The sequence below is a fragment of the Streptosporangium sp. NPDC049644 genome (assembly GCF_040675205.1).
Lineage (GTDB): Bacteria > Actinomycetota > Actinomycetes > Streptosporangiales > Streptosporangiaceae > Streptosporangium > Streptosporangium fukuiense.
Window position 1 is genome coordinate 1 of record NZ_JBFAOJ010000010.1, and the last position, 56629, is coordinate 56629.

50 protein-coding genes and 1 tRNA gene (1 of these 51 cut by a window edge) are annotated in these 56629 nt (G+C 70.1%); 17 read left to right on the forward strand and 34 right to left on the reverse strand.

Features of this window, described 5'->3' with window-relative positions; translation table 11 throughout:
- Positions 1-137: 137 nt before the first annotated feature.
- Positions 138-707, forward strand: coding sequence for a superoxide dismutase family protein (locus tag AB0J58_RS08000; RefSeq protein ID WP_364211803.1), 570 nt, complete (start codon positions 138-140; stop codon positions 705-707).
- A 78-nt stretch (positions 708-785) separates the two neighbouring features.
- On the opposite strand, the gene AB0J58_RS08005 is transcribed toward AB0J58_RS08000, so the two are convergent.
- Positions 786-1772, reverse strand: a complete 987-nt coding sequence (locus tag AB0J58_RS08005; RefSeq protein WP_364211806.1) for a pirin family protein — start codon at positions 1770-1772, stop codon at positions 786-788.
- A 96-nt stretch (positions 1773-1868) separates the two neighbouring features.
- Positions 1869-2717, reverse strand: coding sequence for a fused MFS/spermidine synthase (locus AB0J58_RS08010; protein WP_364211809.1), 849 nt, complete (start codon positions 2715-2717; stop codon positions 1869-1871).
- 157 nt (positions 2718-2874) lie between these two features.
- Here AB0J58_RS08010 and AB0J58_RS08015 point away from each other — a divergent pair, with 157 nt between their 5' ends.
- From AB0J58_RS08015 to lat, 3 genes are all read left to right on the forward strand, one after another.
- Positions 2875-3543, forward strand: a complete 669-nt coding sequence (locus AB0J58_RS08015; RefSeq protein ID WP_364211812.1) for a hemolysin III family protein — start codon at positions 2875-2877, stop codon at positions 3541-3543.
- Between the two features lie 10 nt (positions 3544-3553).
- The gene (locus AB0J58_RS08020) at positions 3554-3934 is read left to right on the forward strand and encodes a PPOX class F420-dependent oxidoreductase (protein WP_364211815.1); all 381 of its coding nucleotides are present in this window, start codon (positions 3554-3556) and stop codon (positions 3932-3934) included.
- A 239-nt stretch (positions 3935-4173) separates the two neighbouring features.
- Positions 4174-5580: an L-lysine 6-transaminase gene (lat, locus tag AB0J58_RS08025; RefSeq protein ID WP_364211818.1), complete on the forward strand. Its 1407-nt coding sequence runs from the start codon at positions 4174-4176 to the stop codon at positions 5578-5580.
- On the opposite strand, the gene AB0J58_RS08030 is transcribed toward lat, so the two are convergent.
- The 7 genes from AB0J58_RS08030 to AB0J58_RS08060 form a co-directional block, all read right to left on the reverse strand.
- A complete protein-coding gene (locus AB0J58_RS08030) occupies positions 5522-5776 on the reverse strand; it encodes a LuxR C-terminal-related transcriptional regulator (RefSeq protein WP_364211821.1) in 255 nt (84 codons plus the stop codon). The genes lat and AB0J58_RS08030 overlap by 59 nt on opposite strands.
- 153 nt (positions 5777-5929) lie before the next feature.
- Positions 5930-6005, reverse strand: a tRNA-His gene (locus AB0J58_RS08035).
- A gap of 76 nt (positions 6006-6081) precedes the next feature.
- Entirely contained in the window at positions 6082-6684 is a 603-nt protein-coding gene (orn, locus tag AB0J58_RS08040) for an oligoribonuclease (protein ID WP_343969729.1), read from the reverse strand.
- A 21-nt stretch (positions 6685-6705) separates the two neighbouring features.
- Positions 6706-7806, reverse strand: a complete 1101-nt coding sequence (locus AB0J58_RS08045) for a DUF2510 domain-containing protein (RefSeq protein ID WP_364211824.1) — start codon at positions 7804-7806, stop codon at positions 6706-6708.
- 55 nt (positions 7807-7861) lie between these two features.
- Positions 7862-9289, reverse strand: coding sequence for a hypothetical protein (locus AB0J58_RS08050; protein WP_364211827.1), 1428 nt, complete (start codon positions 9287-9289; stop codon positions 7862-7864).
- A 19-nt stretch (positions 9290-9308) separates the two neighbouring features.
- Entirely contained in the window at positions 9309-10994 is a 1686-nt protein-coding gene (locus AB0J58_RS08055) for a protein kinase (RefSeq protein WP_364211829.1), read from the reverse strand.
- 205 nt (positions 10995-11199) lie between these two features.
- Positions 11200-11841 carry a pyridoxamine 5'-phosphate oxidase family protein gene (locus tag AB0J58_RS08060; protein ID WP_364211832.1) on the reverse strand — a complete coding sequence of 214 codons (642 nt, stop codon included), beginning with the start codon at positions 11839-11841 and terminating at the stop codon, positions 11200-11202.
- Between the two features lie 67 nt (positions 11842-11908).
- Between AB0J58_RS08060 and AB0J58_RS08065 the strand changes: the two genes are divergently transcribed.
- The gene (locus AB0J58_RS08065; protein ID WP_364211835.1) at positions 11909-13384 is read left to right on the forward strand and encodes a PLP-dependent aminotransferase family protein; all 1476 of its coding nucleotides are present in this window, start codon (positions 11909-11911) and stop codon (positions 13382-13384) included.
- On the opposite strand, the gene AB0J58_RS08070 is transcribed toward AB0J58_RS08065, so the two are convergent.
- Positions 13338-14426 carry a GNAT family N-acetyltransferase gene (locus tag AB0J58_RS08070; RefSeq protein ID WP_343969747.1) on the reverse strand — a complete coding sequence of 363 codons (1089 nt, stop codon included), beginning with the start codon at positions 14424-14426 and terminating at the stop codon, positions 13338-13340. The two genes, AB0J58_RS08065 and AB0J58_RS08070, sit on opposite strands and share 47 nt — an antisense overlap.
- A 197-nt stretch (positions 14427-14623) precedes the next feature.
- On the opposite strand from AB0J58_RS08070, the gene AB0J58_RS08075 reads away from it, so the two are divergent.
- The gene (locus tag AB0J58_RS08075; RefSeq protein WP_364211838.1) at positions 14624-15649 is read left to right on the forward strand and encodes a phosphotransferase family protein; all 1026 of its coding nucleotides are present in this window, start codon (positions 14624-14626) and stop codon (positions 15647-15649) included.
- A 296-nt stretch (positions 15650-15945) separates the two neighbouring features.
- Positions 15946-17268 carry a xylan 1,4-beta-xylosidase gene (locus tag AB0J58_RS08080; protein WP_364211841.1) on the forward strand — a complete coding sequence of 441 codons (1323 nt, stop codon included), beginning with the start codon at positions 15946-15948 and terminating at the stop codon, positions 17266-17268.
- A 19-nt stretch (positions 17269-17287) separates the two neighbouring features.
- Here AB0J58_RS08080 and AB0J58_RS08085 read toward each other — a convergent pair whose 3' ends face one another.
- The 9 genes from AB0J58_RS08085 to AB0J58_RS08125 form a co-directional block, all read right to left on the reverse strand.
- Positions 17288-18517 carry a DUF418 domain-containing protein gene (locus AB0J58_RS08085; protein ID WP_364211844.1) on the reverse strand — a complete coding sequence of 410 codons (1230 nt, stop codon included), beginning with the start codon at positions 18515-18517 and terminating at the stop codon, positions 17288-17290.
- A gap of 95 nt (positions 18518-18612) precedes the next feature.
- Entirely contained in the window at positions 18613-21432 is a 2820-nt protein-coding gene (locus AB0J58_RS08090; protein WP_364211847.1) for a hypothetical protein, read from the reverse strand.
- Between the two features lie 254 nt (positions 21433-21686).
- Positions 21687-22490 (reverse strand): polysaccharide deacetylase family protein, encoded by an 804-nt coding sequence (locus tag AB0J58_RS08095; RefSeq protein WP_030911982.1) that lies wholly within the window; start codon positions 22488-22490, stop codon positions 21687-21689.
- Positions 22487-23428, reverse strand: coding sequence for a glycosyltransferase family 2 protein (locus AB0J58_RS08100; RefSeq protein ID WP_364211850.1), 942 nt, complete (start codon positions 23426-23428; stop codon positions 22487-22489). The genes AB0J58_RS08095 and AB0J58_RS08100 overlap by 4 nt, the downstream gene beginning before the upstream one ends.
- A gap of 2 nt (positions 23429-23430) precedes the next feature.
- Entirely contained in the window at positions 23431-24261 is an 831-nt protein-coding gene (locus AB0J58_RS08105; RefSeq protein ID WP_343969768.1) for a glycosyltransferase family 2 protein, read from the reverse strand.
- A 153-nt stretch (positions 24262-24414) separates the two neighbouring features.
- Positions 24415-25542: a GNAT family N-acetyltransferase gene (locus AB0J58_RS08110; RefSeq protein ID WP_364211853.1), complete on the reverse strand. Its 1128-nt coding sequence runs from the start codon at positions 25540-25542 to the stop codon at positions 24415-24417.
- A 521-nt stretch (positions 25543-26063) separates the two neighbouring features.
- The gene (locus AB0J58_RS08115; RefSeq protein WP_364211856.1) at positions 26064-27827 is read right to left on the reverse strand and encodes a sigma factor; all 1764 of its coding nucleotides are present in this window, start codon (positions 27825-27827) and stop codon (positions 26064-26066) included.
- A gap of 190 nt (positions 27828-28017) precedes the next feature.
- On the reverse strand, positions 28018-29799 hold the full coding sequence (locus AB0J58_RS08120; protein ID WP_364211859.1) for a substrate-binding and VWA domain-containing protein: 1782 nt from the start codon (positions 29797-29799) through the stop codon (positions 28018-28020).
- 268 nt (positions 29800-30067) lie between these two features.
- Positions 30068-30694: a hypothetical protein gene (locus tag AB0J58_RS08125; protein WP_364211862.1), complete on the reverse strand. Its 627-nt coding sequence runs from the start codon at positions 30692-30694 to the stop codon at positions 30068-30070.
- 183 nt (positions 30695-30877) lie between these two features.
- On the opposite strand from AB0J58_RS08125, the gene AB0J58_RS08130 reads away from it, so the two are divergent.
- Positions 30878-31687 carry a DUF4184 family protein gene (locus AB0J58_RS08130; protein WP_364211865.1) on the forward strand — a complete coding sequence of 270 codons (810 nt, stop codon included), beginning with the start codon at positions 30878-30880 and terminating at the stop codon, positions 31685-31687.
- A complete protein-coding gene (locus tag AB0J58_RS08135; RefSeq protein ID WP_364211868.1) occupies positions 31680-32537 on the forward strand; it encodes an RNA methyltransferase in 858 nt (285 codons plus the stop codon). The genes AB0J58_RS08130 and AB0J58_RS08135 overlap by 8 nt, the downstream gene beginning before the upstream one ends.
- A gap of 71 nt (positions 32538-32608) precedes the next feature.
- Here AB0J58_RS08135 and AB0J58_RS08140 read toward each other — a convergent pair whose 3' ends face one another.
- The 6 genes from AB0J58_RS08140 to AB0J58_RS08165 all read right to left on the reverse strand — a co-directional run bounded on the left by AB0J58_RS08140 (position 32609) and on the right by AB0J58_RS08165 (position 39499).
- Positions 32609-33361 (reverse strand): hypothetical protein, encoded by a 753-nt coding sequence (locus tag AB0J58_RS08140; RefSeq protein ID WP_364211871.1) that lies wholly within the window; start codon positions 33359-33361, stop codon positions 32609-32611.
- 282 nt (positions 33362-33643) lie between these two features.
- Positions 33644-34381, reverse strand: coding sequence for a hypothetical protein (locus AB0J58_RS08145; protein WP_364211874.1), 738 nt, complete (start codon positions 34379-34381; stop codon positions 33644-33646).
- A 601-nt stretch (positions 34382-34982) separates the two neighbouring features.
- Positions 34983-35429, reverse strand: a complete 447-nt coding sequence (locus tag AB0J58_RS08150; protein ID WP_364211877.1) for a RidA family protein — start codon at positions 35427-35429, stop codon at positions 34983-34985.
- A 222-nt stretch (positions 35430-35651) separates the two neighbouring features.
- Positions 35652-37772, reverse strand: coding sequence for a serine/threonine-protein kinase (locus AB0J58_RS08155; protein ID WP_364211880.1), 2121 nt, complete (start codon positions 37770-37772; stop codon positions 35652-35654).
- An 82-nt stretch (positions 37773-37854) separates the two neighbouring features.
- Positions 37855-38793 (reverse strand): serine hydrolase, encoded by a 939-nt coding sequence (locus AB0J58_RS08160; RefSeq protein WP_364211883.1) that lies wholly within the window; start codon positions 38791-38793, stop codon positions 37855-37857.
- Positions 38794-38947: 154 nt separating this feature from the next.
- A complete protein-coding gene (locus AB0J58_RS08165; RefSeq protein ID WP_364211886.1) occupies positions 38948-39499 on the reverse strand; it encodes a VTT domain-containing protein in 552 nt (183 codons plus the stop codon).
- A gap of 150 nt (positions 39500-39649) precedes the next feature.
- On the opposite strand from AB0J58_RS08165, the gene AB0J58_RS08170 reads away from it, so the two are divergent.
- On the forward strand, positions 39650-40195 hold the full coding sequence (locus AB0J58_RS08170; protein ID WP_364211889.1) for a hypothetical protein: 546 nt from the start codon (positions 39650-39652) through the stop codon (positions 40193-40195).
- A 6-nt stretch (positions 40196-40201) separates the two neighbouring features.
- On the opposite strand, the gene AB0J58_RS08175 is transcribed toward AB0J58_RS08170, so the two are convergent.
- The 3 genes from AB0J58_RS08175 to AB0J58_RS08185 are packed head-to-tail and all read right to left on the reverse strand — an operon-like array spanning position 40202 to position 45514.
- Entirely contained in the window at positions 40202-43585 is a 3384-nt protein-coding gene (locus AB0J58_RS08175; protein ID WP_364211892.1) for a BTAD domain-containing putative transcriptional regulator, read from the reverse strand.
- A gap of 41 nt (positions 43586-43626) precedes the next feature.
- Positions 43627-44688 carry a lysylphosphatidylglycerol synthase transmembrane domain-containing protein gene (locus tag AB0J58_RS08180; RefSeq protein WP_343969810.1) on the reverse strand — a complete coding sequence of 354 codons (1062 nt, stop codon included), beginning with the start codon at positions 44686-44688 and terminating at the stop codon, positions 43627-43629.
- Between the two features lie 34 nt (positions 44689-44722).
- A complete protein-coding gene (locus tag AB0J58_RS08185; RefSeq protein WP_364211895.1) occupies positions 44723-45514 on the reverse strand; it encodes a PIG-L family deacetylase in 792 nt (263 codons plus the stop codon).
- Positions 45515-45616: 102 nt separating this feature from the next.
- Between AB0J58_RS08185 and AB0J58_RS08190 the strand changes: the two genes are divergently transcribed.
- Positions 45617-46741, forward strand: a complete 1125-nt coding sequence (locus AB0J58_RS08190) for a glycosyltransferase family 4 protein (protein WP_364211898.1) — start codon at positions 45617-45619, stop codon at positions 46739-46741.
- 210 nt (positions 46742-46951) lie between these two features.
- Here the strand turns inward: AB0J58_RS08190 and AB0J58_RS08195 are convergent, their stop codons facing one another.
- Positions 46952-47347 carry a hypothetical protein gene (locus AB0J58_RS08195; RefSeq protein ID WP_364148893.1) on the reverse strand — a complete coding sequence of 132 codons (396 nt, stop codon included), beginning with the start codon at positions 47345-47347 and terminating at the stop codon, positions 46952-46954.
- Positions 47348-47480: 133 nt separating this feature from the next.
- On the opposite strand from AB0J58_RS08195, the gene AB0J58_RS08200 reads away from it, so the two are divergent.
- Complete coding sequence (locus AB0J58_RS08200; RefSeq protein WP_364211901.1) at positions 47481-48821, forward strand: APC family permease; 1341 nt, start codon at positions 47481-47483, stop codon at positions 48819-48821.
- A gap of 332 nt (positions 48822-49153) precedes the next feature.
- On the opposite strand, the gene AB0J58_RS08205 is transcribed toward AB0J58_RS08200, so the two are convergent.
- Positions 49154-50392, reverse strand: a complete 1239-nt coding sequence (locus AB0J58_RS08205) for a hypothetical protein (RefSeq protein ID WP_364211904.1) — start codon at positions 50390-50392, stop codon at positions 49154-49156.
- 99 nt (positions 50393-50491) lie between these two features.
- On the opposite strand from AB0J58_RS08205, the gene AB0J58_RS08210 reads away from it, so the two are divergent.
- Together AB0J58_RS08210 and AB0J58_RS08215 are read left to right on the forward strand one after the other, a co-directional pair.
- Positions 50492-50866: an STAS domain-containing protein gene (locus AB0J58_RS08210; RefSeq protein ID WP_364211907.1), complete on the forward strand. Its 375-nt coding sequence runs from the start codon at positions 50492-50494 to the stop codon at positions 50864-50866.
- 99 nt (positions 50867-50965) lie between these two features.
- Positions 50966-51331 (forward strand): STAS domain-containing protein, encoded by a 366-nt coding sequence (locus tag AB0J58_RS08215; protein WP_364211910.1) that lies wholly within the window; start codon positions 50966-50968, stop codon positions 51329-51331.
- 37 nt (positions 51332-51368) lie between these two features.
- On the opposite strand, the gene AB0J58_RS08220 is transcribed toward AB0J58_RS08215, so the two are convergent.
- Positions 51369-52259 carry a nucleoside hydrolase gene (locus AB0J58_RS08220; protein ID WP_364211913.1) on the reverse strand — a complete coding sequence of 297 codons (891 nt, stop codon included), beginning with the start codon at positions 52257-52259 and terminating at the stop codon, positions 51369-51371.
- A 244-nt stretch (positions 52260-52503) separates the two neighbouring features.
- On the opposite strand from AB0J58_RS08220, the gene AB0J58_RS08225 reads away from it, so the two are divergent.
- Positions 52504-53088, forward strand: coding sequence for an HD domain-containing protein (locus AB0J58_RS08225; protein ID WP_364148902.1), 585 nt, complete (start codon positions 52504-52506; stop codon positions 53086-53088).
- Here AB0J58_RS08225 and AB0J58_RS08230 read toward each other — a convergent pair.
- The 3 genes from AB0J58_RS08230 to AB0J58_RS08240 all read right to left on the reverse strand — a co-directional run bounded on the left by AB0J58_RS08230 (position 53066) and on the right by AB0J58_RS08240 (position 54637).
- Positions 53066-53320, reverse strand: a complete 255-nt coding sequence (locus AB0J58_RS08230; RefSeq protein WP_364211916.1) for a hypothetical protein — start codon at positions 53318-53320, stop codon at positions 53066-53068. The two genes, AB0J58_RS08225 and AB0J58_RS08230, sit on opposite strands and share 23 nt — an antisense overlap.
- A 36-nt stretch (positions 53321-53356) precedes the next feature.
- A complete protein-coding gene (locus AB0J58_RS08235) occupies positions 53357-54085 on the reverse strand; it encodes a glycosyltransferase family 2 protein (RefSeq protein ID WP_364211919.1) in 729 nt (242 codons plus the stop codon).
- Between the two features lie 267 nt (positions 54086-54352).
- Positions 54353-54637 carry a hypothetical protein gene (locus tag AB0J58_RS08240; RefSeq protein ID WP_030912059.1) on the reverse strand — a complete coding sequence of 95 codons (285 nt, stop codon included), beginning with the start codon at positions 54635-54637 and terminating at the stop codon, positions 54353-54355.
- A gap of 232 nt (positions 54638-54869) precedes the next feature.
- Here AB0J58_RS08240 and AB0J58_RS08245 point away from each other — a divergent pair, with 232 nt between their 5' ends.
- Together AB0J58_RS08245 and AB0J58_RS08250 are read left to right on the forward strand one after the other, a co-directional pair.
- Entirely contained in the window at positions 54870-56318 is a 1449-nt protein-coding gene (locus tag AB0J58_RS08245; RefSeq protein WP_364211922.1) for a helix-turn-helix transcriptional regulator, read from the forward strand.
- Positions 56318-56629: the 5' end (the start) of an aminoglycoside phosphotransferase family protein gene (locus tag AB0J58_RS08250; RefSeq protein ID WP_063766221.1), read on the forward strand. Its footprint extends 594 nt past the window's final position; only the first 312 of its 906 coding nucleotides appear in the window; it begins with the start codon at positions 56318-56320; the stop codon falls past the right edge of the window. The genes AB0J58_RS08245 and AB0J58_RS08250 overlap by 1 nt, the downstream gene beginning before the upstream one ends.

Here is a 56629-nt window from a genome sequence, read left to right on the forward strand (position 1 = left end):
CCTTGGCTCCCGGCCGGGAGCCATGGCGACGTGCGGAAGCCAAGGCGACGACCGGAAGTGGTCAGTACCCAGTGTGATCACACGATTACTCGTTATGGTGGGCGCTGCACTGTTCCGGCCCGCCAAGGAGATCATGGATGCGCATCCTGGGAGTTCTCGCCGTCGCCCTGCTCTGCGCCGGCTGTGGTGAGCGGGCCGCCGACACCCATCCCGCGGGGCACGGCCCGGCGGTCGCCTCAAGCGCCGCGGGGATCCGCCTTACCGGAGGCGGGGTGTTCTCCGCCCCCGAACCTCGTGCCTCCGTCATCGCCTACGACACCACGCTGGTGCCGCCGGGAGCCACGGCCCGGGTCACCGCGGAGTCGGGGGCGGTGCTCGCCACCTCCACGATCACCGTCACCGGCATGCTTCCTGGACGCACCTACGGGGCGCACCTGCACGTCAACCCGTGTGGTCTCAAGCCCGAGGACGCCGGGCCGCACTACCGGCACGCCCACGCCCACGCCAGTGCCCAGAACGAGGTCTGGCTCGACTTCACCACCGACGCCCGGGGGGAGGCCACCGCCACCACCACCCGGGACTGGGCGTTCGTCGCGGGCCGGTTGCCCAGATCGTTGGTGATCCACGCCGAGCCGACCCGCACCGCCGGCGCCGAGGCCGGCACCGCCGGCCCCCGCGTCGCCTGCATCACCCTCATGCCGTCTTAGGGGGTGTTCCGTGGCACCTCGCTACGGCGAAGACCCACGGAACACCCCCCGGGCATCCGGCGTCCCGGCGACCCGCGGTCAGGCGTGGCCCGCGGGGATGGTGCCGAGGCGGCCCGCCTGGTAGTCCTCGAACGCCTTGGCGAGCTCCGCCTGGGTGTTCATCACGAACGGCCCGTAGTGCGCGACCGGCTCGCCGATCGGGCGCCCGCCGAGCACGATGACCTCCATGTTGGGACTCCGGCTCTCCTGGTTGCCGGCCGCCGACAGCGTGATGGTCTCGCCGTCGGTGCCCAGCCCCGGAAGGCCGCCGAAGCCGTCGAAGACGGCCAGCTGGCCCGACTCGATCGGCTGCCGGTCGCCGCCCGCGGTGCCGTGACCCGACAGGACGTACGCGAGCGCGTTGAAATCCTTGCGCCAGGGGAGCGTCAGCCGGGAGCCGGGGCTCAGCGAGGCGTGCAGCAGGGTGATCGGCGTCCTGGTGGAGCCGGGGCCGGTGAACTCGCCGACCTCGCCCGCGATCAGGCGGACCAGCGCCCCGCCGTCGTGGCTGCTGAGCAGGACGACGTTGGTCCTGCCGATGTCCTGGTACTTCGGCGCGACCATCTTCTCCCTGCCGGGGAGGTTGACCCAGAGCTGGATTCCGTGGAACAGGCCGCCCTTGGCGACCAGCCACTCCGGGGGAGCCTCCTTGTGCAGGATTCCGCCGCCGGCCGTCATCCACTGGGTGTCGCCGTCGGAGATCGTGCCGCCGCCGCCATGCGAGTCGGCGTGCTCCATCACGCCGTCGATCATGTAGGTGACGGTCTCGAAGCCCCGGTGCGGGTGCCAGGGGGTGCCCTTGGGCTCGCCCGGCGCGTAGTCGACCTCGCCCATCTGGTCCATCATGATGAACGGGTCGAGATACTGGGGCTTGATCGTCGCGAGTGCCTTGCGGACCGGGAAGCCCTCTCCCTCGAATCCGCTCGGGGCTGTGGTGATCGCCAGCACCTGGCGCTCGTGGACCGCGTTCAGCGGCTGCGGCAGGCGGGGCAGGGTCAACGGGTTCTCTACGGTCACGGCCGGCATTGTGGATTCCTTCCTGCGATGTTCGCAGGCGACAACTCAGTTGATGTTTCAACTATTCCATGGCGGACGAGATCGGGGCGACGAGCCGGTCGCGGGTCAGCCGAAGACCGCGGGCGGGGGCACCGGGGTGACCACGGCGTCGCCGTCGTGCAGCGGGCGGGCTCCGGCGATGAACCTGACGATGTCCTCGCCGTACACGCAGCGGGCCTGGGTGAGGCCGCCCGCGGCCCTGCGGGTCAGCTCGGAGACGGGGAGCGGCAGCCGGGAGGCGGCGACGATGAGGTTGCCGAAGCGGCGGCCCCGCAGGATGCCCGGCTCGGCGAGCAGTGCCACCTGGGGGAAGGTTTCGCGGACGGTGGCGAGCACCCGGCGGGTGAAGGCCAGCCCCTTGCCGTCGGCGACGTTGATCAGTACGGTGCCGGTGGCGCGCAGGACGCGGGCGACGTCCCCCATGTACTCGGAGGTGGCCAGCTCGATCGGCATCGTGGCACCGCTGAAGGCGTCCAGCACGAGCAGGTCGGCCGAGTCGTCCCCGAGCCCGGCGGTGGCGGTGCGGCCGTCGAGGACCCTGACCTTGAGCCGGGGCACCGACTTCAGCCGGAGCTGGTCCCTGACGAGCTGGACGAGCCCCTCGTCGGGCTCGGCGACGATCTGCCGGGACCCGGGACGGGTCGCCGCGACGTAGCGGGGCAGGGTGCAGGCGCAACCGCCCACGTGCACCGCGTCCAGCGGACCCTCGGCGAGCAGGTCGACGACGTCGGCCATCAGCTGGACGTACTCGAAGTCGAGGTAGGTGGCGTCGTCGAGGTCGACGTACGACTGCGGCACGCCGTCCTTGGAGACCACCCAGCCGGAGGGTCGGTCGAGGTCCTGCAGGAGGTCCACCTCGCCGAAGGTCACCGGATACCGTCCCGGCATCGGCTCCCGTGCTTCCCGCCTGCCCATCAGCTGGATCCTCTTTTCCGCGACGTGAACCCGGAGGGAAACCCTATGCCCCGTTCCCGCTGCGGCGGGTCCCGGCCGGAGGAGACGCCGGTCCCCGATCGCGGTGTGTAGGGAGAATCACAACCTACGATGGCGTAACTTACGATACCGTAGGTTTATGGCCACGACCGTCGCAGAAACGCTCGCCGAGTCCGTCAAGCCCCGCCTCCGCGGCTGGTTGCACGCCGGGGCGCTCCCCGTGGCGCTCGTCGCGGGATTCGTCCTGGTGGCTCTGGGGCCCACTCCGCAGGCGAGGATCGCCGCCGCGGTCTACGCGATCACCTCCGGCCTGCTCTTCGGAATCTCGGCCACCTACCACCGGGGGGTGCTCTCCCCGCGCACGGAGGAGGTGCTCCACCGGCTCGACCACGCCAACATCTACCTGATCATCGCGGGCACCTACACCCCGTTCGCGTTGCTCGCCCTGGACGCTCCGGCCGACGCGGTGGTGCTCGGCGTGATCTGGACGGGCGCGGTCGCCGGGGTGCTCTTCCGGGTGCTGTGGGTCAACGCCCCCCGCTGGCTCTCGACCGCCCTCTACATCGCCCTCGGCTGGACCGCCGTCTTCGTGCTGCCGCAGCTCGTGCGGGGCGCGGGCGTGGTCGCGGTGGCCCTGGTCTTCCTCGGCGGGGTGCTCTACACGGCGGGCGGCGTCGTCTATGCCATGAGGCGGCCGGATCCCTCCCCCCGGTGGTTCGGCTTCCACGAGGTCTTCCACGCCTTCACCGTCGCCGCCTACCTGGTGCAGTACGTGGCGGTCTCCCTGGTGGTCTACGCGGCGGCGTAACCTGCCGTGCATGACGCGAATCCAGGATCTGGGCACCGAGAAGTACGTGTCCGTGACCACCTTCAAGAAGAGCGGCGCCGCGGTGCCGACGCCGGTGTGGGCCGTCCCCGACGGTGACTCCCTGCTGGTCTGGACCGCCGGCTCCTCCGGCAAGGCCAAGAGGATCCGTAACAATCCGGAGGTCGTCGTGGCGGCGTGCGACGCGCGGGGCAACACGCGGGGGGAGGGGGTCAGAGGCGTCGCGCGGGAGTTGCCGGCCGAGGAGAGCGAGCGGGTCCGGGGACTGATCGTCGCGAAGTACGGGCTCCTCGCCCGGCTGCTCATGATCGGTAGCAGGTTCCGCCGGGGCGCCGCCGGCACCGTTGGGATCCGCATCTCTCCGCCGAACTGACCCGGCCCGACCCGCGGCAGGTTGATTTGACCGATCTGTGGTCTCGGAAGGAGCGGTCCCCGGGAAGGGAGACGGTCATCGAGAAGGGCTCGGGCCGCACGGTCCCGGGCTCCGGACGTTCATGTCCAGGGGGCCGGTAAACCGAAAAATCTTCACAAGAACCGTCTTCGACGCGTAATCTCTCCGTGTAGATGTGTAAATGACGGGGGATCATCTCTTCGGATCACCGTGGAGGGGACATGGACGTGCACGCCCGTCTCGCTCGTCATCTGCTCGTCGATGGCTACCGGCTGGTGCTGGACCTCGAACGGAGCCGAGGTTCCCGGCTCGTCGACGCCCGCACCGGCCGAAGCTACCTGGACTTCTACAGCTTCTTCGCCTCGGCCCCGCTCGGGGTGAACCCGTTCGACGACGACCCCGAGTTCCTGGCGCTACTGGGCCGCGTCGCCGCGAACAAGCCCGCCAACCCCGACCTCTACACCTCCCACCTCGCCGACTTCGCCGACACGTTCGCCAGGGTGCTCGGTGATCCCGAGCTGCCGCACCTGTTCTTCGTGGAGGGCGGAGCCCTCGCCGTGGAGAACGCGCTGAAGTGCGCCTTCGACTGGAAGAGCCGCCTCAACGCCTCGCGGGGGCACTCGCCCGAGCTGGGTGGCAAGGTGCTCCACCTCACCCGCGCCTTCCACGGGCGCAGCGGCTACACGCTCTCGCTGACCAACACCGACCCGATCAAGACCGACCGGTTCCCGAAGTTCGACTGGCCCAGGATCGAGGTGCCCGCGATCCACCTCGGCGACGTCGAGGCGGCCGAGGAGAGATCCCTGGCCGCGGCGCGGGCCGCCTTCGAGCGCCATCCCCACGACATCGCCTGCTTCATCGCCGAGCCCATCCAGGGGGAGGGCGGCGACAACCACATGCGGGCGGAGTTCCTGCTCGCGATGGAACGGCTCTGCCACGAGCATGACGCCCTCCTCGTCATGGACGAGGTGCAGACCGGTGCCGGGACCACGGGCACCCCCTGGGCCTACCAGCAGTTCGGCCTGAGTCCCGATGTGGTGGCCTTCGCCAAGAAGGTCCAGGTGGGCGGGATCATGGCGGGCCGCAGGGTCGACGAGGTGCCGGACAACGTGTTCCAGATCAGCGGCAGGATCAACTCGACCTGGGGCGGAGGGCTGGTCGACATGGTCCGCTCCCGCCGGATACTGGAGATCGTGGAGCGCGACGGCCTGATCCCGCGCGCGGGCAGGCTCGGCGCCGAGCTGCTCAAGGCGCTGCTGGAGATCCAGGCCGGCTTCCCCGGCCTGGTGGAGAACGCCAGGGGACGCGGCCTGATGTGCGCGTTCGACCTGCCGGACGCCGCGCGGCGCGACCTGCTGGTGGCCAGGCTCAGGGAGGACGAGGGCGTGCTGGTCCTGCCCTGCGGCGAGCGCTCGGTACGGTTGCGCCCGGCGCTCTCGATCGCCTCCGAGGAGCTGGAGGAGGGCACGTCCGCCATCGCCCGCGCCCTGGAGGTCTCCCGCCGCCCGAGCCGCCCCGCCCGGTCAGGCCCGGCGGCCCCGAAGCGGTCCGGAGACGTCGTGTCGCCGTTCAGTGGTGCCGAGGGTCCTCGCGCGCGCCCCGTTCCAGCCACAGATCGATCGCGGTGACCCGCGAGTCGACCCCCAGCTTGGCGTATATCCGGTTCACATGGTTCTTCACGGTCTTCTCGCTCAGAAACAGGTGCCGGGCGATCTGCCCGTTGGAGCGGCCCGTCGCGATCAGTTCCATGACCTCGGTCTCGCGCCTGCTCAAGCCCGTCACGGCTGTGGGTTCCGCGTCGAACGTGGCATCGTCGACTCTCATCCGGCCTCCGTGGTTGCAACACGGTCAGGTCGCCGAAACCCCCCGATCCTACGGCGTAGCGATAGCTGCGAGCATAACCCGCAATATCCACTTTTGGTGGGTAAAGGGAGTGGAAATGCAGAACGACCGGTCCCGAGGGACCGGCCGTTCTCATGGGGTGAGCGAGGGGACTTGAACCCCCGGCATCTAGGACCACAACCTAGCGCTCTGCCAACTGAGCTACGCCCACCATCGCCGCCGTGGCAGCACATGAAAAGTGTAGCGGTCTTTGGGAGTCGTTTCGTACCGGGTTTCCCGCGAGCCGGTCAGGGTTTTCGCGCGGACACGGTCTCGGCCAGTTCCCTGGCGGTGGCGGAGTCGGGTCCAGGCTGGGGCACGAAGACCGCCGCGCGGTAGTAGCGCAGCTCCCGGATGCTCTCGACGATGTCGGCCAGCGCGCGGTGGCCGCCCTGCTTCTCGGGCGAGGCGAAGTAGACCCGCGGGTACCAGCGCCGGGCCAGCTCCTTCACCGAGGAGACATCGATCATCCGATAGTGCAGGAAGGCGTCCACGGCGGTCATGTCCCGGGAGAGGAACGACCGGTCGGTGGAGATGGAGTTGCCGCACAGCGGAGCCTTCTTCGGCTCCTTGATGTGCCCCTTGATGTATTCGAGCACCATGGACTCGGCCTCGGCGAGTGTGACGCCCCCGCTCAGCGCGTCCAGCAGGCCGGAGGCGGTGTGCATCTCGCGCACCACCTCCGACATCTGCTCGATGGACTCGGGCGGGGGTTTGATGACCACGTCCACACCTTCGTCAAGCTGGTTCAGCTCGCCGTCGGTGACCACGCAGGCCACCTCGACGAGCGCGTCACGGCCAAGGTCGAGCCCGGTCATCTCACAGTCGATCCAGACCAGCAGGTCACTCATAGCCTTCAGGGTAGTACTCCGTTACGAGAGCTTGAATGACTTGATCACCTTGTCCACCGTCGAGGTGCCGAGATTGTCGGGCACGCTGATGTAGGCCAGCGCCGCTCGGCTGCCCTCACCCCGGTCGACGATCAGGAACGCGGCCCGCTCCCGCTTCCACTTCCAGCCGTTGGCCTCGGACTGCTCGGAGAAGTCCAGGTCGAAGACGAACAGCCAGGCGTCCTTGCCGCTCACCTTGACCGCCTTGTCCTCGACGATCTTCCGGCGGTGCGGGGGGCTGTAGAAGTTGGGCTCGACGACCAGCAGCAACGTCGCGGCGACCGAGCGCATGCTCTCGACACCCTGATAGCCGTACTGGTCGGGAAGCTCGCCGGTCAGCACGTTGCCGACCCAGTTGCCGCCCTTGCCGTCGAAGTTCTCGTGGGCGGTGGCGACGGCCGCGCTGGTCCAGGTGAACCCGAGCCCGCCGCCGGGGCTGGGAGGCACCTGCCACGGCCCTTCGGGGATCTGGTAGGACAGGCCGGTCACGGGGTCGGTGATGCGCCCGTCCACCGGCTGGGGCGGCGGGCTCTGCGAGGGCGTCGGCTCGGGGGTCGGCTCCCGGCTGGGTTCCCGGCTCGCCGAGGGAGGCGGCGTACGGGGCGTGACGGGCTCGCCGGCCTCGTTCCTGCTGTCGGGGTTGATCAGATACATCGTGGCGACCACGATCACGACGATCAGGACCAGCACGCCGCCGCCGCCGAGGATCCACGGGAGCGGACCGCTCTTGCGCGGCGGCGGCCCGGACGGGTGGACACCGTACGGCGGGAGGGGCATCTGCGCCGTGTTGCCGTTCGGCTGCCCTGTGCCCGCCGGTCCCTGCCGCACGGTCTGCTGGTTCCACTGGCCGCTCGGGCCCGTCGCCGCGGGCTCTCCCTGCGAGGCGGGCGGCGCCTGCCAGGCGCCCTGCTCCGCGGCGGGAGGCTGGGAGGGGAAGGGGCCGGTCTGCGCTCCCTGAGGCGTGTCCTGCCCTGGGACATCCGCCTGATGGGTGGCATCGGTCCACTGGTGGCCGTCCCACCAGCGCAACAGCGGTGAGCCGTAGGGATCGGGGTACCAGCCGGAGGGGGTCTGCGTGGTCATGGCCGTCAGAGTAGTAAGAACGGCTTTGTACCGCATTGTGGACCTTGTGGATCACTCATGAACATTTGTAGGTGAAAGTGGCCCTGTCCTGGATCTTCTTACCCTCGGGGGCCGGCGAGAGCAGCGACAGGACGACGGTTCCCTTGAAACTTCCCTCGCCCTTGACCGTCCAGTCCAGGCTCACCTCGTGCGAGGCCGCTCCGGACGAGATCTGGTCGGTCTGCACGATCGGCTCCTTGCGGTCGCTCCGCTTCCACTGGTAGCGGACCTCCCCGCCCGCGCCGTTGGTGTACAGGACGCCGGTGATCCTCACCGTCGTGTCGCAGCCCTGGGTCTTCCTGGGGGCGCTGACGTCCACCTTCGTCACCTCGAGCGGCGCCCACGAGCCGCGGAACAGCCAGAGCGCCAGCGCGCCCACCACCATCAGCGCGAGGATCGCCGAGGAGAGGATCGTACGACCGCGACGCCGCCGGGCATGGGGGGCCGCAGCCGTCCTGAGCCTGTCGGAGGGCGGCTCGGTCTGCTGCTGGTCCCGGCCGGCCCGCCAGATCTGGGCGGCCGTGGTCTCGGCGGGCACCCCGGGGCCGAACCGCAGGACCACGTCCTCGGGCCGGTGCCCGTCGGCCTCCCGGGTCTCCCGGGTTCGCTGCTCGCCGGTTCTCGGAACGCGGAGCAGTGTGACGATCTCCCCCTCGTCGGGGGCGGCCGGCACGGGCGGCGGGGGTCCTTCCCGGCCGGGCGCCTCATGTGCCGGCCGTCGGTGCAGGGTCTCCGCGAGTCTGGCGCGGGTGGTGAACCCGGAGGGCAGCAGGTCACGCCCGGCGAGCAGGGCGTCGCGCGCGGCGGCGAGCCCCCGGATGGAGGCCGTCGCCGCCGCCTGTTCCAGCAGCCCCGCGGCTTCCCGGTCGGCCGAGGCCCAGGTGGCGGCCAGTCCCCGGGCGAGTGACGCCCAGGCGGCCACGTCCCGCTCCGGCGCGGGCGGGCGGCCGAGCAGCGCGTCGAGCAGCCCCCGCTCGGCGAGCAGCGCCGACCCGTCCGGGGCGATCACCACGGTGCCCGGGTGGAGCTCACCGTGGACGAGCCCGGAGGAGTGGAGGGCCAGCAGCGTCCACGCCGTCTCCATCAGGACCGTGGCCGCGCTGCCCGCGTCGGGCCCGGGTGATCCGGGGGCGCCGGACAGCAGGTCGCGCACCGCTGGTGCGGCCGGTTCCGAGGTGATCAGCCAGACCTCGTCCTGGGCCGTGATGAGATCGGCGATCGGGACCAGCCCGGTCAGGCCGCTCTGCGTGAGCCTGCGGTCGGCGACCACGGCCGCGATCAGCCTCTCGCGGGCCGAGGGATCGGCGACCAGCCGCGGGTCGAACCTGAGTGTGCTTCCCCGCCGCCCGTCGGCCGCGACGGCCGACGACCAGATTCCCAGATCGCCGGCCCAGGTGCGGCCGGTCAACCGGAATCCGGCGACGCCGCCCCGATCAGTGTTCATGATTCGGCTCGTTCCCTGGTCAGCGGCGTTTTCTGTGCCGTCCCGCGATGCCGCGCTTGACGGCCAGTGTGAACGGCACGGCACCACTTGTCACCAGGCCCAGCGCGAGGAGCGCCGAGGGGGCCGTCTCGGCGGGAGGCAGGGGTGAGGTGGTGAGCTGAGGGGGGTTCTCGGAGGTCGGGGTCCCCGCGGGGGTCGTCTCGGGGGGCGAGGACGTGGTCGGCCGTGTCGTCGGCCGCGTCCGGGTGGGGGAGGCCGACGGCTGGGTCGGGACCGCGGTCGGTGCCGCCGTCGGGGACGGCGGCCTGGTCGTGGGGGTGTTCGGTTTGCCGGGATCGCTGAGCGTGGAGCTCTCATCGGGGGCCGGAGGCTCCGACGCCTCCCCGGTCGGTTTCCTGGTCGGCCGCGCGGTCGGTCTCCTGGTGGGCGTCGCCGACGCCTTGGGGGTCGTGGAGGGCGTCGTGGCGGTCGGCGCGGGCGGGGGGCCCGAGGTGGTGCCGCTCGGCGTGGGGGTCGCGGAGGGCGCGTCCGCGGTCGGCGACGCCTCCGCGGGCTCGTCGGGTTCGTCGAGATCGTCGTCGTCCCCGGGGATCACCGTCTCCAGCGGGTCCGAGGGGGTCGGGTCCTTCGTGACGGTGGAACTCTGCGGCTGGATCGTCGTGGTGCCGCCCGATCCGACCAGCACCGCGGTCAGCCCGCCGATCACCGCGATGCAGCCGACGCCAATGAGGATCTTGACGCTCAGCTTGCTGAGCGAGGAGGTCCCTCGCCCCTTGCCGCCGAGGTCGGTGGTGGCCAGCGAGGTGTCGGCCGCCGGGGCGGGCGCGTCCAGCGGGAACATCCCGGCCAGCAACCCGACGATCCCCGCCAGGCGGCGGCGGCCGCGCTCCTGCCAGTCGGGGCCGTAGGCGTCGGCGGCCACGGCCTCCAACTCGGTGAGGAACGCGGAGGCGGTCGGCGGCCGGTCGGCGGCGTGCTTGGCCAGGCCGCGCTCCACCAGCCCCTGCAGGGCCGGGGGCACCTCCTCGACCGGCGGCGGCATGACCTGGTGCTGGCGGGCCAGCGCGGCGATGTTCGTGGCCCGGAAGGGGCGGGTGCCGGTCAGGCACTCGAAGAACACGACGGTGGCGGCGTAGACGTCCGTGGAGGGCCCGGCCGGTCCGCCCACCCACTGCTCGGGCGCCATGTAGGGGGGAGTGCCCGCGGGGGCGTCGCCGTCGCCGGAGCGGAGCGCGATGCCGAAGTCGACGAGTTTGCTCTTCCCGTCCGCCTCCACCATCACGTTCTCGGGCTTGAAGTCGCGGTGCACCACGCCCGCCGAGTGCGCGGCGGCCAGCCCCATGAGCGAACCCTTGAGCACGAGCAGCGCCGCCTCCGGGCCGGTCGGACCCTCCGAGCGCAGCAGCGCGCGCAGGGCGACGCCGTTGATCAGTTCCATCACGATGGCGGCGCCGTCGCCGGTCTCGACGTAGTCGTAGAGCCGGACGGAGTGCGGGCTGTTCAGGGTGTTGAGCACCCTTGCCTCGTGCCGGAAGCGCGCCACGAAGCCGACGTCGCCCCTGAGCTCGTCGGACAGGTACTTGATCGCTACCAGGACGCCGTCGGCATCATGCCGCGCCATCACCACGCGTCCCGCCGCACCGGCGCCCAGCTCGCGGATCTCGGTGTATCCGGGGACTCGCCAGGCCGATGGCGTGCCGTACATAACGGTCTCCTCAGTGTCTGGGCCCCCACCCATAACAGACGGACCGTAGCCTAGCCATACGGAAACGCATTTCGCGCATTAATCGCGAATCAGTCTCACTCCGCGAACGGTGCAGCGAGCAGCCGCTCCCTTCCGGGAGCGGCGGAGTCACGGATTGATCGGTGCGAACGGTAGGGGCCCGCGCGGACAGGCCCGCCGCGGAGGCCTAGCGAACGGGCGTGGCCCGCGACGCGATGTGCGCGGGAACGGGCAGGTCCCCGGTCATCGCGGGATCGGGCTCGGGGGCTCCCCAGACCTGGTGGAGCGGCAGGACCCCCGCCCAGATCGGCAGCTCGTAGTCCTCCTCGTCGTCGATCGGCGGGCCCTGGCGGACCTTCACCGACGCCTCGGCGAGGGAGAGGGCGAGCACCGTGGTCGCGGCGAGCTCCTTTCCGGTGGGCGCGCGGCTGGCGTCCCACTGGCCGGGGGCCAGTTGCTCGGTGATCGCCCGCAGCCCGGCCAGGTGCTCCTCGCCCGACACCCGGCGGACGCGGCCGTAGACCATGGCGCAGCGGTAGTTGAGCGAGTGGTTGAAGGCCGAGCGGGCCAGCACGACGCCGTCCAGGTGGGTCACCGTGACGCAGACCTCGTCCGCGTTCCGCAGGGAGGTGGCGCCGGTGGAGCCGTGCAGGTAGAGGGTGTCACCGATCCGGCCGTAACCGGTGGGGACGACCATGGGGAAACCGTCGACCACGACGCCCAGGTGACAGACCAGACCGGCGTCCAGCACCGCGTACAGATCCTCGCGAGAGGTCAGGCCCCTGTTCTTCGAGCGGCCGAGGGTGGTGCGGGGAGTCGTAGAGAGCATGGCACTAGCCTAGAGAGAAGTGGATACCGAGAACACGTCCACTTCAATGCGCTTACAGGAGACCACTTTGCCGCGCCTCGCCGTCGACCTGCCCGTTTCGGTGGACCGCGAATCCGGTACGGCACTCGCCGTCCAGCTCGGCGACCGACTCAGGGCCGCCATGCGCGACGGCACCCTCGCCTCCGGCGAGCGGCTGCCCTCCACCCGCGCCCTCGCCGGCCAGCTGGCGGTCAGCCGTACCGTCGTCACCGAGGCCTACCAGCAGCTGTACGCGGAAGGCTGGCTCGAAGGACGCCACGGCTCCGGCACCTACGTGGCCGACATGGTGCTCCCGCCCGCGAACGAGCGCGCTCCCGGCCCCCTCACCCCACCTCCCGCCGCCCTTCCAGGCTGGGACGCCCGGTCAGGGGACGGCGGGCAGGTGATCGACCTGCGTCCCGGGCGGCCGTGGGTCCACGACTACGACAGGGCGGCCTGGCGCAGGGCCTGGCGCGGAGCGGCCGACCTGCCACCCGCGAGCGACCCCGACCCCCGCGGCCTGCCCAGGCTCCGCACGGCCCTGGCCGAGCACCTGCGCAGGACCAGGGCGATCCCCGTCGGACCGGAGAACATCATGGTCACCCGGGGCACCGGCAACGGGCTCGACCTGGTCGCCGCCACTCTCCTGCGGCCCGGTGACCGGGCCGGCGTCGAGGAGCCCGGCTACCGCGTCGCCAGGAACGTCTTCGCCGGGAGGGGAGCGGAGATCGTGCCCTGCCCGGTCGACGAGGACGGGGTCGTCGTCGACCGCCTCCCGGAGGACCTGCGTGTCCTCTACACCACTCCGGCCCACCAGTACCCCCTCGGCGGCCGCCTGCCCATCCCGCGCAGGGAGCGCCTTCTCGCCTGGGCCCGCCGCACCGGTGCGATCCTCGTGGAGGACGACTACGACGCCGAGTTCCGCTACGACGTGGCGCCTCTGCCCGCCCTGCACGGCCTCGATCCCGAGCGGGTGGTGCTGCTGGGCAGCCTGAGCAAGGCCCTGACGCCCGACATCGGCGTCGGCTGGCTGGTCGCCCGGCCGAGCCTCATCGAAGCCATCGCCCTGACCAGGGACGGCCTGGCCGACCGTACCGGCGGCCCGGCCCAGCAGGCGGTGGCGGTGCTCTGCGAGCGGGGGGACCTGGACCGGCACCTGCGCCGGATGCGGCTGGAGTACGCGCGCCGCCGGGCCGTGGTCGTCGACATCCTCGGCTCCAGGGTCACCGGCGACACCGCGGGCCTGCACGTCATGGTGGAGCTCGCGGAGCACGCGGTCACGCCGCTGGTCGAGGCCGCTCGCGTCCGTGGCGTGCTGCTCGACTCGATGACCCGCCACTACCACGGGCCGCAGCTGCGGCACGGCCTGGTGATCGGCTACGGCTCCGTGTCGCAGGCGGACCTCAGGCGGGGCGTCTCGGTGGTCGCCGAGCTGATCGGGCGGGAAAGGACCGTTCCCACCCCGCCGCGAACCCTCCTCAGGAGGAGGACTGCAGGGACGTCCGCAGGCGGCCGTACGTTTTGAGCGCGCGGTCGGCGGTGGTGCGCAGGAGCGGGTTGGCCAGGACCGTGCCACGCGCCTTGCGCACCGGCACCCGCAGCATCCAGTGGACCCCGGCTCCGGGGCTCAGCCGGGCGACCCGGCCCTCCGAGACCTCGTACTCGCCGTTCTTCAGCTTCTCCTTGTACTCCTTCTCCCCGCGGCCCATGTCGATCACCTGGATCCCGGCCTCGGCGGCCTTCTCGGCCATGGCCAGGTGGTGGATCAGACCGGGGGAGTACTTCGCGAAGGCGGTGTCGTAGGCGGGGAACCAGCCCGCGAGCGTGGTCCCGGTGCGCAGGCCGAAGTGCCCGGCGATCGGCCGGTCGTCCAGGTACACCATGTCGAGGACCCCGCCGAAGTGCTCGGTGTCGGTGGCGAGGAACCGTTCGACCAGCTCCACGATCCACGGCCGGGCGAACCTGTCGTTGCGGCCGGTGCGCCGGTACTGCTCGGTCTTCCAGCCGAGCAGTGTGCGCAGCGGCGCCAGGTCGGTGGTGGCATAGTCGTGCCGGAGCGGCCCGGCGTCGCGCTGGAGCTTGCGGCTCTTGTACGCCGTCGAGCGGTAGGTCTTGCCGGAGGTCACCTTGATCGTCTCGATGTACGACTCGAAGCCGTCACGGAGATCGATGATCGGTGAAGGGTGCCTGCTGTGCCCCGGCTGGAGCAGCGGCTGCCCGGCGATCAGGTGGTCGAACTCGTAGACGGCCAGGCCGCAGGCCCTGATCAGGCTCTGCGCGTCGATCTCCACATCCTTGGCGTGGACCAGCCCCTGCGCGTCGGTCAGGCCCGCGGCCACGGGCATGCCGATACCCATCGGATGGCGTTCGAAGGGGAAGAACCCCACCACGTCCTGTCCTTCGTGCAGCACCGCGACCCGGACGCGTTCCTGCAGGGCACCTACGGTGATGGTGAACTCCGGCGACAGGAACGGGCTGTCGAAAGCGGCGTCGGCACCCTGGAGGGTTCTCCAGCGGTCGATGTCGACCGGTCCGAGATCACGGGGTTGAACGACTGAGACGCGCATGAGCTCCTACTGGGATGTGCGGGGTCCCCTTACGTCATCCTGTGCAGGATGCCGCAAAGCCCAAGCATGCTGGTAGGGACGTAATGTAACGATAAAGTACGGAAGGGATCTCCTCGCAGCGGGGAGGCAACGTTTCGGGATCTCATTGTGGGACTCCGGCTGGCGCCACCCACCCGAGTGGCGTTCTAATAAGGGCCATGAGCACCCCTGGCATCGACTGGCCCCGCCTCGTCGAATGGATCGCGGCCAACGTCCCCGGCGCCGGCGAGCCCACCGGGGTCTCCCTGATCGCCGGTGGCAGGTCCAACCTGACGTACATCGTCGAGACCTCCGAGCGCCGCCTGGTGCTGCGCCGGCCGCCGCTGGGCCATGTGCTGCCGACCGCCCATGACATGAGGCGCGAGTGGCGGGTGATCTCGGCGCTCGCGCCGACCTCGGTCCCGGTGCCGGAGCCGGTCGCCTTCTGTGCCGACCAGGACGTGATCGGGGCGCCGTTCTACCTCATGGCGCATGTGGACGGCGCGGCGGTGCGGAGCCAGGAGGACACCCGGGATCTCACCCCCGAGCAGACCCGGAGGCTGTCGGAGCGGCTGGCCGAGGTGCTCGCCGAGATCCACGCGATCGACTACGAGAAGGCGGGCCTGGGGGACTTCGGGCGCCCCGAGGGATACATGGCCCGCCAGCTGGAGCGCTGGGGACAGCAGTGGGAGCGCTCGAAGACCGGCGAGTTGCCCGCCTACGACCGCCTGGCGGCCCTGCTGCGTGAGCGGCTGCCCGCCCGCTCGGCCTCGACGCTGGTCCACGGTGACTACCGGCTCGACAACACGCTCGTGCGCGTCTCCCCGGACCCCGACATCCTCGCCGTCGTCGACTGGGAGATGTCCACGCTCGGTGATCCCCTGGCGGACCTCGGTCTCACCCTCACCTACTGGCAGGACCCCGGCGACACCGAGCGCGCCTCGATCCCGGTCGCGGCGGGTGTCACCGTGGCCCCCGGCTTCCTCACCGCCCGCGAGTTCGCCGCGCACTACGCCAAGGCCTCCGGCGCCGACCTGTCCGACCTGGACTTCTACCTGGCCTTCGGCAACTACAAGCTCGCCGTCATCGTGGAGGGCATCCACGCCAGGTTCAAGCAGGGCAAGACCGTCGGTGAGGGCTTCGAGCACATCGGCGCCGCCGTCCCCACCCTGGTCGACCGGGCGCTGCGGGTCCTGGAGGGCTGAACCCGCGGTCGCGCTCCCCGACCGCTTCCGGACCCGCGGTGCGGGTGTCGCACGGCCAGGTGAACCATGGGCGTGACGGGAACTACTTCTGGGTTTCAACCGTCATGCAAGTCGCCATGGATACGCTGGCGACGCGACCGGTAACGCTTGTCTGTGAACCAGCTCGGCTCACCGTCACGTCCGTTGTCGCTGTGGAACGCTACATTCGTTGACCTGCGAGGATTGAGGAATCGGTGATACCGACTAACGGACGGCACCAGCGACGGCGCCCGGCCTGGCCGGTCGCACTGGGAGCGATGGCGGTAACGGTGGTGCTGGTGGTCGGCATCATCGCCTTCGCTGTCAAACCGGATATTCCCCGCGGACAGCGCATGACAATTCCTCCCACCCAGGCGGCACCGACGTTGGAGGAACCACCCGCGGTCCAGAGCTGGCCACGCTGGGGCATCACCCACACCGAGTTCAGCGCCGACAACGAGAGCGGCGCGGTCACCGAGTCCGCCTCCCACATGCTCAGCCGGGTCCCGATGCTGCAGAACCAGCACATCATGGGCTGGGGCGCGGGCAACCCCGAGCCCGCACCCGGCAAGAACGACTTCCGTGACCTCGACCGTCGGGTCAAGTTCATGTCCAGGTCCCAGGCCATCCCGATCATCACGCTCTGCTGCGCGCCCGACTGGATGAAGGGCGGCACCTCCGGCCGGACCGACTGGACGCAGCTGGAGACGGCGCCCCGGCGCGAGCACTTCGACGACTACGCCAAGCTCGCCGCGACGGTCGCCAGGCGCTACCCCACGGTCAAGCACTACATGGTCTGGAACGAGTTGAAGGGTTTCTGGAACAACGCCCAGAACCGCTGGGACATCGAGGGCTACACCGAGCTCTACAACAAGGTCTACGACGCGCTGAAGGCCGTGGACAAGGACATCAAGGTCGGCGGGCCGTACGTGTCGGTCGGCAGCACCACCGCTCCCGAGCAGGGGGCGGAGATCCAGGGACCGTGGGGCAGCGTCATCCAGCGTGACCTGGAGGCGGTCGAGTACTGGATCGAGAAGAAGAAGGGCGCCGACTTCATCGTCGTCGACGGGGCCTCGGTCACCAGGGAGGCCGGTGCCTACCCCGACGAGTTCACCGCCCTGGGCAAGTTCGGAGCCCTCACCACCTGGCTGCGGCAGAAGAGCGGCAACCTGCCGGTCTGGTGGGCCGAGTGGTACGTCGAGCCGGACAGCAGGGAGTGGAGCGAGGAACGTCGCATCGCGGTGCAGACCGCCGCGATGATGGAGTTCGCCACCAGCGGCGTCACCACCTCGCTCTACTGGAGCCCCCAGCGCAAGTCCACCGGCGACGACCAGATCTGCCTGGGCTGCCTGTGGCACCCGAGCACCGGTGCGGAGATGCCGATGGCGGGCATCCTGAGCGGCTTCACCAAGTGGTTCCCCCTCGGGACCGAACTGGAGACGGTCACCTCCTCCAACGAGAAGGTGCGGGTCCTCGCCCAGGAGCGTCAGCTCGTGATGGTCAACACCACCGACGCGGCCGCGAACACCACCGTGGACGGCAAGCAGTTCGAGTTGAAGCCGTACGAGGTCAGGTGGAGCGAGCGCACCGGCGAGGGGTGAGCGCGGCGGGGCGGACGGGCTAGGCGCGCTCGGGGCGGGCCGGGGAGCGGGAGGGCCTGCGCCAGTTGGTGAACCAGCGCAGCAGCCACTCCACCGGCCCGTACCGGTGGCGGCTCAGCCACCATCGGCTCCACACGGCCTGGACCGTGAAGATGGCGATGCCGATCGACACCACGGAGAACGGGCTGAGCTGGTCGACCAGGCTCATCCCGTAGCCGGTGAAGATCAGTGAGCTGATCAGCGATTGCCCCAGGTAGTTCGTCAGCGCCACCCTGCCGGGAGGCACGAGCGCCCCGGCCAGGCGAGGTGCCGCGGGGAGCAGGCGCAGCAGGGTGGCGGCGTAGGCCGCGGCCAGCAACGGCGCGGTGACCAGGTTCACCGACTGACCGACCATGTGGTACGCGTGCCCGCCGCCCGACCAGGTCGCGTGCGTGTAGACCACGGCCCCGGCGAGGCCGACGGTGAACCCCGCCCACTGCAACCGCCGCAGCGTCGCCGTGTGTCCGGACAGATCTCCCAGCAGGCGCATCTTGCCCAGTGCCAGCCCGACCAGGCAGGCGGCGAGCACCGTGGGCCCCTGGAAGAAGACCCGCAGCACGAAGATCCTGGCCAGTTTGTGCAGGTGCTCATTGATGATCATGGAAGCGGAGCCGTGCAGGGCGCGGTCGGACATGGCGGCCTGCGCGGCGTTCTCGGAGACGGCCCTTGAGGCGTCGGTGCCCAGTGTCGCCAGTAAGGCCAGCAGCAGCATCCCCACCGCCAGCGCCACGGTCAGCGCGACCGCGGAGATCATCGCGGTGCGCGGGGTGATCCGCCGCACCGCCAGCAGGACCAGCCCCACCACCGCGTAGGTGGCCAGGATGTCACCGGGGAACAGCAGGATGCCGTGGGCGAGGCCGAGCAGGAACAGCCCTCCCAGGCGGCGCAGGAACCTGGGGACGAACGCCGTCGCGGAGGCGTGGGCCGAGTCGAGCTGGAGGGTGAAGCTATAGCCGAACAGGAAGGCGAACAGCAGATAGAACTTGTTCTCGAAGAACAGCGAGACGACCCAGCGCACCTCCCAGTCGAGCGGCGCGGAGAACGACGGCGTCGCCAGCCCCGCCATCCGGTATCCGGAGGCGAGGTAGGTGATGTTGACCACCACGATGCCCAGCAGCGCGAAACCACGCAACGCGTCGACCGCCGCGATCCGCCGTCCCGAGGTCTGGGTGGAGCTCCCCGCCCGGCCACGGGGTTCCCCTGTGAACATCCAACCGTCCTTCGACCAGGCTCTGAGACAGGCGTCTCCTGGCAAACGGTGCTCAGTATGGCGCGAGGAGGCCGTCGGCCAGGAGACTTTGTCCTTTATTGAAGTTGGTAGCCGATGACGACGAAGCGCTCCGCGATCACCGCGAGGGCCAGCACGAAGGCGGGCACCGCGATGAACAGGATGCGCCTCCTCGCCTTGCTCCTCCGCTCACCGCCACGCAGCAGGAACACCTGGTAGGTGAAGAGCGCGATCCACGTGACACCCAGTGCCACCAGGCCGACGGGTGTCCACGGCGAGGTCGGGTCGCTGCCACCGATCGGCACCCCGCGCTCGGGGATCTCGGTGCCCTCGGGGAAGGACTTCAGCGTGTAGACGGCCGCGTCCTCGCCGTTGAACACCCGCTTGAGATCCTTGTGGGCGTCCAGCGCGGCACGGAACCGGGGGGCCCAGTCAGCGGGGTAACCGTGGTTGAGCTGCAGGTACCCGGCCTGCGCGCGGGTCGCCACCAGGTAGGTGTTGGGGGGCGACGCGCGAAGCTTGGTGAGCGTGCCGGAGAGGTCGGCCGGATCCTCCGAGACCTCTACCTGCTCGTAGGAGATCTTGTCGAAGTCCCGTTCGCCCCACGGGATGATGGGGGTGACCTCGGGGCCGAGTGTCGGGCTCAGATAGAGGACGCGGGCACTGGGCTCGTCGTGGTCGTAGATGTAGTGCATCGCCGCGACCTCGCTCGCCGAGACCCGCTCGAACTGCTCGTTGCCGTACCGGGCGACCAGGAAGACCATCGCCAGCGCCATGGCGCACCCGGCGGCCAGCAGCAGCGAGATCCGGCGGGTCAGCTCGGGGTTGAACCGGATGTTGCGTCTGCGGATCGGCACCGTCTCCTCCGGCGCGTCCTCCGTGCCGGCGGGCAGGTTCGGGAAGAAGGCGTAGGCGGCCAGGATGCAGGCGCCGGGCAGGGCGAACAGGTAGATCCGCAGGCCGATCTCGCCGCCGTAGTTCTGCAGCCCGAGCGCCAGCACCGGGATGCAGAGCAGGAGCAGGGCCGCGCGGTCGCCGACGCCGCGCCGTACCCGGCGCAGCAGGCCGATGGCGGCCAGTGCCAGGATGACGCCGCAGATGCCGAGGCGGGCCATCAGGACGAGCGCGTGCCTGGGGTCGCTGCCGTCGATCCGGTCGCCGGTGTTGCTCTGCAGGTTCTGCAGGATCCGGCCCAGACCGCCGAAGAGCTGGTCGATGTGCCCGCTCCAGAAGGTGACGGTCTGGTAGCTGATCCACGACAGCACGATCAGGCCCAGGAAGAACGGCAGCGCCCAGCTGAGCGAGGTGCGCCGGAGCAGGATCAGGCCGCTCAGCGCGCCGAGCATCATGAACGGGGTGATCTGGTGCGAGGCGGTCGCGGTGCCGAACAGGCCGATCAGCACGATCAGCATGATCACCCGGTCGTAGACGCCGGTCGAGTGGGGAAGTTCGCCGGGGGTCAGCCCGTCCAGCCGGGCCAGCAGCCGCCGGACGCGTCCCTTGGCCGGCATCGGCTTGTCGCGGGGCTCGACCTTGCCGAACCAGCGCAGCACGATCGCCACGAAGGCCAGGTAGATCGCGTACGTGAAGCCCTGGGAGGAGAAGTAGTCCTGGCCGATCCACTGGACGATGACGAACAGCAGCGCGGCGAACCAGCGGGCCCGGGTGGTGGCGACCACCTGGCGCAGGATCAGCACGAACGGCAGCAGGTACAGCAGGTTCGACAACAGCGGCGTCCACCGCATGATCGTCGACAGGTCGGTGACGCCGGCGGCCTTGGTGACGAACGCCACCAGCGCGAAGAACCCCGGCCAGGCGAGACGGGCGTCGAGGATCGCGGACGACTCGCCGGTGCGGTTGATGTACTCCACGAAGCCGGCGTGCACGTAGGCGGTGGGGAACCTGGCCTCGTCCGAGATCAGGGCCGACGCCCCGTGCAGGGCGAAGGTGATCGCCGCGATCTGGAAGAGCAGCAGGAACTTGCGGTCGGTGTTCTGCGCGATCGTGACGAAGAACGCGACGAGCATCAGCAGGATCGCGGCGAACGCGGTCACGGGCATGGCCGAGATCAGGCCCAGGGCGTCGATCTTGGTCACGTCGACGCCCCGCAGCGGGCCCGGCGCCACGCGCAGGGCCAGCACGTACATGATCAGGCCCTCGATCGTGAGCAACGGTGGCAGCCACATCGCGGCCGACCGCATCACCGTCGTCGTCCGTGACGGCCTGGCAGCGGCCGGAGCCGCCTTCTCCGGGCTCCGCGGCGCGCTCCGCGGCTCCCGATCGGCTGGAGCTCCCATGGCCTCCGAAGCGGTCTCAGAGGTCCCTGGAAGCGGGCTGGAGGTCGCGGCGGCTCTTTCCCGCGGTCTCCGCTCCGGTGTTCCGTCTTCCGCGGCCACCGGTCCCGTGCGTTCCGGCTCCGTGCGTTCCGGCTCCGCGGGCTTCGGCGTCGCGGATTCCGGCGCAGGGGATTCCGGCGTCGGGCGGAGCGGTGCCGAGGGCAGACGCATCTCCGTCGTGGTGTCGATCTCGCCGTCGGAGGCGTCCCCGGCCTCGGGAGCGTCCGCCGCGGGCGGTGAGATCGGGCGTGCGGGGAGCCGCATGACGGCGGTGACCTCCGAGTCGTCGTCGTCGGAGATCACCTCCGGTGGCGCACCCGGAGTGTCCGGCGCGTCGTCGGCCTCGTCCGATGCCCTGTCGCCGCCGTCATGGCTGTCGACCGGTGCGTCGGGATCGGGAACCCCGCCGTCGGGCGCCTCGTCCGGAACCTCGGGAGCCTCGGAGGGCGCCGTGCCGGTGGGCCCGCTGTCGGACCCGGCCCGCGTTCCGTCCGAAGGCGCGGGGTGGGTGGGATCGGTCCCCTCGACCTCGGCGGTCTCCGCCGCCGGCGCCGTCGTCACGTCATTACCTGCCCGTTGCCTCACGTCTAACATCATGGCGGCTACGCGGACCGGGGTGCGACGAGCGAACGGGAAGATACGTCATGTTCGGCTGTTTTGCGTAGACCGTTGAAGAGCAATATCGCGACCGAACCCCCGTCCGGCGGCACCTGTCCGGCCGCCCCGCCCCCCACGCGGAAGGCACCGGAGCGGACCGGGTATCCCGGGAGGGCGCCGGCCCGCGGACCGCTGCCCTCCCGGAGCGGACCGGCCGCTCACACCTGGCCGCGCACCCGTCGCAGGCCGTATCTCGTGCGCCTGACGACGGCGTAGCCCTTCGTCAGCATCCGTTCTCTCATGTAGATCAGCGGGACCTGGTTTCCCTCGACGGCCCGGCTGAACATTCTCATCGACGTGCCCTCGGCGACGGTCAGGCGCGGTAGCGCGAGCACGTCGTGCCGGTCGGCGGCGATGGCGTTGTTCACCGCGCAGGCGGCCCAGTAGCCGGCCCGCCTGACCTCGCGTCGCACCCGCACGCTGGAGTAGCCGTACGGGTAGGCCATCGTCGAGACCAGGGAGCCGATCTTGTCTTCGAGCAGGGCCTTGTTGCGCCGCAGCTCCTGGCGGAGCTCGTCGTCCGGAAGCTGGTCGAGCTGGGGATGGCTGTGGCTGTGCCCGCCGATCTCGATGCCGCACGAGGCGGCCTCGCGCGCCTGGCTCCAGGACAGCATCGTGTCCAGCGGCCTGCCCGCCGCGTCCTTGCCCGCGTCGCTGACCCACCCGCTGGTCAGGAAGACGGTCGCGGGGAAGTCGTAGCGCTCGAGCAGGGGCAGCGCCTCGCTGTGGAAGTCGGCGTACCCGTCGTCGAAGGTCACCACCACCGGCCGCTCCGGGATGGAGCGGCCGTTGTTCTTGTGCAGCGAGGCGACCAGGTCGGCCACCGTCAGCGGCGTGAACCGGTTCTCCTTCAGGTAGGCCAGTTGCTCGGCGAAGGCAGAGGGTCGTACCGCCAGCGGCTTCGTCTCGGCGTTGGGCCGGTCGGAGACCGAGTGGTACATCAGGATCGGTACGCGGATCATGAACGCACCCGCTTCAGTCGAAGGGAACCGATGACGTAACCCCAGGTGGTCCAGGCGAGGCCGACGACGATCGCGCCGGCCCTGCCGAGACCGGACGGATCACCCCGCAACGCCTCGCCGATCCCGCGCAACGCGCCCAGCGGCAGCGCCTTCATCGCGTGCGCCCGCTCGCTCGACAGCCCGTCGCCCGCCCCCACGCTCTGGGTGACCAGTGCCTTGGACAGGCCCTCCGCGTAACACCGCGAGCGGAAGTAGGCGAAGGTGGCGCGCACGGCCGGCACCTTGTGGCCGATCACCGCGGCGGGTTCGAACAGCATCCCCGAGCCGGGCTTCCGTTGCGAGAGCCGGATGCAGAACTCGGTCTCCTCGCAGCCCAGCGGGCGTGGCTTGCGTCCCTGCACGCTGCGGCCGATGCCGGTGTGGAACCCGCCGACCTCCTGTACGGCCTCCCTGCGGAAGGCCGCGTTGCCGCCCATGACGTTGCGGATCCGCGCCCGCTGCGTGGGCATGCCGCGATAGCTGCAGCCCACGGTCCAGTCGAACTCGTAGGGATACCATCCGGGCCGGTGCCCGGTGCCCCACAGCGGCCTGGTCAGCCCGCCCACCCCCACGATGGTCGGGTCCTGGAAGCCCTCCTCCAGTGCTTCCAGCCAGCCAGGTTCCGCGACGGCGTCGTCGTCCAGGTATGCCACGATGTCGCCGGAGGCGGTCGCCGCGCCGGTGTTCTTGCCACCGGACAGCCCTTTCTCCTGAGCGTTCTCCACCACGATCGCGCCGGGGTACTCCTTCTTCAGCTTCAGATGGAGGTCCGGGTTGTAGTCGACGACCAGGATGATCTCGTGCGGCCGGCGGCTCTGGTTCTCGACCGACTCGATGGCTGCTCGGATGTCCTCCCAGCGCTCCTCGGTGTAGACGCAGATGACGACACTGCTTCTCATGGCTACGCGGCGCCCTGGTCCGCCGCGCGGGTGGAGGTGGCCGGCTCGTGCACCACGGGAGCCGGGTTGCTCCGCCACTCGCGGATGATGGTCTTCAGCACCCGGATGCCGTCGCGGACGGCGTGCAGGTTGCTCTCGCCGTGAATGCGGCAGCGCTCGTGGCTGGGCACCTCGTGAACCTTGAGCCCGGCCTTGGCGGCGCGGACGTTCATCAGGGTCTCGATCTCGAAGCCGTCGCAGTCGAGGTTGAGCACGTCCAGGTGGCGGGCCCAGAAGGCGTTGTAGCCGTAGCACAGGTCGCTGTAGCTGGTGCCGTACATCCTGTTGACCAGTGCGGTCAGCGACTTGTTGCCGAACTTGCGGATGAACGTCAGGTCGTCGCTGCCGCCGCCGGACGCGTAGCGCGACCCCTTGACGAAGTCGGCCCCGGTGACCAGCGCGCCCACGAACTGGATGATCTCGCGGCCGTCCGTGGACCCGTCGGCGTCGATCATCACGATGATGTCGCCGGTGCAGGCGGCGAATCCGGCCGAGAGGGCGTTGCCCTTGCCCTTGCCGGTCTGGTGGACCACGCGGACGTTGGGGCGCAGCTTCCTGGCCACGGCGACGGTGTCGTCCACCGAGTTGCCGTCCACCAGGACGATCTCGTCGATCCACTGCGGCAGCGTCGCGAAGACGTGCGGAAGGTTCTCCGCCTCGTTCATGGCCGGTACGACGACGCTGACGGTCGGGGAGATCGCCACATTGGGGGTGATGGGGGTGAACCGCTCGATGGGCGGCACCGCCCTCAGGGGGGGCTTGTTGTTGTAGTGCTTTGCGACTTCGGGACTCATGATGACGGATGTCCTTCCGGGCGGTCTGTCGTCAGGGGCGACTGGCGGACGGACCCGAGGCCATAGGCGATCGGAGGGATCGGGGGAAATGGCAAATGCGATGAGGGTTGCATGCGAGGGTCCTGGCGAATGGGGTGCGATGACGGGAGCGGTCTAACCCACTCCCCATGGTTCCTTGACGGCCGGGGGGCTGGATTGGTTCTGCGCGGGGGAGCGCATACGGCCGAACCCCTTCAGCACCCGGTCGGCAAGTCTGTACAAATGCGGGCGATCCGTAACGATCGTTCGTGCTTTGTTGACCGGAGTACGGCCGATCCAGTGGACGGCGGCCGCGGGAGAGGGACGCGAGACGCGGCCTTCCGCGACGAAGAGGTCACCGCTCTTCAGCCAGCTCTTGTACTCGCGCCCGCCCTTGCCCATGTCGACCTGCCGCAGTCCCGAGCCGGCGGCGTGCTCGGCCATGTGCAGGTGGTGCATGATGCCGGGGGAGTAGCGTGCGAACTCGGTGTCGTAGGCGGGGAACCAGCCCACCAGGGTCGTCGCGGTACGGAGACCGAAGTGCCCGGCGACGGGCCTGTCTCCGGCGTAGACCATGGTCAGGACACCCGCGAAACTCTCGGACTTCTCGGCGTGCATCTCGTCGAGCAACTGGACGATCCACGGCTGGGCGAAGCGGTCGACGCGGCCCGTCCTGCGGTACTGGTCGGACTTCCAGTTGGTGAGCGTGCGGAGCGTGCCGAGGTCGGACGAGTCCCACTCGAAGCGGATCTCGCCCTGCTCGCGGCCGAGCTTGCGCTCCTTGTAGCGGACGGTCTTGAGGTTCTTCGGCGAGTTCGCCTTCACCTGCTCGATGTAGGTCTCGAAGCCCACGCTGAGGTCCATCACCGGCGCCGGCCGCACGTCGGTCTCGTACGCCGCGAACGTCGGCTGGCCGGGGACCAGGTGGTCGAAGTCGAAGACCGAGAGCCTGCAGGCGCGCAGCAGGGTACGGACGTCCAGGTCGAGCCCGGGGACCGAGATCAGTCCGTGGCAGGTGGTCAGGAAGCCGCCGAGCGGCTTGCCGATCCCGAAACTGTGCCGTTCGTAGGGGAAGAATCCCACGATCTTGCCGTCGTCCTGGATGACCGCGACGCGGACGTAGTCGCGCAGGCGCCCCATGGCGAGCGCGAACTCCACGGAGAGGAAGGGGTTGTCCAGCGACGGGTCGGCTACCTGTAACTCCCGCCATCGCGAGATCTCGGACTCCCCGAGGTCTCCCGGGCGAACGATGACGATGTTCACCTTGACCTGACCCCCTGTTCGGTCTGCAAGCTCCCGCTCCCCCGATACAACACGCGTAGTACGTATATGAAACCGCCGAGCACCGCGATCGTCGCGACTCCGGCACGAGGCGACCATGCGTCAAAAGTGAGCATGGCAGCGGCCAAGAGGACGTTCACAACCAGGCTTGCCGCTGCCCCCACTGATAGTGCCGCAAGAGGGTCACGATCACGCAACAGTCCTACCACTGCGAAGCCTGGAACCGCCAACAGGAACAGAGGGGTGAGAACCAGGCGTAACGGGGTGTCGATGTCCACCAAGGCGATCACGGCCCCCGCGACACATGCGAAGGTGAGCGCCCATTTGAGCACTCTGCGGTTGATCGACATCTCCGAAACTCCCGGTTGGTAATGACGTGACTGATCGCGCCTTCATGTGATCAATCACTCAGCATGGACGTCAATGCCGACGCTCGGCACCAGTCCATGGTTTACCGGATTCCTGAGAGAAGTCTCGGTGTTAGGTAAAACGAGATGCGGGGATCAGCCTGCCTCCCCCTCGGAACTCGCTCCGGCGGAGGGGGCCGGGGTCGGGTCGGGGGCCGGATCCGGGGGAGGCGCGGTGGCGTCCGCCTCCGGGTTCTCCCAGGAGATCGCGCATCCGGTGTTGCCCCCGGCGGACCTGAACGCGACCCGTCCCGCGCCGCTCTCCGAGGGGTCCTTGGCCGTGACCCAGATCATGGCCCTCGCACCCGCCTTCAGCCGTCCCCGGGCGGGATGCACGTCGAGCCCGCCGGAGGTGGTCGCCGACCAGGAGAGCGCGGCGTTGCGGGCCGCGAGCTGAATCTGCCCGGCGCCCTCTCCGATGTCCGACGGGCACGAGACGGTCAGCCGCCCGGCCGCGGGAGGCGGGGTGGTGGCACGGGCCGGTCCCGCCGAGGACCTGCGGGTCGGCGCCGGCCGCGTCGCGGTGGGGGCGGCTGTCCCGGTCGTTCGGGTCCTTCGCGGAGTGGGGGTCGGCGCGCTCTCCGGGTCCGCCGTCTCCGGGTCCGCCGTCTCTGGGTCCGCCGTCTCCGGGTCCTCCGGCAGGTCGGGTGTCGGCTCCGGGCCGGGCTCCAGCGTGATCAGCGCGTGTTCCGTACCCGGTGCGGCCTGGGCGTTCCCCGACGTCCCGCCGGCCAGGTCCTGCCCGCCCACCGCGACCACCGCCCCGGTGGCCGCCAGCGCGCACGCCGCCGCCAGCAGCAGCACGGGCCCCCTGCGCCTCCGCTGCCTCCGCCGCTGCGCCGGCAGCACCTCCGTACGCCGCCCCTCGCCATCCGGCGGCGCCGCCGCCGCGCGCCGGGACCGGGTGCCGGCGGCGTTCCCCGTGGGGGAGGCCGTCTGTCCGGTCCCACGGCTCCCCTTGCCGCGCGTCCGCCCGCCGGCCGACTCCTTCCTCCCCGACCGCCGGCGGCCCGGTGACCGTTGCCCCTCCGCGGGGAAACCGGTCCTGTCGAAGTGGTCGCCCCGGGCGACGACGGAGGCGCGCTCCTCGCTCAGGTCCGGGTTCAGGCAGGTCTCGATCACCCGGCGGCGCAACGAGAGCGGCGGGTAGGCCGGTGGCACCAGGTCCAGCAGCCGCCCGGCCGAGACATGCCGGTCCCTGCGTTCCACGCATACCTCGCAGCGGCCGATGTGGGCCGACAGCCGCCTGCGCAGGATCGTGGTGAGGGGGCCCTCCCACGAGTCGACCATCGCCGACAGGTCGGGGCAGTGCGCCCGGCCGACCTTGGCGAGCACCACGGCGGCCGCCGCGTTCTCCAGGTGGTCGCGGGCCCGGCAGAGCCTCGCCGCCACCTGCCTGGAGGACAGTCCGAGCACCGCGCCGACCTCGCCGCCGCCGAGATCGTGACGGAGCGAGAGCTCCAGCACCTCGCGTTCCTGCCCGCCCAGCTCCGCCATCGCCTCGTGGACCAGGGCGGCCAACTCCCGTTCACCCGGGTCGTCATGGACGTCGGGAGGTGCTGCCGTCCCCCGTGGGCCGCCGCGCTCCGCGCCCGCGCACCGGACCCGTACGAGGGCGTACAGCCACGCGCGCAGACGGCCGGGGTCGCGCAGGCGGTCCACCTGGCCCTGGGCCGTGACCAGGGCGTCGTGGACGGCGCCCGTGGCGCTCTCGCGGTCGCCCAGCAGCGAGTAGGCATAGTCGTGGAGACGCTCGGCATAGGAGTCGTAGAGGCTCGCGGGCGCCGTCGCGTCGGCGCGCCGCAGCGTCTCAACGAGTTGTTGGTCGTCGGTTCGGCCGACGGTCGGCCATCCGGGCACGGACATTCCTCCCCGCGGGACGGGCTCGTTCACGGGCTTCGTCGCTCGCCCGTTCCAGGCCCCACACGCGTAGGACGTCACCTCCCCGCAACCGGTTGACCAGATGGGTCAATATCATGCCGACCTGGTATGACCTGGGGAAATTGGTACGTCTGGTGCCAATGTGACACCAGCCGTACGCGATGCAGGATCAGCAGTTGGGAGCGCAGAGCCGGCGCTTCATGCCCTCCAGGAAGAACTTCCTGACCTCCAGGACGTCCTTGGCGATGTACGCGTCCCCGCCGGTCGCTTTGGCCAGGGCGTCCATCTGCCGCTTGCCCTTGGGGGCGTCGGGGCCGAACGCGATGATCAGAACGCTGACCGGCTTCTCCGGGTTGAACTGCTCCTTCAGCCGCTTCAGGATCTGCTGGTTGCTGATCCCCCCGTCCGGGTCGTCGTTGCCCGCCCCGTCGGTGAGGATCAGCACCGTGTTGATCTTGTCGCTCTGATATTCGTCGGTCATCTGCTGGTAGGCGGCGGCCAGGGTGTCGTTGAGCCCGGTGTCGCCGGTCGCCTTGGCCTGGGCCCCGATCAGTTTCTGGTTGATCACGTCCCTGCGCAGCACGCCGTTCATGTCCTCGGTGAGCGGGCCGACCGGGACCGTCTCACGGTAGTCGACCCCCTGGCCGTCGAGGTGCGTGGAGAACTCCCACAGCCCCATCTCGCTCTTGGCCGGGAAAAGCTTCATGCCCTCGACGGCGATCCTGCTGATCGCCTGCATCCGGGTCAGGCCGGTGCCCGGCACCGGCAGGGCCATGGTCCCCGAGACGTCCAGCAGGGTGACGAGCCTGGTGCCGAGCTTGATCCGGGACCAGGTCTGCGACATTCTCGCGACGGTCTTGCCGTCGGGCGTCTCGATCGCCTGCGGCGCCTTGGCCTGGAAGCCCGCGGAGCCGGAGATCGCCTTTCCACCCTTGCCGTCCGGGGTGCGGAAGCCCTGATCCTGCAGGGTCTTCCTGGAGGACTCGCTGTCGAGCTCCTTCTGGAACGCCTCGGCGGCCTTGCGCACGGCGGCGTCCTTCGCGGTGATCACCACCGGGTAGTCGAGGTTGATGGTCCCCTCGGCCGGATAGAGCGGCACGGCGGGAACCTCGGGCTTCTTGACCTTGTTGAACGCCCAGACACCCTGCTCCGAGGCGATGCCCAGCGGAGCCTTGCTGCCCTTGACACCGAGGCTGGACAGCAGCGCGTCCTGGTCGCGGACCGTGGAGGTCGATCCCGACAGGTTCTTGAGCGCGCCGACCAGCTGCTCCTCGCCCGCGCCCGAGGCGGTGGCCACCCCGGCGGCGGCCAGCAGCGCGCCGAGTCCGGCGGCGTTGAGCGAGGGGTCCAGCACCAGCACGCGCACCTTGCGGCCGGGACCGTCGACATTGGCCACGTTGGCGGCGTTGATCATGCCGCCCCAGCTGGCCTCGCCGAAGCTCTTCTTCAGGTTCGGCACCACCGAGCCGGAGGCCACCATGACGATGGGGGAGTGCGCGACGGACGCGCCCGCCTCCGGCACATCCTGGTTCCTCGCCCGCAGGTTCGCCACCCACAGTCCCGAGTCCGGGATCCACAGATCCATCGCGGCGGCCTTGCCGCCGACCCCGCCCAGGGAGGAGGCCACGGTCGCCGAGGCGCCCTTGGTCACCGCGACGGTGGTACACCTGCCCTCGACCTCGTGGGCCGCCTTGTTGAAGCGCTCGGCGATCTGGGACAGGGCGGGCTGGATGTCCGGCGAGGCGGTGATCCGCAGCGGCAGCGCGTCACCCGCGCACCCGCGGTCACGGTTGATGACCACGAACGCGGCCACACCGAGCAGCACCGCGAGGGCGACGGAACCGGCCAGCGGGACCAGCACCTTGCCGCGTCCCCCACGCCTCCGCCTGGGCTTCGCCTCCTTGTAGGAGGGGTAGCCGTCCTCGAGTTCATCCGTACGGTGACGTCCCACGGTTCCCTCTTCGATGTCGATGTCAGGAAGCTAGCGGGTCACCCTATCGGGAGGTTGTCCGCAATATTCACGGAACTGTACTTGGAACGGTTACTGTGGCAAAACACTCCTTTTGGTGCTGTTATTACCATATGTGTTTGCGGTGACACCCTGCGTCCTGGTGGATCGATCGGTGATCGCCGGTGCCGGGAGTGCCCGTCCGCCGGAGGCGCGCGGTCGGTGCGCGCGGTCGGTGCGCGCGGTCGGTGCGCGCGGTCGACGCGCGCGGTCAGTGCCGGCAGGAGTGCCCGTGCCACGCCCTGAACCCCTCCCGCACCGCCACCGCCGCCAGCAGCACCGCCATGGCGGGATCCACCCACCACCACCCGGCGGTGTTCAGTGCCAGTCCGGCCAGCACCCCCGTGGCGAGCAGCGCGCACATCAGGTTCTGTGTCCCCTCGCCGGCGGTCGCCGCCGAGCGCAGCCGGATGGCCAGCCGCCGCTTGGCCACCCCCAGGAACGGCATGCCGATCGCGCTGGTCGCCGTCACAGCGATTCCGAGCAGGCTCGGCAGGGGCCGGTGCCCCGCGTCCAGGTCGTGTGCCACATGCAGCACCAGATAGGGGGCCAGCAGCCAGAAGCTGACCGCCACCGCCTTGCGCGCCCGCTCCTCGGCGTGCGCGGAACCGGTCCTCGAACCGGTGAACCGCCAGACCACGATCAGGCTGGCCGCCGCCTCCACCAGGGCCGACGTGCCCCAGCCGATGAGGGCGACGGAGTGCGCTCCCAGCCCCGCGGCGATGCCGAGCACGCTCTCCGCGCCCAGCCAGAGGAGGGTGACCACGGAGAGCAGGCGGGCCCTGCGGGCGTCACGCAGCCACTCGACGCTGGGCGCCAGCACAGTTTGGTCGGTCACGACGACCTCCGAATCCCCGATCGACGGCGTTCGGTAATCTAGTCGTCACAGAGTGTTCGCGTGCGGGGAAGTGGAAGGCTCCCCGCCGCGCCGGCTACTCCGCTCCGGAGGAGGCCTCTCGCCTCCCTCGGCCAGGCCCCGGCCGCACGGCGGCGTGCCCGCGCGCTGTGTTCGTGTCACAGGATGGATCTGCCCCAGTGGATCGTCGAAGGGAAACCCGTGCCGTTCACGCCCAGTCATGTGGCCGCCGTGCTGCCGCTGGTCTCCTCGGAGCGGATGCGCCGCCTGCTTGATCCCTGGGCACTCGCTCTGGGGGCCATGGTGCCCGATCTGCCGATCTTCTTCCCGTTCCTGCCCGACTACATGATCTGGCACTCCTACAAGGGCGTCCTCACGATCGACCCGTTCGCCGTGGCCGTGCTGCTGGCGGTCTTCCACCTGGTGCTCCGCGACCCGCTGACCGCGCTTCTGCCCCCCGGCCTCGCCGGGCGCGCCGCGGCCCTGACTCCCGGCATGTACGGGGTGCGACGGCTGCCCGCCGTGATCGCCGGAGGCGCGGTGGGCGCCCTCACCCACAAGCTCTGGGACTCCTTCACCCATTCCTACAGCTCCGCGATGTGGGGCTGGAGCTGGCTGGACACCCGGGTGGCGGACGTGATTCCGCTGTTCCGCCTGCTGCAGTACACCTCCACGGTGGTCGGCCTGGCGGTCGTGCTCTGGTGGGCCTGGCGCGGGCTGTCCGGGATGGAGCCCAGGCCGGTCCCCGAGCGGTTGATCATCTCCGCCCGCGGGCGGATGGCCGTGTTCCTGGCCACCGCCCTGTCCGTCCTGCTGGGTGCGATCGCCTGGCCGATCGCCTTCCCGCCACGCGGCATGGCGGAACTCGTGACGAGGCTGGGCGCGGGAGTGGTCGTCGGCTGCTCCGCCATGCTCCTGGTCCACGCGCTGATATGGCAGCTCAGGCGGGTCGTGGCAGTATTCGAGGGTGCCTGAAGCCATCGACCCCCACCTGGCCGGCCCCTTGGCCGACTACGCCGATCTGCGCGACGTCGAGCTGCGCAAGAGCCTGGAGGCCGAGCACGGCCTCTTCATAGCCGAGGGGGAGAAGGTCATCCGCCGCGCCGTCGCGGCGGGCTACCCCGTGCGCTCCGTGCTGCTCACCCCCCGCTGGGCCGAGCCGCTCGCCGACCTCCTCGACACCCTCGAAGGCCGGGTCCACATCGTGGACGACGCCGTCGTGGAGGGCCTCACCGGCTTCCAGGTCCACCGGGGCGCCCTCGCCGCGATGGAACGTCTCCCACTGCCCTCCGTCGAGGAGATCCTGTCCGGCAGGGCCTCCTTTCCGGAGAGAGCGGCTCCGGAGCCGGGCATCCGGCCCCGGCGTGTCCTGGTCCTGGAGGACCTCGTCGACCACGGCAACGTCGGCGCCATCTTCCGCTGCGCCGCCGCGCTGGGAGTCGAGGCGGTCGTCCTCTCGCCGCGCTGCGCCGACCCGCTGTACAGAAGATCGGTGAAGGTCTCCATGGGCGCGGTCTTCGCGATCCCGTACGCGCGGATGACCGACTGGTACGTGGGTCTGGCCGAGCTGCGCGAAGCGGGCTTCCAGACGCTGGCCCTCACCCCCGACCAGTCCGCCACGCCTCTGGACAGGGTCGCCATGGCCGACCGGGTGGCGCTGCTGCTCGGCTCGGAAGGGGACGGGCTCTCCTCCCGCTGGTTGCGTGAGGCCGACGAGCCGGTCTGCATCCCGATGAGCCCGACGGCCATGGGGCTCGGCGTCGACTCCCTCAACGTGGTCGCCGCCGCCGCCATCGCCTGCCACGGCCTGATGCGCGCGGGCTGAGCTCTACCGGCCCGGCTCCACGGTACATCCGCTCCTTTCCGGCCGGAGGTCGCCTGCGCGGCGGTCGTGGCTCAGTTTCCCGCCCCGGGAGCCGGCCACGATGAGGGCAGCGCCGTAGGAACGGGCGGCGGGGTGGCATAGGTCTCCTGGGTGACCGAGGAGACCTCCTGGATGATGACGCTGTTGCTGGTGTTGCTCACCTTGAAGGAGTCGTCGATGAAGGAGCCCCCCTTGCAGTTCATGATGAGGAACCCGGGATCGGAGAAGGTGAACGCGTAACGGAGTGCCAGGGACGTCCAGTCCTCGTCCGTGTAACCGGTCGAGAAGGAGCCACCCGGATCGGCGTGGGGCTGGGCGGCGAGGACGGTGCACTCGGCGAAGTAGGCCTTTCGGGTCTGGGTGACATTGGCCGCGAACGTCAGTTGGGCGTCGATCACATACGATCCCGCCTCCATCGGGATCCAGAGCACGTTTGTCTCGCGAAAGTTTTTGAGCTCCGGTCCACTGGTGATGTTCAGGTATCTCGTCCGCCCGCCGAGCGCGGGGCCTGGGGCGCCCTGGGGGCCGGCCGGTCCCTGCCGGTTCCAGGTGAGCGGCTGCTCCCCCGCCAGGCACGAGCCCGAGGGCAGGGGGCTGGGCGTGGCCGAGCCCACCGTCTCCGGGTCCGAGGCGCTCTGCACGGGGATCCTGACGGAGCCCCTGGCGTTGACGCAGGCGGTGATCGTCGTGTCGTCGCCGGCCGCGTTGGCGATCGCCATCCCCGAACCGCCGACGAGCAACCCGGCCAGCACGCCGACCGCCAGTGTGCTCTTCTTCCCGCTCATGGTTCTCCCGTTCAGGCGACACCACGTCGCCGCTGGCAGGAACCTTGCAAGACAGGCTTGGTGTTCTCTTGGAAACGACCACATCCGACGGGCCGGGTCCCTCGCCGACCTCCTCGACACCCTCGAAGTTCCACCGCGATGGCCGCGGGCGTGGACTCGCTCAACGTGGTGGCCGCCGCGATCGCGTGCCACGGGTTGACGCGCGGTGCCTTCGCGCGAGAGGAGCGAAGGTGGTGGCAGCCGCCCCGCACCGCTGATCTCGGCGTGCGAGGCGGTCCCGGGTCAGAGCCAGGGGTCATCCTCGTCGGGTTCACGGTGAGGAGTCGCGGGCTCGATCTCCTCAGCGGCGGGAGGCCGGACCTCCGACGTCATCTCCAGGGTGACGGCGGTGGTGGCGGCCAGGGTCGTGATGAAGACGGTCCACAGGAAGGGCGGCCAACCGGGAAAGGCGTGGCTGTTTCGCATGAGCTGAACGGACCACGCGGCTATCTCCGAGATAACGCCGAGAACGATCGCGCCCCCGAGAACAAAGGTAAGGAATCGCGTCGCGTCCAGCAGGTCCATCTCGTCTGTGATCAGTCCTCCGGCCATACGGATGACCTGGTGACCGGTGAAAAGGAAGGCCATGAGGCAACCGGCCGCCAGCAGCAGGCCGAGAACCGCTGTCGTCCAGGGGCTCAGGGCGGCCTTGACGAGCCACGGCCATGCCGTCTGAATCCACCAGGTCCACGCCGTGACGACCGCGGCGCGGGTGGATCCGCGGCTGATCGGTGCTATCAGCGCTATGCCGAATACGACGAGAAGATAAAACGTCACCTTCAGCGGGCTGTGCGGGCCGATCGCCCAGAACAGGATCAGGAGCATCACGGCCAGAAACGACAGGTCCACCCATGAGGACAGGTCCGCCTTGAGCAGGGGAGGCGGGAGATAGAGGAGCGGCAGGAGGTCCTGTTCGCCGCGGAGGTAGGTCATGAAGCCCTGCGGATTGCCCTGGTAGGTCTCCCACATGTTCCAGAGCACATTGGTGGCATAGAAAACTATGACCCATCGCGCCAGTTGTCTCCGCCGTGATGGACGGCTCGCTGTGATGGTGGACCATCCCCTTCGAATCCAGATGAATTCAAATGGCCATGTCACAGAACCGGCCGGCGACTTCGGTCGCCGTCGTTTCCGGGTTTCGACGCGAGAACGCCTTGCTGTGCCTCCCCATGCCGTCCCCCTCCGCGAGGAATACCCCCGGTCGCGCAGTCTCGACTTCAGCACGCTTTCCCTCCGGGCGCGTCTCCGGGGCCTCGATACCATGTGCTTCAGTTCCTACCAGGGTATTGCCCCGAATGTGGGTGCGGGAAGAAATGTCGGGCGCGCGGCCGTTTCCCCATTCGGAAGATCTTGGGGACGGCAGGCACCGCTCTCCGCGCGGCCGCACCCGGAGGGGGTGCCCGAGAAGATCATCCGTCAATTCGGCGACTTATTTAGGCGGTAATTGCGGAAATATATTATTTAATGCTGTTTTGTCGCATTCTTGTCGGTGATCTTTTTCCGGCGGCCGGCGAGAATCGCCACGCCCGGCTGACGGCGCCGTTCGGCGGCCGGACAGGTCGAGGTCACGCGCGTGCGACGATCACGATTCCGCCGCGGGCGCCGCGTCGGGCGCGGCGTCATCCGCCTCAACGGCGGCCGGTGCCGCGGGGCGGCGCGCGTCCACCTCGATCTCGATCTTCATGCGGGGGTCGGCGAGGCCGCACACGAGCATCGTCGCCGCGGGGCGGACCCCGCCGAAGCGGTCGCGCAGGGTCGGCCAGCAGGGCTCGAAGTCCTCGCGGTCGGGCAGCAGGTAGCGCACCCGGACGACGTCGGCGAACGAGCAGCCCGCCTCGCTCAGCGCCGCCTCGATGTTGCGCAGGCACTGCCCGGCCTGCTCGACCACGTCGTCGGAGATCGTCATGGTCGCGTAGTCGAAGCCGGTCGTCCCGGACACGTGCACCCGGTCGCCGTCGACCACCGCCCGCGCGTACCCGATCTGCTCCTCGAAAGTCGAACCACTCAGGATCGCGAACCGCTCTGTCATGCGGCAAACCGTAGGCACTCGGCGTCGGTACGTCCAATCCTTCGCGTTCTCGCGGTACGCGCGGTGGAGCGGCCGGGGATCGTCGTGCGACGGTCGGCCCGAGCGGTGCGCGCCGACAGTCCCCGCGCGGGCCCGCCACACAGGCTCAGAACGGGCGGAAGCCGGCGGAGCTCCCGTTCGGAGCTCCGACCGCCTCTGGTGATCCGGCTCAGGTGATCACTGTCAGCCGACGGCCGGGGCGTCTGTGCCGGGGAAGTCGAAGGCGAAGAGGTCTTGCCCGTACTTGACGAAGAGCCGATCCGGTGCGCGGAGATACGACCAGAAGAGCGTTTCGACGGCCGGGTGGCGAAAATACCAGCTCAGCCGTCCACTCCTGAGATCCCAGCCTTCGAGGCCGTCCGGCGTCTCGGTGATCGCGAGGGCTCCCGCGCCGCTGTGGAAGCTTACTGAGTCGTCCCAGGTATCTCCTGTCCACAGAGTCTCTCCGGTCAGGAGGTCACTCGCTCTGAACTCCTTGTTGACATAGGCGAGAGTCCGGCCGGACTGGGCCCAGGAGTTTGAAGTGGCCGGTTTGGCGGGCCAGCGGCGGCGGCCGGTGGCGACGTCGAAGGCGCCGATCCTGTACGGAGCGGTGGAGGCGCAGATGAGCGTTCTCTCCACGAGTCGCAGGCTGTAGGAAGGTTCATCCGCCGCGGGTCTGTACTGCGGCATCCGGCTGGGCGTGCTCCAGAGCTCCCGGCCGGTGAGCGGATCCACGGCTGCCAGGTTCAGATCCGGATCGAGGACGTAGAAACGCTCGCCGTCCGTGCAGTGCGCGTGCAACTTGCCCTGTCTGGACCAGCGCGCTTCGCCGTTACCTAGAGATATGGCGGCATAGGCCGGAGGGTCGTAGGCGCGTGTGCTCGCCAGCACGGTTCCCCGGCTGGGGAGCCCCTCCAGTATGTGGGGGGCCTCCTTCGGGGTGGTGGTGCTCCAGCGTTGTCTCCCGGTCGCGGCGTCGAGGCCGTGCAGGCGTCCGTCCGTGTCCTTCACCACGAGTACCGAACCAGCCGGGTAGGTCCCCTCGGGTTCGCCGTCGCGCAGTTCGGAGATCCACAGCACGTCGCCGATCCGCGGATCATAGGCGTTGATCGATTTCTCGTCGCCCAGCAGGTAAATCCGCTTGCCCCGGAGCTTGGGGAAGTATCCCGCGTGGTTGGTCTCGCCCTTCCAGATGGGCGTGCCGTCCTTCAGGGCGAAGGTATCGATCCCCGCCTTGTCGAGACAGAGGATCATCTCACCGAGCACGGCGAGATCGCCGTGCTCGCCGGAGACGGTGCGAGTCCAGATGGGCTGAGCACCGGGGGAACCGCTGGGTGAGCCGGTGGGCTGGACACGCTCGGTGGAGCGGCCTTTTCCCAAGACGGCCAGTACCGCGGCCGACCCACCTGCGACAGCTACGACGGCGGCACCACCGAGGATCAACTGGCGCCGGTTGGGCGATGGGGACAGGACCTTCGTCGGCTCCGGCGGTGACCTGGCCGGCTCCGGCGGCAGGGCGGGGCTGGGAGCGACGAAGAGCTCCGGTAAGCGGGCGACCTTCGGCCGACGCCGCGGGTCCTTGTCCAGACAGGCGGAAACCAGACCGACGAGCCCCGGCGGCGTGCCGTCGAGCCAGGGCGACTCGTACGCGGCACGGAACATCACCACCTGGAAAGGCCCGGTTCCGAACGCGGATCTCCCGGTAGCGGCGAAGGCCACCACCGCGCCGAGTGCGAACACGTCGCTCGCCGGAGTCAGCTCGTGCCCGGCGACCTGCTCGGGGGACATGTACCCGGCCGACCCGATGACACCGCCGGTGGCGGTGAGCGAGGTGCCGTCGGCGGCCCGGCTGATCCCGAAGTCGATCACCCGCGGGCCGTCGTCGGCGAGCAGGATGTTCGACGGCTTGAGGTCCCGATGGATGATCCCGGCACGATGGATCGCGGCCAGTGCCTCGGCCAGCCTTGCGCCCAGCGCCCGTACCTGCGCCTCGGCCATCGGACCACGGGTCTCGATCTCGCTCTGCAGCGAGGGGCCGGGCACGTACACGGTGGCCAGCCAGGGCACCGGCCCGTCGGGGTCGGCGTCCACGACCGGTGTGGTGAAGGCACCGCTGACCGCCATGGCGGCCTCGACCTCCGCCCTGAACCTGCGGCGGAAGGACGGATCGCCGGCGAGTTCGGGCCGTACCACCTTCACCGCCACGGCTCTCCCGCTGGCCGAGGTGGCGAGGTAGACCCGGCCCATGCCCCCTTCTCCCAGCAGCCGGACGATTCTGAACGGTCCGATGGCCCCGGTCTCGCCATCCCCGAGAAAGGTCATTTCCGGATATTACCGATACACATATGCTTCGTCAGGATGCTCCAGGGGGCGCGGCCAGGCAGATGCGGTTCGTACCGCCTGATCACAGCTCGGGTGGCGTCTGCTCGCTCGCCCAGTCCAGGAGCCGCGTCGCGGTCTGGAAGCGCCGGTCGGCGCTGGACTCGCCGAGGATGACGCCGACGAGGCGGTGGCCGTCGCGGTCGGCGGCGAACGACAGGCAGTATCCGGCGGCGCCGGTGTAGCCGGTCTTGAGGCCCAGGACCCCGGGAGTCTGGCCGAGCAGCTTGTTGGAATTGGTCCAGGAGTGCGCCCGGTGGACCTTGGACCTGGCCACCACGTGGCGCCTGCTGGAGGCGATGGCCCGCAGCACCGGGTCGCGCAGCGCGATCTCGGCCAGCTTCGCCTGGTCCAGGGCCGTGGAATGGCCGGGGGCCGGTTTCGGCAGGCCGTCGGCGCTGGCGTAGGCGGTGTCGACCAGGCCCATGGAGCGGGCGGTGGCGTTCATCTTCGCCACGAACCTCGTGTTGCCCGGCCCGTAGACGCGGGCCAGGGCATGGGAGGCGTCCGCGGCCGAGGGGAGCATGACCGCGTAAAGCAGGTCCCTGACGGTCAACCGCTCCCCGGCGCGCAGCGAGGCGTGGGTCGCGCCGTTCGAGGCCGCGTGCCGCACGTCCGCCGCCTGGATCGTGACGGTGTCGTCCAGCCTCGCCTCCCTGAGCACGACGTACGCCGTCATGACCTTGGTCAGGCTGGCCACCGGCATCCGCTTGCCGGCCTGCTTGCTCAGGTGGACCGCTCCGGTGCCCGTGTCGTACAGGTACGCGGCCCGCCCCGGCACCGAGGGCACGGAGGCACTCCCCTGCCCGGCGGGCGCGCTGCCGAGAACCGGTGCGGCGGCTTCGGTGATCAGGGCGGATGCCGAGGATCCGGTGGCCAGGGCCGGCGTCGGCGACGCGGCGACCAGGAGGGCCGTGGCGACCAGCGCCGCGCGGGTGATGAGGCGGATTCCCCCGTGATGCATGCGAGCCATGCTGACAGAGGCCACCGTCGATATGCGGAAGTTGGCTGTTTGGCTATGGAAAAGTTGACATCGGCGTCGGGCGGGCGAGGCCGGGAGAGGCGACTCTCGGTGCCGACGCGCCGAACGGCCCGAAGGCCCCGGAGCGAACGGAGACTCAGGGAGCGGCGGCCGGGCTCTCCACCTCGCTGCGGGCGACCCTGCGCCGGCGCCGGTGGACGAGCCAGGCGATCACCGCGATCGCCGCCACCGCCACCAGGCCCGCCAGGAGCGGCGACCGCACGACCAACTCCAGCCAGCCCCAGATCACCGAGTACAGGCCGAATGACGTCACCGGCACCCAGGTCAGGCAGCCGAGCGCGCTGGCCACGACGTACCAGGGATAGGAGATCCGCAGCACCCCGGCCACCCAGGGCAGCGTGTGGCGCAGCCCGGGCACCCAGAAGCAGGCGTAGACGGCGAGCGCGCCCCGTTTCCTGACGACCTTCTCGACCCGCAGGATGTTCTCCTGGCCGATCTTGGCGCCCAGCCGGGAGGTGTAGAGCCTGGAGCCCAGGACGTGGCCGACCCAGTAGTAGACCTGGAACGCGCCGAACAGGGCCACGCCGCCGACGATCACCCAGAGCCACAGGGGCATGCCCAGAAAGGCCGCGGAAGCCGGGTCAGGGATACCCGCCGCAACAGATCGCACTCTGAACATCACCGCCATGGTCGTTCCGCCTGCTTGACTCGATATTAGGCCAGGCTTACCTCATCCGTTATGGCGGAGCCCTCTCAGGCACACAGATTGCAAGCGGACGTCAACTCCAGAGCAACCGCCCCGGCATACACCTGGGAGTAACGGAGGAAGGTGTCTGTGATGGGTTCGCGTAGCAGTGTGGCGCCGGTGGTGGCGAGTGGAACCGCGAGTGTCGCCAAGCTGCTCGTCGCCACCCTTGCCTTTACCGGAGCCTACCTGGGGGTGGAGACCGCGTACGGCACCGGCGCCCGGACCCCGGCCGGCACGGCGAGCACGGCCGGCAGGGCGACGGAGGAACCGGTGCGGACCGTGGTGCTCTCCTCGCAGTCGATGCCGGCCATCACGGAGCGGGCCCCGGTGGCCGGTGAGGTCACCGTCAGCGAGATCGACGCGTTCGGTCCCTGCGACAGGCCCTACCGGGCCCGGAGCGTGGTCGGCAACGACGACCCCCGGGCCACCGTCTCCTACGGCTGGCGCCTGGAGCGCCGGAGCTCGAAGACCCACCGCTGGCACGCCTACCTGGGCACCGGCTCCGGCTTCACCGGCGAGGCCCAGGTCGTCGAGTGGCAGCCCAGGATCGTCAACAACCCCGGCTGGTACCGCGTCGTGCTCTCGGTCCCCGGCGACGCCCCGCTGCGCAGCGAGAAGTTCATGGTCGCCTGCTGAGGCCGGTCAGCCGCCGAGGGAGCGCCGCGCCGCCTCCACCCACCGGCTCACGCCGACCCGCTCGGCCACCGCGAGGGCGTTCTCGTAGTGCGGCCGCACCGCGTCGGTGAAGCCCAGCCGCAACGCCAGGTCGCCCAGGGTCAGGGCGACCGGCCAGAGTGCCACCACGCCGGTGCCGGCGCCCGCGATCCGGTCGGCGAACGGCTTCAGCGTGTCGTACGCCTCGATCATCCGCTCCCGGTCGTCCAGCAGCATGCCCGCCAGGGCCCGCCAGATCATCGCCAGCTCGTAGAGGAAGTCCGGGCGCACCGGCGTCTTCACCGCGATGACGGCTCTCGCGTCGCGATGATGACCCGCGGAGGCGAGGGCCACCGCGTAGGCGTCGAGTGTCCATTTGGCCCCGCGCTGGTGCGCCTCGGCCAGCGGCCCGACCATCTCCGCGGCCTGCCCGTTGACCAGGTTCAGGCAGAACGTGGTGATCAGCGGCAGGTCCTGGCGGCCCTCCAGCATGCCGGCCCTGGCGGTCAGCCGGGCGGCGTCGCGGTAGGCGCGCTCCGCCCCGGCGAAGTCACCGGCGATCATCAGGCGCTGCCCGGCGTACCAGGCGACCACTGCGGCCGGCGCGGACAGGCCGTACTGCCTGGCCAGCTTCTCGGTGGCGGCCACGTGCGCGTCGGCCTCGGCGAACGCGCCCGAGGCGGCCGCGCACTCCATCAGCACGAGGTGGGCCAGTGCCTGCACCGAGATCTGCCCGGTCGCCCTGCCGACCTCCAGCAGTTCCCTGCCGATGACCTCGCGCTCGCCCACCGGCGTGATGCCGTACGACTGGCGCAGCCGCCCGCTCAACGCGGTCGCGAGCAGGGCGGGGTCACCGGATCGCCTGGCCAGTTCCTCGGCCTCCAGCGAGGCCTGCTCGCCCCGGGGGGTGGCCGACCCCTCCAACTCCAGGGCGAGCGTGGCCAGCAGGCTCGCCCGCAGCGACTGCTCACCGGCGGGCAACTCGACCAGCGCCTGCTCGGCGACGTCGACGATCTCCCAGGCGGTACGGGTGAAGTCGCGGGCCATGCCCTTGTGCGGCACCGCCAGCGAGGCGGCCACCCGGGCGGTGAGCTCCAGGTTGCCCAGCGGCAGTGCGGCGTCCATCGCCTCACGTCGCCGCCTGCGGGCCGCGGCCATGTCGCCGCAGAGCGCCAATGCCTTGATCAGCCGCAGGGTGAGCAGCAGGCGCTCCCTGGTGCTGTCGGGGGTGTGGGTGATGCCCGACCTGTCGAAGGCGGCGATGGCCTGCTCCCACAGGGTGGCGGCCTCGCGGTGGGCGAAGCGGCGCTCGGCCTGTTCGGCGGCGAGCTGGGCGTAGTGCACCGCCTTGATGGCGGTCTCGCTGGTGCCCGCCGAGTCGTAGTGGTGGGCCAGCGCGGCCACGTCACCGGGATTCCTGCGCTCGATCACCGCGGCCACCGTGGCGTGCATCCGGGAGCGGCGCAGGCGGGAGGCGTCGGAGTAAAGCGTGTCGCGGACCAGGTCGTGGTCGAACCGGAGCATGCCGGGGCCCGGCTCGGTGACCAGCCCGGCGAGCAGCGCCGCCTCCACCGCGTCGACCACGGCGTCCTCGTCGCCGGAGACGTCGACCAGCACGTCCACGTCGACATCGCGGCCGATCACCGCGGCCTGCAGCAGGATCTGCTGGGCGGCCGCGGGCAGCCGGGAGATCCGCCTCCGCAGCACGTCACGGACGCCGGACGGGACGCCGGAGATCACCTCGGCGGCCGTCGCGCGGTCGCTCACCGCTTCGGCGTCGAGCAGGCGCACCGTCTCGCGGACGAAGAAGGGGTTGCCGCCGGTGCGCTCGACGATGCTGTTGACCGCGTCCTCGTCCACCTCGCGCACGCAGGTCGCCCGGACCAGCTCAGCCACCGCCTTGGTGTCGAGCCCGGTGAGACCGACCCGGACGGGACCAAGCCTGGCCAGCGCGGCCAGCACGTCGGCCTGCTGGTCACTCAGCTCGCTGTCGCGGCAGGTCAGCACCAGCAGCACCCGGCTGGTGGCCAGCAGGCTCGGCAGCGCGCGGAGCAGTGCCAGCGTCTGGTCGTCGGCCCAGTGCAGGTCCTCCAGGGTCAGCAGGATCGGCGTCTCCTTGGCGACGGCGGCGAGGTAGCCGCCCACCGCCCGGTGCAGCCGGAATCCGCCGGAGGCCTGGTCGTCGTCGGGCTCGGGGGCCGCGTCGTCCAGCAGCGGGGCCAGCAGCGCGGCGTACTCGCCGGGACCGGCTGCGTTCACCAGGGTGCGCAGGATCTCGACCCAGGCCCAGCCAGGGGGGGTGGCACTGCTGTCGGGGCAGGCCCCGGAGGAGATGCCCCACCCGTCCTCGGACAGCCGCCTGTTGAGCTGGCGGACCAGGGTGGTCTTGCCCGCGCCCGCGTCACCACTGATGATCGCGACCGTGAAACGGCCGGTCCTGGCCGCGGCGGTGGTCAGCCTGCTCAGCTCCGCGTCGCGGCCGACGAACGGCTCGGGCTCCAGTGGGGGAAGCTCCACCTGGGCCACCGCCGGCCTGGGCGGCCAGGTGTCGGCGGTCACCTGCTGGCGCTGCCTGGCCGGCGGCGGGGTGGCGAGCTGCAGGCCGGGGTCCTGGGACAGGATGTCGGACTCCAGCTTGCGCAGCGCCGGGCCGGGGTCGATCCCGAGCTCCTCGGAGAGGATCGTGCGCGCCCTGCGCAGCGCCGCCAGCGCCTCGCCCTGCCGCCCGCAGCGGTACAGGCCCAGGGCCAGCAGCCGCCAGCCCTCCTCACGGAGCGGGTGCTCGGTGGTCAGCGCCTCCAGGTCGGGCACCGCCTCCGCGGGCATGCCCATCCGCAGGCCGCTGTCGGCGTGCCGCTCACGGGCCACCAGACGCAGCTCTGCGAGCCGGTTGACCTCGGCCTCGGCCCACGGCTGGTCGGCGAAGTCGGAGTACGGGGTGCCGCGCCACAGGCCCAGGGCCTTCTCCAGGCGAGGCCGCGCGGAGGCGGGGTCGTCGCCCTCCAGGTGCTCTCCGGCGGTGCGGACCAGCGTCTCGAAGCGGAGCGCGTCGACCTGCTCGGGGGCGGCGCGCAGCGCGTAGCCCGAGGCCACGGTCACCAGCAGCCGGTTGGGACCTCCGCGTGGCCGGCCGGGCTCCAGCACCCTGCGCAGCCGGGAGATGTAGACCTGAAGGCCCGACTGCGCGCCCTTGGCCGCGTCGTCGTCCCACAGGTCGTACAGCAGGGAGTCGACAGGGACGACCTGTCCGCGCGCGACGAGCAGGCGTGCCAGGACCGCACGTTGCCGGAGCCCGCCCAGGTCGAGCTGGTCCTCACCGGAATGCGCCTCGACCGGGCCGAGAACTCGGAACGCCACCATGTCAGCCGCCACGCTATGTGGGCCTTCCAATCGCACACAAGGTATTTCCCAATCTAGCGGCTGATCGACTCCTTTTCAGGGGCCGGTGCGGCGTTCTCACGCCGGCGCAGGAACGACCACGCGCCGAGCGCCAGTCCACCGAAGGGGATTTCGACAGTGTAGGTCCAGAACCCGAAAAGCAGTGCGGCGGCGGTGGCGGAGTCCAGCGGCGCACCGAAGAAGACCAGCGCGCCGATGGTTCCGGCCTCCATTATCCCCGTACCGCTGGGAGTCACCAAGGCCGTGGTCAGCACCCGGGACAGGGCGAAGGCGGCGATCGACTGGGCCAGACCCGGGTAGGCGCCGGTCGCGTGCAGGCAGACGACCAGGATCAGCCACTGGAAGCCGAGGAAGAAGATCATGCCCAGGGTCAGCCCGGCCCAGCGGTTCCGCACGATCTCGGAGGTGTCGGCCCGCAGCTTGGCCAGCGCCTCGGAGGCGGCGTGGTCGCCGGGGCGGATCCGGTGGGGGAGCAGGCGGGTGAGGGCGTCGAGGACCCGGCCCAGGACGTCGGCGGCGCGGTCCCAGTAGAGCGCGACGGTCACCACGGCGACCAGTACCAGGATGGACATCGCGCCCGCCCAGCCGGCGCTGGCCACCGCGGGGCTGAGCGGCTGCCCGCTGAACAGCAGGGCCACGATTCCCGCCGCGGGCAGCAGGAACCGGAACAAGGTGTTCCAGATGCCGCTGGTCAGCGTGGAGACCACGACGGCCCGGACGGAGAAACCCCAGCCCTTGGTCATCGCGAACGTCATCGCCACCCCGGCCGCGCCGCCGAAGGGGAGCAGGTTGCTCACCGCGCTGCCGCCCGCGTTCAGCGTCAGGGCCTGCAGGTGGGTCAGGCCGGGAAGGGAGGCGGTCAGCACGAACGTGTAGGCCAGCAGGCTGAGCAGCCAGACGCCGGCCATCAGCGCGACCTCTCCGGGCCCCAGCCCGGCGAACTGGGCGCCGATCTGTGACCAGGAGACGTGCTTGCCCGTCAGGGCCGCCACTATCTGGGGTAGGAAGATCACAAGTGTGGCGGCCAGCGCCAGCGACGCGACCGACAACCCAACCTGGAGCAATCTGCTCTTCACGTAACACCCCTGCCCCAGTGTGCCGCTTCCGGACTCATCCTCGGGGAGGAGTTTCGAACGGGTGCCTCAGGCGGGAGCCCAGGGGGACGTCCCGCCTGACGTACCACTCGGTGCCGAAGACCAGGCGGTAGAGGGGCTGGGGGATCTTGAGCATGACTCCGAGCGTGCGGGTGTCGGCGCCGGTGGCCTGGGAGGCGTGGGCGGCCATGCTCGCCCGCTTCTGGCGGGTGAAGCGCCGCACGCCGACCCGATGGGTGATCACCTCGCCGGGGGAGTAGGCCCGCTCGAAGGCGCGGATGTCGAGCTGCGGGTAGAACCTCCGGACGAGCCGCAGCCCCCGCAGCAGAGGGTCACGGTTGACCGTGGCCTCCAGCACGATCGGGGTTTTCGCGATCTCGGCGGCCCGGCCGCCGACCCGGTGCACCTGGACGTGGTCGGGGTGCCCGTAGCCTCCCGCCGGATCGTAGGTCGTCAGCAGGTCGGCCTTCTCCTCGGTGAGGACGGCGGCCAGCCGCCGGGCGGCCTCCTCCGCGTCGGCGTCGATGAAGGCGTTGTCCGGCCTATCGTCGGCGATTCCGCCGCCGGGGGCCAGCCCGGAGTCCCCGTAGCCGAGGTTCACCACCCGGGCGCAGCCGAGCGCGGCCGCCGACGCGTAGAGCTCGGCCATCCGGGCGGCGCCCAGGGCTTCACCGGGTTCGAGGTCGGCCTGGCCTCGCTCACCCGAGGTCGCCACGACGAGCACCACCCGGTGTCCCTCGGCGGCGAGCATCGCCATGGTGCCCGCGGTCAGCAGGGCCTCGTCGTCGGGATGGGCATGAAAGAACACCGCTGTCTTGACGTTGCTGATCAGGCTGACTCCGTTCGCGAGGGCTGGATGTGCCCTCGGGGGGCACGCAGGCATGATCTCACGCGGGTCTACGCTGGCATCGTGAGGATCCTCCACATCAGTGACTGTTACCTGCCGCGCCTCGGTGGGATCGAGGTGCAGGTCGCCGATCTGATCCGGATGCAGCGGGAGGCCGGTCACCATGTCGAGGTGGCGACCGCCACCCCGGGGGAGCCTCTTCCCGGAGTGCACAGGATCGTCGCGGGACTCCCCTTCGACCTGCCGGTCCACCCGTTCGGGGTGGGACACCTGCTCCGTCTGCTGAAAGCGCGGCGCCCTGAGGTGGTGCACGTGCACACCGGCGCGGTCTCGCCGTTCGCCTGGATGGGCGTGCGGGCGGCGACGCGGGCGGGGCTGCCCCTGGTCGTCACGGTGCACAGCATGTGGGACCCGGTCACCAGGGCGCTCTACCGAGGACTGCGGCTGCTGTTCGGATGGCACCGCTGGGGGCTGGTGGGCACCGCGGTGAGCGAGGCGGCCGCCCTGCCGATCCGCGCGGTGGCCGGTCCCGGCGTGCCGGTGCACGTGGTCTCCAACGGCCTGGACGTCTCCGGCTGGCGCGCCGTATCCCCCGCCGTGGATTCCGTTTCTGCGGATTCCGTACGGTCCGACCCGGTGCATGTCGTCGCGGTGGGGCGGCTGGCGCCCCGCAAGCAGCCGGTCCGGCTGCTCCGGCTCCTGCGGGAGGCCCGTGCCCTGGTGCCTCGGGAGACGCCGATGCGGGCCACGATCGTCGGGGACGGCCCGGCCCGATCGCGGATGGAGCGCTATCTGAGGGCCAACGGGATGACCGGCTGGGTCTCGCTTCCCGGCCGCTACAGCCGCGACCAGATCCGCGAGCTGCTCGCCGCGACGGACGTGTTCGTCGCTCCCGCGCCCCGCGAGTCCTTCGGGCTGGCGGCGCTGGAGGCCAGGTCGGCGGGGGTACCGGTGGTGGCGCGCGCGCAGAGCGGGGTGGCCGACTTCGTCCGGCAGGGCAAGGAGGGATTGCTCGGGCGGAGCTTCGACGACCTGGTCGCGTCGGTGGCCAGGCTGGTGCGCGACCATGAGCTGCGCCGGGCGATCGCGGCGAACAACCGGGAGACCGAGCCCGTCGGCAGTTCCTGGCCCACGGTGCTGGAAGGCTTCGAACGCTGTTACGAGCAGGCCCGCACCCGCGGGGCCTGACGGGTCCGCGGCCCCGTGCGGTCCGGGGGAACACTCGGGTCGGCGCCTTTTCCGCCCCGGCCGGGGGCAGGTGAAACGGCGAGGCCCCTGCCGTGCGGTGGCAGGGGCCTCGGGGGATGTTCGGTACGGCCGCCGCGCCGCACTGCCCCCCGCAGGCGGAGCGGCGACCGTACCGGGAGTGCCTCCTGTCGCCAGGAGGCACGGGTCCGGTTACGAGCAGGCGGCGACGAGCTTGTTGCTCGCCTCCTGGATCTTCGTTCCGAACGTCCCGGCGGCCGTGGCCGCGGCGGCCGGGTCGTTCGGGTCGATCTTGAACGACCCGAACGACGTGGAGAGGTCGGTGAGCGCGGCGGCCAGGTCGCCGTCCGCGGTGTCCGCCAGAGCCTTGAGGTCGGCGGCGAGCTTGGCGGTGGCGTCGTTGAACTTGCCGAGGTCACCGGCGCCCGCCGTGGCGGCGGTGCTGTAGTCCGTGAAGATCTTCGACCAGGCGGCCTCGGCGCAGATCGCGTCGTTGGTGGACGACCCGCCGCAGGCGGCGGTCATCGATATGAGAGCGGCCCCCGCGGCGGCGACGGCGATGCGGCGGGAGGAAAGGGCGCGGAACATTTTTGCCTTTCATTGCATTTCGTGACAGGCAAGACGGTAAGCATAGGGGCTTGCGCGCCACTTTCATCGTGCTTACAGAAGTGACTCAAGTGACCCGGTGTGATTTCCCCCTCGCGGTGGGTAAGAGCGGAGTATGGCTGAGGTGATCGTCGAATCCGGTTCCGGTCAGCGCTCGCTCAAGCGGGTCATCGGGCGCAGGGTCCTGCTGCTGTTCGTGGTGGGCGACATCCTTGGCGCGGGGATCTACGCGCTGGTCGGGAAGGTCGCGGGCTATGTCGGGGGAGCCCTGTGGCTGCCCTTCCTCGTCGCCTTCCTGCTGGCGGCGCTGACGGCGACCGCCTACGCCGAACTCGTCGGTAAATATCCGCAGGCAGCAGGTGCTGCGCTTTATGTGAATAAAGCGTTCAATATCCCTTTTGTTACCTTTATTGTGGCGTTCGCGGTGATGATGAGCGGGATCACCTCGGCGAGTGCCGCGGCGCGGGCCTTCGGCGGCAACTACCTCGCGGAGTTCGTCACGCTGCCGGTCGTCGTCGGCGCGTTCATCTTCCTCGGCCTGGTCACCCTGGTGAACTTCGCCGGCATCTCCGAGTCCATCAAGGTCAACGTGGTGCTGACGATCATCGAGGCGTTCGGCCTGCTGGTCATCATCGCGATCGGCATCTACGCCCTGCTGTCCGGTGACGGCGAGCCGTCCCGGGCCCTGGAGTTCCACCCGGTCAACGGCGCCTTCCTCGGCGTTCTGGGAGGCACGGCGCTCGCCTTCTACGCGCTGCTCGGTTTCGAGGACTCGGTCAACCTGGCCGAGGAGGCCAAGAACCCGCAGCGGGACTTCCCCCGGGCGCTCTTCGGTGGCCTGGCCGTCGCGGCGATCATCTACATGGGGGTCGCGTTCACGGCGACCATGCTGGTCGACACCAGGACGCTGACCACCTCGTCCGGCCCGTTGCTCGAAGTGGTCAAGGTCGCCGGACTGGCGTTCCCGCCCAAGTTGTTCGCTCTGATCGCGCTGCTCGCGGTGGGCAACACCGCGTTGATCAACATGCTCATGGCCTCGCGCCTGGTCTACGGCATGGCGCGGGAGGGGATCGTGCCGCGGATCTTCGCGTCGGTCCATTCGACGAGATCCACCCCGTGGGTGGCCATCGTCTTCACCGTGGGGGTCGCGGCGGTGCTGGTGGCCACCGGCGACGTGGGCAACCTGGCCGACACCACGGTGCTCCTGCTGCTCTGTGTCTTCATGATCGTCAACGTGGCGGTGCTGGTCCTGCGCAGGGAGCAGGTGGACCACGAGCACTTCCGGGCGCCGAGCTGGATGCCCGCCCTGGGAGCGCTGGTCTGTCTCGTCCTGGCGCTGCCGATCACCGGCAGGGGGGCGGACGTCTACATCCGAGCGGGGGTCCTGCTCGCGATCGGGATGATCCTCTGGTTCGTCAACCGGCTCTTCCTGTCAGAAGGGCAGAGTTCGTCCTGAGGGGGTGCGGAGGTCGAGGGGGGCGGGCTTCCGAGGTGGCCGTGGCTTTTGGAGGATTAGGGCCTTTTTCATGTCCTACTCCCTCTTTGTTGGAGTTCGAGAGAGACTACGCCAGCTGACTGACTTTTTCGCAGATTTTTTCGCCGAGCGCGGACCGGGCGGAGGCGGAGGTATGGGGCCGGCGTCCCGGCTGTGTGGTTGATGGGGCCAGTCATGGCGGCTTGAGGGCTGAGGCGCGTTGTGCCGGTAGGGTACGGGGCTCGTGTTTCCGGCAGAGGCACCGTCTGTTCCAGGTAGGCGACCTCGTGATCGCGCGGGGAGATCCGGGGGACTCAGCGGCGGAGCACGAAGGCTCTCTCGTCGTCGCCGATGCCGACCGAGCCCACCGCCCACAGCATGCCGGTGCCCGGCACCCGGGCCAGGCCGGTGTCGCCGACGTCGTCGGTCTCGTCGTACTGCTGGGTGGCGGTGTAGGCGCGGAACAGCGGACCGTACTCGCGTGACCAGGCGGTGCCGTCGAAGCGCAGGATGAGCACCTGCCCCGGGTGGTCGGCGTCGACGCCGCTGATCCACAGGTCGCCGGGTCCGAAGGCGGTGACGCCGTGCAGGACGCCGCGCGAGACCGGCGGCTCGGCCCGGGTCCAGCGGCTTCCGTCCCAGCGGATGACCAGCGGCTGCGCGCCTTTCGGGTCCGGCCGCGCGTCCGGGGCGGTGGAGATCCGCCCGACCGCCCACACCTCTGTCGGAGAGACCTGCCAGACCCGGTTGAGCCTGCCACCGGGGATCTGGGGCGTCTCCGTCTGCTCCCACGATCCATCCACGCCGTGCCAGACCAGCGGTGCACCGGTCGCGCCCGTCCCCGTCACCCAGACATGTCCCTTCCTGAAGGTGACCGCATCGAGGATGCTCTTCTCGATGTTCAGCGCGTTGCGGAACTCGCCGTCCCGCCATTCCACGACGACGGCCCCCGAGGGGCCGTTGGCGACGAACCACGCGGTGCCGCCGCTCGTCGCGACGTCCGCCAGCCGGTAGTCCTCGGCCACCCCGAAGGGCCGGTGCGTGCTCCACGCCCGCCCGTTCCAGTGCGCGGCGAACGGGCTCGAGCCGTTGCCCGCCACCCACACGTCGTCGGGGCCACCCGCGCTGACCGCCTCCAGGTGGTAGGCGTCGACCTCGCCCAGGGGCACCTGTCGCCAGCGACTCCCGTCCCAGCGGAGGACCGCGGGCGTGCCCTCCCGATCCTCCGCGCTGTCCTGGTATCCCACGGTCCAGGCGTCCCGGGGGCCGGTCGCCGCCACGTCGAGCAGTGCCGTGGCGCCCGACAGCTTCGAGCCTCCCGCCTCCACCGCCCACTCGGCGGACGCGGCGATCACCGTGTTCGCCGGGGAAGTCGCCGCGGGATTCCGGGACCCGGCATCGGGAGAGGCGGTGGCCGGGAGCGTCAGGCTCTGGGAGTCCGGACGATCCGGCGTCGGTGTCGAGCTGGGTTCGGGCGCCGTCCGGCCCGCGCCGCACGCGGCGATCAGGAGCGTTCCGATGACCGTGACCGCCATCGGGCGCGGTTTCAGCATGTCGTCATTGTTCCTTATATCACCATCGGTTGGTCGTGCCCGCCAGGATTGGAACCGCCTGTTCGGGGGCACCTGGCACATAGTCAGGAGGGGATACCGATGTCGAGGGGCGAAGACGGTGCGGGATTCCACATCCGGGCCGACAGGCACCGTCACTTCACAACCCTGTACGCGGCGGGGGCACTGGACTACGGGTCCGCACCCCTGTTGAAGGAGCAGGCCGACATCGCCCTGCGGGCGACCGATCACCCGCGCCTGGTGATCGACCTCACCGAGGTCACCTTCTGCGACTCCACCGGGTACGGCGTGCTGATGTACGCCCTCACCCGCGTCCGTCGCCTGACGGGCTCGCTAGTCCTCGTCGGCCTCTCCACCGCGATGAGGAACCGGCTGAGCCGCCTAGGAGTGGCAGAACTGTTCGACACCCGCCGTACGGTCGAGGAGGCGAAGAAGGTGTTTCCCGGAACGACGTGAACGACCGGTGAGACCGGTGTGCTCCGTGGTCTACCAGGGGGGTTCACGGCGTATGAGACAGTTGTGTTGTTTGGTACAAGGTAGGTCAGAAGGTTGGTCATGTTCGTGGGAAATGAGGCGGAGCCTGCTTTCACCGCCACCTCGGGGTTGCACGGCACCGCGCTCGTCGTGCGGGCGAGTGGAGAGCTTGATCACTACCACACGCGCGTGCTGCGGGAGGAGATGGGAAGGGCGTGGGGTGCCCTGCCCTCGCAGCTTCTCATCCTCGACCTGTCGGCCCTGACCTTCTGCGACTCCTCGGGGATCGGCGAGTTGCTCCAGGTTCGCCACCACGGCCTGAGCGAGGGGGTGCGGGTCATCCTCACCGGCGTTCAGGGCAACCTCGCCCGGCGGCTCAACCTGGCCGGTCTGACCCAGGTGTTCGAGATGTTCCCCTCCGTGGCCGAGGCGCTGGAAGCGGCCTGAGGCGGGGTTCCGCACGACGCGCGACCGTCGTGCGAGATCAAACGGTGCCCTCGCCGACGAAGGTCTCGAAGAGCCGATCGTGATCGAGCGCGGTCGTGATGAACGTCTGGCTGCCGGCGGCCGGCCGCGCGCCCCACGCGCCGCCCTCCTCCCGGACCATCTCGACCTCCGCCCAGCCGGCGATGGCGTGGTCGATGGCCACGCAGGCCGCGGTGGGGTCGTGCAGCAGCTTTCCCCCCGGCTTCTTGCGCAGGTAGTGCTCCATGCCCGAGAACACCAGGGCGAGTCCGGCCGTGCGGTCCCGGTACGGCCGCAGCCGCTCGTGGAACTCCCGGTCGTAGCGAACTCCGTGGGTGACGTTCTTGGACACCAGTTCGCGCCGGGCGATCCGGTCGCCGGACGACAGCGCGAGCCGGGCCGCCCCGGGGGCGCCGTTGAAGTTGAACGTCGGACACGCGGTACGGCCGTCGAACTTCGGCAGCCGGTGCTCGGGCGGCACGACGTTGTCACCGGCGAACCCGCCCTGGGCCACCCACCGGCTCAGCCTCACCCCCGCCTGCTCGTCGAGGAACCGCCGGAGGTTGTGCAGCGGCCCGCCGGTGAGAAGCGTGGCCCGGGGGTGGTGCTCCAGGGTCCGGGCGATCAGGGCGCCGGGCGGGGCGTCCGGCAGAGCCGGCACGGGAGTGCCGAGCCAGCGGTGATGGAAGGCGGACACGTGGTCCTTGCCGGTGCCGGGATCACTGGCGCCCACCGGGACGTCGTCCCGGCCGACCAGCCCGAGCACACGCCGGACCAGCCCGACCTGGGCCGGTGATCCCGGGGTGACGGTGACGGCGCGCAGCCGTACCGCCGGATGGGTCGCGACCAGGCACAGGGTCAGCACGTCGTCGGGATCCTGGGTCTCCAGATCGAACAACAGATCCAGCATCGTGTCTCGCGACCCTCCTGCGTTGTGGTGAGAAGTCCACTGATCGTATGAACCCGTAAGGAGATGACGCGAGTCATTTAGCGCGATCATGCCGCTTGGTCAGATCCCTGGTCGATTGTCCGGCATGTCGTGAAGTGTCAACTCTCGCGCCGCTCAGTCGGTGCGACGGGAAGAATCCCCGGGGTTCAGACCGGGTAGGAGTTCAAGCTCCAAGTGTGATCCACCGAGGGGGAGAGGGGCTTCCATGGCCGAGGAACCGTCGAGGCTGGCCGGCCTGCTGTATGAGATCGGGCTGCTCAAGCGCTACCGGCGCACGGGCTGGCTGGTCGCGGGAGTACGGGACCCGGAAAGCATCGCCGACCACTCCTTCCGGACAGCGATCATCGCGAGTGTGATCACCGCGTTGGAAGGCGGCAACCCCGAGCGGGCGGCCTTCATGAGCCTGTTCCACGACACGCAGGAGTCGCGGGTCACCGACATCCCCTACCTCGCCAAGCCCTACCTGAAGGCGGCACAGAACGAGGAGGTCACCGCGGACCAGGTGCGCGGTCTCCCCGGGCCCGTGGCGGAGATGGTGAGCGGCGCGGTCGAGGAGTACGAGGAGAAGACCAGCCTCGAAGCCGTCTGCGCCCGTGACGCGGACAAGCTGGAGTGCCTGATCCAGGCGATCGAGTACCGCGAGCAGGGGTATCAGAACATGCAGCCGTGGATCGACAGCTCGCTCGCCGCGCTGAAGACGCCGTCCGCCAAACGCCTCGCGGACGAAGCACTCGGCACGGGGTCGCTCGAGTGGGTGACACGCGTGCTCAACGGGGACCAGGACACCTGACGCTCGCCGGGCGGTCCCGGGCGGGGAGGGCACAGGGCGTGTCCACAGCCTTGAGGAAGGGCGAGGCGGGTGTTCCGGCGGAGTACGGGCCGGTGCCCCGGCCCTCGGGCCGGGGGAACCCCTCCTCGCCATCCCGGCCGGAGGCGGCGAGAAGGAGGTGTCCGGAGCCGGAGGTGCCGCCTTCGAGGCGACGGTGCTCGGTGATGTCGATCTCTCCGTAGCGGGGGATCATCCGCGGGTCTTCGTACGATCTCGTCGGCCGAGGAGGTCAGGCGGCGACCTGCTCCCGGCGGAGCCGGACGCCGCCGACGCGGCCCTCGCGCTCGCGGAGGATGGTGCGGAGCACCCGAAGGCCGTCGCGGACGGCGTGCAGGTTGCTGGCGCCGTGGATCCGGCTGCGCTCGTGGCTGGGAACCTCGCGGATGACGAGCCCGGCCTGGGCGGCGCGGATGTTCATCAGGGTCTCGATCTCGAAGCCGTCGCAGTCGAGGTCGAGCGCGTCCAGGTGGCGGGCCCAGAAGGCGTTGTAGCCGTAGCACAGGTCGGTGTAGCGGGTGCCGTACAGCCGGTTGGTCATCTTGGTCAGCACCGCGTTGCCGAGCGAGCGGATCGGGCTGATGTCGTCGGATCCTCCGCCGGGGGCGCAGCGCGAGCCCTTGGCGAAGTCGGCGCCCTCGACCAGCGCGGTCACGAAGGCGTGGATCTCCTTGCCGTCGGTCGATCCGTCGGCGTCGATCATGACGATGATGTCACCGGTCGCGGCGGCGAAACCCTCGGTGAGAGCGTTGCCCTTGCCTTTGCCGGTCTGCCTGACGACGCGCAGCCCGGGCCGGAGGGCCTTGGCCACGGCCACCGTGTCGTCGATGGAGTTGCCGTCGACCAGGATCACCTCGTCGATCCAGGACGGCAGGGTCGCGAAGACGTGGGGGAGGTTCTCAGCCTCGTTCATGGCGGGGACGACCACACTGACACTGAAGGCGAAAGGGGCGCTGTTCATGTGTATAAGGTCTACCGAACCGCCTGCAGAACGCTTGAAAGCCCCTTGCAAGTCCGTCTGGGATGGAAGACCCCGCCCCCGGGTGTGCGGGGAGGGTCTCTTCGCCGACGGTCAGAAAGGGAGCGTACGGCCCGAGGGGCTGCGCAGGTCGAGCGGTACCGGGTTGCGGGGGGGACGGGGGCGTTGCACGACCAGGATCCTTTTCACGATGCCGCTCCATTCTGGGCTGGATCATCGGGTGTTACCCATGTCAGCCCCAAGAATCACCTATCTCCGTATCACATGAAGAACACTGGCCACACGCTCCGCGGCCGTGGCGACGTCCTCCGCGTGGCCGATGCGACCGGCCCAGGACAACCAGAACCACCACTCGCCGTCGTCCTCATGGGCGGCTAGCACGTCCTCGGTCCTGGCGGGGGCCATCGGGTTGATCACATGGAGCCTTGGATAAAGCCCCGCTGCCGACCTCAGGCGTACCTGGAAGGCGTGTGCCTCCAACTGGGCTGCCAACCGACGCAGGTGGTCGACGGCCTCGCCGCGTTCTGCCATCATCCGGATCACTCCTGGCGGACACTCGTGACTTGCCTCTTTGCAGAGTGCGGTTTCGTGGCACTTGAGGCAATCGGTCCTTCCGCAAACCCCCTCGGGATCAGTGGAATAGACCGGAAAGTCATGGATGTTCCGTGGAGAAACCGCGAATAAAAGGAATCCGGCGCACGGACGCGTTTACGCTGTGGTGCGCCCTTGTTAATGTTGCGTAAACAGCGACCGGGAGAGGGACGCCGTGGCCCGAGGTGAGCACTCGCCCGCATGTGCGCGACGCTGGCGCGAGCAGGCGGCGTCCAGGCAGTGGACCCACTGGCAGACCGCGCAGGCCATCCACGGTTGCTGCGGGGTGAGCCTGCTCAAGGCGCACCGTTTGGCCAGGGGATGGTCGGCCAGGCAGTCCGTCCAGGAACTGGAGGAGCTCTGTGAGCGCCAGGACCTGGGCGAGGCGCGGGCCAGCATCGACCTGCTCAACGCCTGGGAGAACAACCGGGCCAGACCGCGCCCGCAGACCATCGATCTGCTGGCCCGGCTGTACCGCGCGAACGCCGTCAGGTTGGGCCTGGCCGGAGACTACTGTGAGGACGGCGGAGGCGCCAAGGTCGTGGTCGTCTCCGGCGGTGAGGGACGCTCGCCCTACCAGACCGAGGAGCGGGAGCGGTCCGAAGACGACATCGAGCGACGGGCGCTGTTCCACCAGGCCCTGCTCGGTTCGCGGTCCGTGATGACGGGCCGGCTACTGGCCGAGGTGGAGCGGACCCGTCAGGACCTGGACCGTACGCTCGCCATCTCCACCGTCTCCGAGGAGCAGCTCGACCGGCTCGACGAGCAGGTGCTGCGCTACCGGCGCGAGTACATCAGCAGCGCGCCGGTGCCGATGCTCTACCGGCTCATGCTGGAGCTGTCGGACGTCAGGACGCTCTCCCTGACCCGTCAGCCCGCGATGGCCCAGCGCCGCCTGCTCAACGCCACGGTCATGCTGGCGCTGCTGTCGGCCGACGCGCTGATGAAGCTCGGCGACACCCGTCAGGCCCACGCCTGGTACGGCACCGCGCGCAACGCCTCCGACGACATGGGCGACGTGCGGCTGCGCGCCCTCGTCCGGGCACAGCAGGCGATGCTGCCGTACTACTACGGAGACCTGGCCGAGACCGTGCGGCTGGCGCGTGAGGCCAGGATGCTCGCGGGGAGCGCGCCCAGTTCCCCGGCGGCGCTCGGCGCGGCGGCCGAGGCGCGGGCACTGGCCCGGATGGGCGAGCACAAGGCGGCCAGGGTCGCGCTGGCCGAGGCGGAGCGGATCTTCGCCAGGATGCCCCCCGAGGGCCACGACCACCTGGCCTTCCGCTTCTCCGAGCGGCGGCTGCAGTTCTACCGGATCGGCACCCTGATCGAGCTGGGTGAGGATGTCGACTGGAAGCCGGGGCCCGCCAGCCCTTCGGAACCGTACGCCATCGACCCGGTGCTGATCCTGCTCGACCAGGCGGCGCACCTGGTCCGCGACGGCAAGGTCGACGACGCCTGCCATCTGGCGGAGAAGGCACTGCTTCAGGTCCCGCCGGAGCACCGCACCTCCATCGTGCTCAACCGTGCGAGGGCGCTGCTGTCGGAGGTGCCGCAGACCAGGCACAGGGTGGCGGCGGTGCGCCGCCTGAACGACCTGGTCGCCGGCGCGGCTCCGGTCAGCTGATGGGGTCGCTCGCCGAGGAGGCCTTCACCGTCCTGCGGGAGGTCTGCGAGGATCTCGGCATCGATCACCGGGACGCGGAGTTGCTGCGGGTGCGCAGCAACGCCGTCTTCAAGCTGCGCAGCGAGATCGTGGTCAGGATCGCCACCGCGCCCAACGCGCTGACCCGGCTGCCGCTGGTCCTCGCGGTGGCCCGCTGGCTCGCCGAGCAGGGGTTCCCCGCGGTGCGCCCGGCCGATGAGATCTCCGAACAGCCCGTGGTGCACGAGGGCAGGGTCGTCACGTTCTGGCACTACGTGCCGGCCAGCGGCCGC

Coding starts and splice junctions, on each gene's coding strand:
- AB0J58_RS08140 (WP_364211871.1), bottom strand. CDS start 33,361: ATGAGCGGGAAGAAGAGCACACTGGCGGTCGGCGTGCTGGCCGGGTTG.
- AB0J58_RS08085 (WP_364211844.1), bottom strand. CDS start 18,517: ATGTTCACAGGGGAACCCCGTGGCCGGGCGGGGAGCTCCACCCAGACC.
- AB0J58_RS08105 (WP_343969768.1), bottom strand. CDS start 24,261: ATGAGTCCCGAAGTCGCAAAGCACTACAACAACAAGCCCCCCCTGAGG.
- AB0J58_RS08100 (WP_364211850.1), bottom strand. CDS start 23,428: ATGAGAAGCAGTGTCGTCATCTGCGTCTACACCGAGGAGCGCTGGGAG.
- AB0J58_RS08045 (WP_364211824.1), bottom strand. CDS start 7,806: ATGACCACGCAGACCCCCTCCGGCTGGTACCCCGATCCCTACGGCTCA.
- AB0J58_RS08160 (WP_364211883.1), bottom strand. CDS start 38,793: ATGCATCACGGGGGAATCCGCCTCATCACCCGCGCGGCGCTGGTCGCC.
- AB0J58_RS08005 (WP_364211806.1), bottom strand. CDS start 1,772: ATGCCGGCCGTGACCGTAGAGAACCCGTTGACCCTGCCCCGCCTGCCG.
- AB0J58_RS08060 (WP_364211832.1), bottom strand. CDS start 11,841: ATGCTCTCTACGACTCCCCGCACCACCCTCGGCCGCTCGAAGAACAGG.
- AB0J58_RS08240 (WP_030912059.1), bottom strand. CDS start 54,637: ATGATGGCAGAACGCGGCGAGGCCGTCGACCACCTGCGTCGGTTGGCA.
- orn (WP_343969729.1), bottom strand. CDS start 6,684: ATGAGTGACCTGCTGGTCTGGATCGACTGTGAGATGACCGGGCTCGAC.
- AB0J58_RS08210 (WP_364211907.1), top strand. CDS start 50,492: ATGTCGAGGGGCGAAGACGGTGCGGGATTCCACATCCGGGCCGACAGG.
- AB0J58_RS08050 (WP_364211827.1), bottom strand. CDS start 9,289: ATGAACACTGATCGGGGCGGCGTCGCCGGATTCCGGTTGACCGGCCGC.
- AB0J58_RS08080 (WP_364211841.1), top strand. CDS start 15,946: ATGGCGGTAACGGTGGTGCTGGTGGTCGGCATCATCGCCTTCGCTGTC.
- AB0J58_RS08170 (WP_364211889.1), top strand. CDS start 39,650: ATGGGTTCGCGTAGCAGTGTGGCGCCGGTGGTGGCGAGTGGAACCGCG.
- AB0J58_RS08195 (WP_364148893.1), bottom strand. CDS start 47,347: ATGTTCCGCGCCCTTTCCTCCCGCCGCATCGCCGTCGCCGCCGCGGGG.
- AB0J58_RS08130 (WP_364211865.1), top strand. CDS start 30,878: ATGGATCTGCCCCAGTGGATCGTCGAAGGGAAACCCGTGCCGTTCACG.
- AB0J58_RS08000 (WP_364211803.1), top strand. CDS start 138: ATGCGCATCCTGGGAGTTCTCGCCGTCGCCCTGCTCTGCGCCGGCTGT.
- AB0J58_RS08150 (WP_364211877.1), bottom strand. CDS start 35,429: ATGACAGAGCGGTTCGCGATCCTGAGTGGTTCGACTTTCGAGGAGCAG.
- AB0J58_RS08075 (WP_364211838.1), top strand. CDS start 14,624: ATGAGCACCCCTGGCATCGACTGGCCCCGCCTCGTCGAATGGATCGCG.
- lat (WP_364211818.1), top strand. CDS start 4,174: ATGGACGTGCACGCCCGTCTCGCTCGTCATCTGCTCGTCGATGGCTAC.
- AB0J58_RS08230 (WP_364211916.1), bottom strand. CDS start 53,320: ATGATCCCCCGCTACGGAGAGATCGACATCACCGAGCACCGTCGCCTC.
- AB0J58_RS08070 (WP_343969747.1), bottom strand. CDS start 14,426: ATGCGCGTCTCAGTCGTTCAACCCCGTGATCTCGGACCGGTCGACATC.
- AB0J58_RS08010 (WP_364211809.1), bottom strand. CDS start 2,717: ATGGGCAGGCGGGAAGCACGGGAGCCGATGCCGGGACGGTATCCGGTG.
- AB0J58_RS08155 (WP_364211880.1), bottom strand. CDS start 37,772: ATGACCTTTCTCGGGGATGGCGAGACCGGGGCCATCGGACCGTTCAGA.
- AB0J58_RS08215 (WP_364211910.1), top strand. CDS start 50,966: ATGTTCGTGGGAAATGAGGCGGAGCCTGCTTTCACCGCCACCTCGGGG.
- AB0J58_RS08015 (WP_364211812.1), top strand. CDS start 2,875: ATGGCCACGACCGTCGCAGAAACGCTCGCCGAGTCCGTCAAGCCCCGC.
- AB0J58_RS08020 (WP_364211815.1), top strand. CDS start 3,554: ATGACGCGAATCCAGGATCTGGGCACCGAGAAGTACGTGTCCGTGACC.
- AB0J58_RS08235 (WP_364211919.1), bottom strand. CDS start 54,085: ATGAACAGCGCCCCTTTCGCCTTCAGTGTCAGTGTGGTCGTCCCCGCC.
- AB0J58_RS08095 (WP_030911982.1), bottom strand. CDS start 22,490: ATGATCCGCGTACCGATCCTGATGTACCACTCGGTCTCCGACCGGCCC.
- AB0J58_RS08030 (WP_364211821.1), bottom strand. CDS start 5,776: ATGAGAGTCGACGATGCCACGTTCGACGCGGAACCCACAGCCGTGACG.
- AB0J58_RS08220 (WP_364211913.1), bottom strand. CDS start 52,259: ATGCTGGATCTGTTGTTCGATCTGGAGACCCAGGATCCCGACGACGTG.
- AB0J58_RS08205 (WP_364211904.1), bottom strand. CDS start 50,392: ATGCTGAAACCGCGCCCGATGGCGGTCACGGTCATCGGAACGCTCCTG.
- AB0J58_RS08225 (WP_364148902.1), top strand. CDS start 52,504: ATGGCCGAGGAACCGTCGAGGCTGGCCGGCCTGCTGTATGAGATCGGG.
- AB0J58_RS08200 (WP_364211901.1), top strand. CDS start 47,481: ATGGCTGAGGTGATCGTCGAATCCGGTTCCGGTCAGCGCTCGCTCAAG.
- AB0J58_RS08165 (WP_364211886.1), bottom strand. CDS start 39,499: ATGGCGGTGATGTTCAGAGTGCGATCTGTTGCGGCGGGTATCCCTGAC.
- AB0J58_RS08055 (WP_364211829.1), bottom strand. CDS start 10,994: ATGTACGGCACGCCATCGGCCTGGCGAGTCCCCGGATACACCGAGATC.